This window comes from Pseudoalteromonas fenneropenaei (assembly GCF_042643375.1).
GTDB classification, from domain to species: Bacteria; Pseudomonadota; Gammaproteobacteria; order Enterobacterales; family Alteromonadaceae; genus Pseudoalteromonas; species Pseudoalteromonas fenneropenaei.
In genome coordinates this window covers 1-53,249 of sequence record NZ_JBHRSD010000031.1, presented here as the reverse complement: position 1 = coordinate 53,249, position 53,249 = coordinate 1, and the positions used below count along the sequence as shown (strand labels likewise).

Here is a 53,249-nt window from a genome sequence, read left to right as displayed (position 1 = left end):
CACGGCATTCGTGCATCCTGCACAGCAAACCCGCTCAATGTGCGGGTTTTTCGCTTTATGGGTTCAGGCAAATCAAGTTCAAGAAATTCAGCTCAGAGCTGTAATACTAATCGACTTAAAAATTTGATCTAATAAGCGTATTCGAACTTATCCGATTTTAATATGCATACTAGCGACGATTTCAAGTCATTTGCAAAGCAGGCTTCAAGCGCACAGCTGCGGATGCGTTATTTGGCTTTGTACCACTTCAAACGAGGTGAATCTCGTACCCAGACAGCTATTAACCTCGGAGTCGCCAGAGGTAGTGTCAATACATGGGTTTCTAACTACCTCGAATACTGGCTAGATAAACCTGGGTCAGCAAGAACGCGTCAGCTTTCCGAGTCCCAACAAAAACAACTCAAGCGCTTCATTCAGGACATTGGATAAGATTGGTCGATTAATTAATGCAACTGGTATTAAGAAATACAATTCGTACTTGCACGAGCGCTATTTTGTTAATGACGCACGGACTTTCAGATGAAATTAACCCACCAGTTCAGCGGGTATAATTTCAGTGAGTTTCTTAAGGCATAAACTTAATCGGAATGTTGTCTTTTGTCTCATGGTGGGCTGTGACTCGTGCCTGATAAGCTGACCATAACTGTGGTTGTTGCTCTGCGAGGGCGCGAAGATATTGCCAGCTAAAGAGACCAGTCTGATGGCCATCGTCAAAGATTAACCTGACTGCATAGTGACCAACAGGCTCTAATTGAGTGATAGCAACTTGCTCTTTGCCGAGGACCAACTTGCTGGGTTTCAAGCCGTGTTGATGTTGATGGCCTTGTACTTCCGCTGAGGGGCTATGGGTGCGCAGAAACTCGCAGCTTAATGACGCCTGCCAGTTATCGTCAAATAGGATATCTAAGACTTTACTGCGTTGGTGGTAATGGAGCTTAGTGACCAGATACATAGCATACTCACAAAAATAAAACGGGACCTAAGTCCCGTTTTGGCACAAATTAAAGAATAAAACGACTGAGATCTTCGTCTTCAACCAGTATATCTAAGTGGCTGTCAACGTAAGCGGCATCAATGACTAGCTTCTGACCAGTTTTATCTGCTGCATCAAAAGAAATCTCTTCCATTAGCTTTTCCATCACGGTATGCAGACGGCGAGCACCGATGTTTTCGGTTTTTTCATTCACTTTGAATGCCGCCTGAGCAATACGTTCAATGGCTTCTTCAGTAAATTCAATCTCAACTTGCTCGGTTAATAACAAAGCTTGCTGTTGCTCGGTCAGTGAAGCATGAGGCTCAGTTAAGATACGCTTAAAGTCATTTGCGGTCAGTGCTTCTAACTCTACACGGATAGGCAAACGACCTTGTAATTCTGGAATAAGGTCCGACGGCTTGGCCATTTGGAATGCACCCGAGGCAATAAATAAAATATGGTCGGTTTTGACCATGCCATGCTTAGTGCTGATGGTTGAGCCTTCAATCAGCGGTAGTAAATCACGTTGTACGCCTTCACGGCTAACGTCTGGGCCTGAGGTATCACCGCGCTTACATATTTTATCGATTTCGTCTAAGAATACGATGCCGTTTTGCTCAACCGCAAAGATAGCTTGCTCTTTGACTTCTTCTGGGTTGACCATGCGGGCAGATTCTTCTTCGATCAATAGCTTGAGCGCTTCTTTGATTTTCAGTTTACGCTTTTTCTTTTTATCGCCACCAAAATTTTGGAACATGCTTTGGAGCTGGTTGGTCATTTCTTCCATACCAGGTGGTGCCATGATCTCAACTTGTGGTGCACTTTCAGCCAGATCTATTTCGATTTCTTTGTCGTCTAATTGACCTTCACGGAGTTTTTTACGGAAGGTTTGGCGAGTCGTGGATTGCGTATCGCTCGCTTGCACTTGGCCATAAATATCTTTAGCAGGTGGTAATAAGGCATCAAGAATACGTTCTTCTGCGGCTTCTTCGGCGCGATAGCGATGCTTAGTGGCAAGTTGCTCTCTCGTCATTTTGACCGAGATCTCTACCAAATCACGGATAATACTATCGACTTCTTTGCCAACATAGCCTACTTCAGTGAATTTGGTGGCTTCCACTTTGATAAAAGGCGCATTCGCGAGTTTTGCTAAGCGGCGTGCGATTTCAGTTTTACCTACCCCAGTTGGGCCTATCATTAGGATATTTTTAGGCGTAACTTCAGCACGTAAACTTTCGTCCAATTGCATGCGGCGCCAGCGGTTACGCAAGGCGATGGCAACGGCTTTTTTGGCTTTATGTTGACCAATGATATGTTGGTCGAGTTCGTGAACTATTTCACGCGGCGTCATTGCTGTCATGGCCGTTCCTATTACAATTCTTCGATGGTTTGGTGGTGATTGGTAAAGACGCAAATATCAGCGGCAATTTTGAGGCTTTTCTCAACAATATCTTTGGCACTGAGGTCAGTATTTTCTAACATGGCAATCGCTGCAGCTTGCGCAAAGTTACCACCACTACCAATGGCAATGAGGTCATGTTCTGGTTGTAGGACATCGCCATTACCGGTAATGATAAGTGAGGCGGTTTCGTCTGCAACCGCTAGGAGCGCTTCTAAGCGACGTAAAGCACGGTCTGTGCGCCAATCTTTAGCCATTTCTACCGCAGCGCGCATTAAATGGCCTTGGTGCATTTCTAGTTTTGCTTCAAAGCGTTCAAAGAGAGTAAAAGCGTCAGCTGTGCCGCCAGCAAAACCAGCCAGCACTTTGCCATGGTAGAGACGACGCACCTTACGTGCATTGCCTTTCATTACCGTGTTGCCAAGCGAAACTTGACCATCGCCGCCGATAACAACTTTATTGTCGCGACGAACACTCACTATCGTAGTCATAGTATTCCTTAAGGATGCGGATCATTGCCGCCGTTAAGAACAGTTTATGACAATATGGGGTCAAGCCCCGAGAAATCAAGTCCAGCCCCAGATCCCACAGCTAACGATTTTGACGCGTTTGAGCTTATTTTTGTCGCTTTCAGCTTGGCGTTTACTTTCGTAAGGGCCTAAGCGTACTTTGTACCAAACGCCGTTTTTGCCTTCAACGCGGCGGATCTCGGAAATGAGGCCAGCAAAAGCTATTTTGGCCTTCAGGGTTTCAGCTTGTTCGTAAGTTCGGAAGGAACCACATTGCATTACGTATGGGCCACCTTTCTCGATTTCTTTGACTTCAACCTTAACCTCATGCTCTTTCATTTCAGTGATGAAATCGGGAGTGCGAGGCAATGCTTGCTTAGGTTCTGCCACTACAGGAGCGGTTTTTGGGGTGGGATTTTGCGCGAGTTTGACCTCTGCTGGGTCAGCATGCTGTTTTACATACCAAAGGCCATAGCCAAATGCACCAACTAGGCTTACCGCAACAGCCACTAACATGCCAGGAAATGGCTTTTTCGCAGGTTGCTTATGCTTCGTTTTGCTCGGTTGTCTGTTGATGTAGTCGTGTTGTGCCATGTCAGTTAAAACATATCCATAGGATCGACGTCAATACTCCAACGGATCCGGTTCGCTAAAGGGTGCGAATTAATATAATCAGCCAATTGGGCCAGATAATGATGCAAAAGATTGCGTGCATCAGCTTGTAAATGCAGCTGATAGCGGAACTTACCGGCAATTCGTTCCATCGGTGCAGGTAAAGGTCCGAGCAATTGTATACCACAGAGTGGCTGAACAGGAACCAGATCAGATAAAAACTGTAAGACTTGATTTTGGTTGTGTCCTTCTGCGCGGATCAGTGCCAGATGATTGTATGGGGGAAGGTGCGCCTCTTGGCGCTCAGTTAGGGCGTAGCGGGCAAAATGCTGATAGCCATTATTGACCAAATCTTGTAATAACGGGTGTTCAGGGTAATGGGTTTGCAATAGTACCATACCTGCTTCGCCGCTGCGGCCCGCTCGGCCTGCAACCTGCACAATCAGCTGAGCGAGATGCTCGGTAGCGCGAAAGTCACAGGAGTAAAGCCCTGCATCCACATCTAAGATGACAACAAGGGCAACATCTGGGAAGTGGTGTCCTTTTGCCAACATTTGCGTGCCAACGAGAAGTCGCGCCCCACCTTGGTGGATATCTTCCAAAGCCTGCTCAAAACTGCCTTTTTTGCGAGTGCTATCACGGTCGATACGAGTAAGTGGTGTAGTCGCAAATCGCTGTTGTAAAAACTCAGCGATTTGCTCGGTGCCAAAACCCGTTGGCATAATTTGTGTACTGCCGCAATCTGGGCACTGTTTTGGCACGGGTTGTTGTTCCGCGCAGTGATGACAAATAAGCTGAGCAATACCTTTATGGTAAGTAGCATTGGTGCTACAGCGGTGGCACGCACTTAACCAGCCACATTGATGACAAATTAACGTAGGGGCAAAACCGCGGCGATTAAGAAAGACCATGACTTGCTTACCGCGTGCTAAGGTACGTTCGATGTGAACTAAGGTAGCAGCTGCAAACCCTTGTGGTGCTTGCTGGGCTTTCATATCGATAAGCAAGAATTGATTATGAGTACTAGTTTCTGCACGGCGCGTGAGTGAAAGTAACTGATATTTGCCTGTTAGTGCTTTGTGTAAGGTTTCGAGCGCAGGTGTGGCGCTGCCTAAGAGTAACGGGAAATTACCTTGCGCAGCACGATACGCAGCTAAATCTCGAGCGTGGTAGCGCAGACTGTCTTGTTGCTTAAATGACGCATCATGCTCTTCATCTACTATGATCATGCCAAGCTCGGCAAAGGGTAAAAAGATACTGGAACGTGTACCAATCACTATCGCGCAGCTTTGTTGCTCAACTCGGCGCCAAACTTGGAGTCTTTCATTATCCGTTAAATTGGAATGCCACAGCTCGATGGCAAGGCCCGGAAAACGACGGCGAAAGCGGCTGACCGTTTGTGGGGTAAGGCCAATTTCCGGCACTAGCACTAGCGCTTGCTTGCCGAGCAGTAAGATATCTTCTAGCGCCTGTAAATAGACTTCGGTTTTACCACTGCCTGTGATGCCTTCGAGTAGAAAACTTTGAAAACCTCGAGATAATTTAATTGCAGCACAGGCTGCCGCTTGTTCTTGGTTTAAAGTCGGCTTAGCGGCAATCTCAATGGTTTGCTCACGCCAATCTGCCGCTTCTGCGCTAAACTCCGCAGCAATGGCTTTTTCTAGTAGAGCGTTAATTTGTGCTGTCGTAAAGCCTAACGCACGGACATGATTAATGCTGGTTGTGCCGCTACTTTTCAGATAATCGAGTAATTCTTGTTGTTTTTTGCCACGCAGTTTGGCGCTTGGCTCAAGCAAACGCAGCATCTTAACGGCAAGTTTGTCTATCGGCTGGCCTTCACGTAACGGTGCAGGCAAAGCAGTAAATAAGGTTTCACCAAGAGGATGACAGTAATACTGACTACAAAAGCGTAAAAACTGAAGATGGCGAGTGTTTAGGATAGCTGTGTCGTCGAGTACAGCTGAGATGGCCTTGAGTTTGTCTCCTGGCACATCCGAGCTATTTTTATATCCCACAATGACGCCGACTAAGTTACGATTGCCGAAAGAGACCAACACCCGTTTACCTATGCCTACTTGTGACACCAGTTCATCGGGTAACTGATAATCAAAGGTACGAGATAAAGGGACTTTTAGAGCAATTTCGGCAATATTCATAGCACTTCAGTTTTGACTGATAACCCGCATACTTTACTAAAGCTCAAGCTAAAAACCCAGTCCGTAAGGAAAAGGCGTAGAACACATGAGAAAAGATCATTTTTTGCTTGTCGTTTGTACAGTTCTTACATTAAAATACGCGACCAATTATTTTGTTTAACTACGTATGGTGCCAAGCTTCGGGTTTGGAGAGCGATACGGCCTTAACTTAGAGGTTCCTATGAAAGCAGGTATTCACCCACAGTACCAAGCAAGCACTGCAACTTGTTCATGTGGTAACAAATTCGAACTACGTTCAACGCTATGTAAAGACATCCACTTAGACGTTTGTAATGCATGTCACCCGTTCTACACTGGTCAACAGAAGATTGTTGATACAGGCGGCCGTGTTGATCGCTTTAACAAACGCTTCGGTGCTTTCTCAAGCAAGAAGTAATCGTCTTCAATGCGTTAGCATTGAACTCGACAAAAAGGCGCCTAAGGGCGCTTTTTTTGTGTCTGTGTATTTCTCACTGCCCCCTGCAGGCTTTCGCGACACTTTTTTAAGGCCTACTTTTCTCCCTTCATAATGCGAATAATGCAGACCAAATTGCAACGGATAGTAGGGAATTTTCTATTAGAGCTTAAGCTCTATTTTCTCGCGTTATATTCACTATAGTTGTTCTAGTTTTGGTGTGAACGAGCTTTAACGGCTAAGGTTAAAGCTAAAGTATGGTTATTCTTGTAACACGCAGTTTGGTCGGAAAAGCGAAAATTTGTCATGTTTATGCATCACACTGGATTATTCAACAGCAAGTTGATTATCTTAAACGTTGATAAGTTCGGTGAAAAATAGATAATTTCGGCAAATGTGTGGTTATTTTAAAATAAAATCTGAGTTGCGATGAGTTGCGTTAAATGCTGAGAACTATGCAGATAATTGTCGTTAAAATGCGTTCATTTCAGCGCTGTTTAGCATCCATTGAGCAGGCATACTAGTAAGTAACTGGAGTAAAAAATCAGTTATATTCTGGGAAAATGCGGCAAAATGAGATCAACAGGATAGACCTGATTATGCTTGAATATATTTGTAAAAAGGGTATGGTGAAAACTCAGGCTGGCTAAATGTCTAATCTGAATTGCAGTACGACTTTCACTCTCACATTAAACTCTTGCAGGATTAAATCGCGTCATGACAGATTTTCGTCAAAAAGCGTTGGACTACCACGCGTACCCCGTTCCAGGAAAAATCAGCGTTGAGCTGACTAAACCCGCTGAAACCGTTAAAGATCTTGCTCTGGCGTATAGCCCAGGTGTGGCAGAGCCAGTGCGTGAAATTGCCGCTGATCCCGCTACGGCATATAAATACACTGCTAAAGGCAATATGGTTGCTGTGATAAGTAACGGTACGGCGATCCTCGGCTTAGGCAATTTAGGGCCGCTTGCTTCTAAACCCGTTATGGAAGGTAAAGCCTTGCTGTTTAAACGTTTTGCAGGTTTGGATGCAATTGATATAGAAGTGAAGCATAAAACGACAGCGGATTTTATCAATACTGTCGCGAATATCGCAGATACCTTCGGCGGTATTAATTTAGAAGATATTAAAGCCCCTGAGTGCTTTGAGATTGAAAAAGCCCTGATTGAGTTATGTGATATCCCAGTCTTCCACGATGACCAACACGGCACCGCGATTGTGACCGCAGCGGGGATGTTGAACGCGCTTGAAATCCAAGGTAAAGACATCCATGACGCGATTATAGTTTGCTTGGGTGCGGGTGCCGCCGCCATCGCTTGTATGGAGCTGTTGATTAAATGTGGCGCTCAGCGCGAACATATCTACATGCTTGACCGCAAAGGTGTTATCCATACCCGTCGGGATGATCTAAACGAATATAAAGAGCTATTTGCCAACAATACCGACAAGCGCACACTACAAGATGTTATTGCCGAAGCGGATGTGTTTGTTGGTGTATCTGGTCCAGATTTAATGACCGCGGATGACTTAAAACTAATGGCTGCGAATCCTGTGGTGTTTGCTTGTTCAAATCCAGATCCAGAGATCAGTCCCGAAGTCGCACATGGTGCGCGCAATGATTTGATCATGGCGACAGGCCGCTCTGATTATCCAAACCAAGTGAATAACGTTTTGTGCTTCCCGTTTATTTTCCGTGGTGCACTGGATGTGCGTGCCAGTGCAATTAACGATGCAATGAAGATTGCAGCGGTAGAAGCGATTCGTAGTATTGCGAAAGAGCCAGTACCTGCTGAGGTATTAAAAGCGGCTGAGGTGGATCACTTAGAGTTTGGTAAAGAGTACATTATTCCCAAGCCAATGGACCCGCGTTTGTTACCTCGTATTGCCAAAGCAGTTGCGCAGGCGGCAATTGATTCAGGTGTAGCGCGCATCCCAATGCCGGATAATTACATGGCAGACTAAGCCATCATGCAATTCACACAAAAAAGCCCCGACCATCGGGGCTTTTTTATTTATTGCGCAAGGCGTTTATTCGTCATCTTCGATAACAGGCAGTTCAAGCCCCATTGCGGTCATAATGCGACGCACTTCAGCGGGTACTTTTTCTGGATTATCTTTACGTAAATCTTCATCACTTGGCAACGGCTGACCTGTAAAGGCGTGTAAGAACGCCTCGCATAATAATTCACTGTTGGTGGCATGACGCAAGTTATTGACCTGACGACGAGTGCGCTCGTCGGTGAGTACCTTTAAAACATTTAAAGGGATAGACACGGTGATCTTTTTTACTTGTTCTGATTTTTTACCGTGTTCTGCGTATGGGTGAACATATTCGCCGTTCCAAGTTGCCATAACTATTTATTGCCTCAGTGTTGGGTAATGCCAATACGACTACATTCGTGCTTTGTACTACACTGGATTGCGCCGTTTGTGGTGCGAAATACTTCGCCAGCCAGAACGCTTGCCTAAGTGTCTGAAAACATCTTTGCCAGTGGCGAAAAGCCAGCATTGCAAAGATGCAAAAACTCAGTCGTATTAGCATGCAGCTTTCTATAAGTGGCGAAATTTTATCGGTTTAAAAAAGATAGTCAAATACTAGTTATTTAGCCATTTAGGCGTATAAATGTTTTGACTTCCGGTATTTGATCGTCTAACCTTTTAGACGTCTAAACATCCATAAATCTAGGTGTAATTATGAGTCAGTGTAACAAAGCCACGATCACCGTGCGCAATGGTATCGAGGCCGACAAGCATCACGGTGCAGTCGTCCCGCCACTCTATTTGTCAACAACTTACTCGTTTGCCGACTTTAATGTCAAACGTCAGTATGATTATGGTCGCAGTGGTAACCCCAACCGCGACATCCTTGCCGATACGCTTGCGCAGCTAGAAGGCGGCGCTAAAGGGATCATCACTGCAACCGGTATGGCAGCGGTACACCTAGTAACACAATTGCTGAGTCACGATGATACTTTAGTGATCCCGCATGACTGCTACGGTGGCAGTTATCGCTTGTTTACTTCGTTAGCTAAGCGTGGATTATTGCGTTTACAAGTGGTCGACTTAACCAAGCCAGAAAATTATGCGGCTGTGATTGCAGCTAAACCTAAGCTGATTTGGATTGAAACACCAAGCAACCCTATTTTGCGTTTAACCGATATCAAAGCTATGGTGACATTGGCTAAAGAATGCGGCGCTCTGCTTGCCGCAGATAATACTTTCTTATCACCAGGCTTACAAAATCCGCTGCAGTTTGGTGTGGATATTGTGGTGCACTCCACGACCAAATATATCAATGGCCATTCCGATGTTGTCGGTGGTGCGGTGATAGCCAAGTCAAAAGAATTAGGTGAAGAGTTGGCTTGGTGGGCAAACAATATTGGTATTACTGGCGCCCCGTTTGATAGCTACTTGACGTTACGGGGTTTACGCACACTCAACGTACGTTTGAAGCAGCATCAGGAAAATGCCTTGGCGATTGCACAGTATCTCGAAGCGTCACCATTTGTGAAAAAAGTTTACTACCCAGGACTGCCATCACACCCTCAACATGAGCTGGCAAAACAGCAACAACGAGGCTTTGGCGGCATGGTGAGCTTTGATATTCAGGGCGGATTAAATGATGCTGCGGCATTCTTAACCTCTTTAACGCATTTTTCTTTGGCTGAATCTTTAGGTGGGGTGGAAAGTTTGATCTGTCATCCTGCGACCATGACCCATGCTGGGATGGAAGCCAGTGCCAGAGTAGCGGCAGGAGTGGGTGATACCCTTATTCGCATCTCTGTAGGTATTGAAGATGTGAAAGATTTATTGAATGATTTACAACAAGCTTTTGAACGGGTAAAACCGGGCCAAGTAACACCTGTCGTAAAATCAGCAACTACCGCGAAAGAGACTGCGCCAGCAGCCAGTGCATCAGCGGATAACAGCCAAAGTTTTGCGCCGGCTATTCCGGCATTATGGTAACAAGATGACTAAAGCAGTACATAAATTTGGCGGGTCAAGCTTAAGCTCGGCTTCGCGCTATCAGGCGGTAGCAAATATCATTCTCAGTCAGTGTTCTGCTGGTGACAGTATTGTGGTCTCTGCGGCTGGGAAAACCACCAATACGTTGGTAAAGCTATGGCAAAGTCACGTGCAAGGTGATGCACAAGCTGTTAACGATATTGTGCTGCAACTGCAAGCTCAGCAAAGTCAGTTAATTAGCGAACTCTTACAAGGAGAGGCTGCGCGCGAACTACTAGCGACTTTAGATGATGAATTACGCACCGTTACCTCTGCTAGTCAGCAAGCGCAATTACATGAAGCGACTTTGCTGGCACATGGTGAAGTGTGGTCGGCGCGACTATTGGCTGCCTATCTCAATACGCTTGGAGTACAAGCCCGCAATTGGGATGCGCGTACTTTGTTTACTTTGCACCAAGGACAGTTGTTAGAGCAAAAAAATCAGCAAGCCTGTTTAAGTGCTATTGATGGCGAACATATTCATGTCGTGACTGGGTTTATCGCGGCAGACAGTGAAGGTCAAACTGTTACTCTAGGTCGCAACGGCAGTGATTACAGTGCGACTTTACTTGCCAGTTACATCCGTGCTGATGCGGTGTCAATTTGGACAGATACGCAAGGGGTGTTTAGCACCGATCCGCGTAAAGTGGCCAGTGCCATTAAGTATCCTAAAGTGTGTCGTGGTCAAGCTAACTTGCTGGCTCGTTTAGGCAATCCGGTACTCCACGCAAAAACCTTGTCGCCATTGAAAAACACCGCAATTAAGCTAGTGGTGCGTAGCAGTTATGATCCAGAAGCCAGTCCAACCGAAGTAGTCAAAGAAGGTTACAGCAAAGCCAAGCGTTTTATTACGACCTTAGAAAATTGTGACTTAGTGCGAGTAGAGCAATTACAAGCGGGTGAAGTACGCGAGTTAAGCCAACTTATTCAGCACAGTATTCATCATTTCAGCCAAGGGGCAGAGGTCTTTTTATTGGTGCCTGCGGCCTTCACCCATCAAGTAGTGCATCAACTACAAGGGCGAGCCAACTTGGTGGGTTCGAATCTCAATGGTTGTGCTGTGGTTGCGCCAAGTAATGAAGTGACAAGCTTATATCAACAAGCGCGGCAGCTGTTGGAAACTCAGGAAGTGGTGGTACGCGCTAGCCATATTGCGCAAGAGTATGCACTGTTTTTAACCGACCAGCTGATTGACGCCGACTTGTTGGCAGTATTGCATGACAGGCTTATCACTAAAGGCCAAGAATTAGCGGTGATCATTGCCGGTCTGGGTAATGTGGGTGAAGTATTTGTTGCCCAATGCCAAGAGCAAATCGCCCATTTGCAGCAAAGTTTTGATATCAAAGTGGTAGGTTTGCTGCGCAGCAATCAAATGTTGTTTGCTGCCAGTGGCATAACTTTATCGAATTGGCAAAGCCAATGGCAAAACGAAGCGGTCAGTTACACTAAAGCTGACTTACTGGCGCGAATTGGTGAATTAGATTACGAGCATAAAGTTGTGATTGATATTACCGCCAGCGAAAGCTTCAGTCAGCTCTATCCCGATTTTGTCAGTGCTGACTGCCATTTGATCAGTGCTAATAAATACGCAGGTACCGCGCCTAATGACTGGTATCAACAACTACGCAGCAAACTGCAAGAGCGTAATCTCTATTGGCGTTATAACACCAGTGTTGGTGCCGGTTTGCCGATCAACTTTGCATTAGCCGATTTGCAAAACAGCGGCGATAAGATAGTTGAAGTCGAAGGGGTGTTTTCAGGCACCTTGTCTTGGTTGTGTAGTCGCTACGATGGAAGTGAGACGTTTTCTGAACTAGTGCTACAAGCACAGCAGTTGGGTTACACAGAACCCGACCCACGCGAAGACCTATCCGGTCGAGACATGCAGCGTAAGCTGTTGATCTTAGCTCGTGATTTAGGACTAACCTTAGATCTCGATGACATTGAATTAAGCCCACTTATGCCAGACAGTTTAGCTGCAGGGAGTTGGCAGGACTTTTTAGCCAACCGCACTGAGCTCGATACGTTTTACACCGCTCAGGTCGCTGCAGCAGCTGCGCAAGGCAAAGTAGTGCGTTACACCGGTATCTTGCAACAAAGCGGTGCAACACTCACCGCCAAAGTCGGTATCGCATTTGTTGAGCCAGGCTCTGCGCTTGCGAACCTCACGCCGGGCGATAATATTTTTGTGATCCGGAGTCAGTGGTATCAAAACAATCCTTTGGTGATCCAAGGGCCGGGCGCAGGTAAAGAAGTGACCGCAGCGGGTATTCACTCTGACCTGTATTGGTTAATTCAACAGTTGAAATAATTGGCTTGTTGAGATGGATATAACAAAGGCACCGCATGGTGCCTTTGTTTTTGTTTGTGTGGATTGCTTGAACTTTGCTGCTCGCGCTTAAAACAGCTCGCCTGTAGAGGGTAGTGGCGCTTCAAATGGCGTATTAGCGTCGTTGTCGAGCACAAATTTAGTGGGTTGGGTTTCTGGCAGGAAATATTCAAAGCGGCTGGTATGGTCATTGCGCTCAGACAGCAAACCAGTAGCTAAATCAATCCTCACAGATACTAAACCCGGCGGTGGTTCAATAGGGGCAAGTGGCTCAGCTTGCAGCGCAACGCGCATAAAGTCTACCCAAGCAGGCTGAGCTGTATGGGCGCCAGATTCTGCTCCAGAAGATTGGTTTTGCGGTAATGCTGAGTTATAGGCTGTGCGGCCAAGTGGTTTGCCTGCATCATCAAACCCTACCCAGACTGTGGTCAAAACATTGCGGTTAAAACCGCTAAACCAAGTATCAACGGCATCGTTGGTAGTACCGGTTTTACCTGCTAAATCTTTACGTTTCAATGCTTGTGCGCGCCATCCAGTACCGCTCCAACCCGTTTTATGACGCCAGCTACCGCCGCCCCAAATGGAGCTATACATCGCATCGGCAATTAAAAACGCATTTTGCTCTGAGATCACGCGCGGCGCACATTGCGTTGGCGTGTCTTCTTGCATTGCGTCATCACAGGCGAGTAAAGGCGTTGAGGTCGCCTTTACATTGCCAAACGCATCCTGAATTTCGCTAATAAAATAAGGCTCAATTAAATGCCCCCCGTTTGCGAAGGTGCTCATTCCGCGTGCCAATTCTAGCGGCGTGATGGCCGCGCTACCTAACGCTAGCGACTCACTGCGAACAATGTCTTGCTCTAAAAAGCCGAACTTGAGCAAATGGTCGGCGGTTCTATCAAGTCCTACACCACGTAATAACCGCACTGAGACCACGTTTTTCGATTGTGCCAGTGCGCGACGAATGCGAATTGGGCCGTCGTATACTTCAGGGCTGTTCTTCGGTCGCCATGCAACACCTTGGCTTTTATCCCAGTGGTTGATAGGCGCATCGTTGATTATGGTGGCAAGCGTATAGTCATGATCAAGCGCCGCAGAATAGATAAACGGTTTGATATTCGAACCAACTTGGCGTTTTGCTTGCGTAGCACGGTTAAACTGACTTTGCTCAAAACTATAGCCGCCAACTAACGCTTTAATTCTTCCATCTTGCGGGTCGAGCGATACGAGTGCACTGGATGCAGCAGGCAGTTGGGCTAAATACCATTGCTGCTGATGTCGGCGCAGCCATACTTGCATACCCGGTGCGAGCACTTCGCTGGCTTGCTTTGGCGCATCACCTTGGCGGTTATCATCGATGTAGGCGCGCGCCCAGCCGATCCCTTGCCATTCTAACACTACAGTCTCGCCGTTTTTAAGCAAGGCACTGGCTTGTTTCTCTTGCACTTTTGTGATCACGGCGGCTTTTAACTGCCCCAGCTCATTGCTGCTGTTCAGCGCTGCTAAAATATCTTCTCGTGATAGTGGGGTGTCAATATCCGGTGACCATAAGCGACGTTCAGGACCACGGTAGCCATGACGCTCATCGTAGTCATGCAAATTATTCATTAATGCTTGTTGCGCGGCAGCTTGGATGTCTGACTCAACGGTAGTGAAAACTTTGTAGCCATTGTTATAGGCAGCTTCTTCACCGTATTGCGCGACCATATAAGAGCGTACCATTTCCGCAATATATGGCGCGTAGAGTTCGATTTCAGCACCGTGTAAGCGTGCGCTCACTGGTTCTTGCGTTGCTTGATTAAACTCGGCTTTGCTGATGTACCCTTCGCTCAGCATCCGGCCTAACACCACATTGCGACGGACTTCGGCACGCTGAGGGTTACGAATAGGGTTAAGTGCTGATGGCGCTTTGGGTAAACCTGCTATCATCGCCATTTGCGCTAAAGAGAGTTCAGACAGCGACTTACCATAGTAAACTTGGGCAGCTGCACCGATACCAAAAGCGCGATTGCCAAGCTCTATTTTATTTAAATACAGCTCTAAAATTTCATCTTTACTCAGCATTTGCTCAATATGAATAGCAATGAAAATCTCTTTAATTTTACGGATATAGGATTTTTCACGGGTCAAGAAGAAGTTGCGTGCAACTTGCATGGTAATAGTACTGGCACCTTGTTTTTTCTCGCCTGTGGTAATGAGTACTAGGGCGCTACGCACCAAGCCAATTGGATCTATGCCATAATGCTCATAAAAGCGGTTGTCTTCGGTAGCAAGCACAGCTTGAATAAGCGGTTTAGGGACATCGGCAATTTTCACTGGAATACGGCGTTTTTCACCAAATTGGTTGATTAATTTGCCATCTCTTGTAAAGACTTGCATCGGAGTTTGGAGTTGCACATCTTTCAGTACCGCGACACTGGGAATATCGGATTTAAGATAATAATAAAGGCTTAGTAGCGTAATGACGGCAAAACTAAGACAAAAGACGCTAAAAAGTAAAAATCTCTTTAATAAATTCACGGAATTATCCCTAGTTAGACTCCCAATTATGGGCAGACACTGCTAGTATATCTCGGTTGTTGATGAAAAAATCCGGTGCATAATACCATTATACTTCGTTCACTTATAAAGCAAAGGATCAGAGCGATTTAGTATGTTTAGTCAGCTATTTAGAAAACAAGACGCCATCATGGTGGGAATTGATATCGGCTCACATTGTGTCAAAGCTGTGTTATTGGCTAAAACAAACTCTGGTTATCGCCTTGATGCCGTCGCTATTGAACCTATTCCAAAAGGGGCTATGGTCGAACGTGCTATACAAGATATTGAAGCCATTGGTCGCGTTGTTGCTAAAGTGCGAAAACGCATTCCAAAATCGGTTAATTACGCTGCTGTGGCAGTTTCAGGTCAAACCGTGATCACTAAAGTGATCTTCATGGATGTCAGTTTAACCGATGCTGAACTGGAATCGCAAATTGCGATTGAAGCCGATAGTCTCATCCCATATCCATTAGACGAAGTAAGCTTAGATTTCGAGAAACTTGCGGTCAATGAGGCAGACCCATCAAAAATGAACGTGTTGTTATCTGCCGCCCGTACTGAGAGTGTCGAAGCGCGTGCAGGCGCTTTGGAAGAAGCAGGGCTGAAAGCCAAAGTAGTGGATGTTGAAAGCTATGCCCTTGGCCGTGCATTAGATGTGATTTACGATCAATTGCCCTCAGATGCTTACGATAAAATCGTCGCGGTAATTGATATCGGTGCGGTTATCACCTTAGTGAGTGTCATCCAATCCGGTAAAACTTTATACACTCGTGACCAAGTATTTGGTGGCGAACAGTACACCAATAGCATCGTCGCCTACTACAACAAAACCTATGATGAAGCTGAACTGGGTAAAACAACGCGAGATTTACCTCCTAACTACACTTTTGAAGTGTTAGCACCGTTTCAAACCGCATTAATTCAGCAAATCCGCCGAGCAGTACAAATGTTTATGACCACCAGTGGCAAAGACCATGTTGACTACATAGTGTTAACGGGTGGTACAGCCTCTATTGATGGTTTAGAACGTTTGCTGGTGGACGAGCTTGGGATCCACACTATCGTGGCGGACCCATTTGCCGATATGGAAATTTCCCCTAAAGTGGACAGAACGCTGTTGGACCGCCACCGTCCGCAGTTTGCCATCGCCACAGGTTTGGCTTTAAGGAGTTTTTCGTCATGCCACATATAAACCTGCTGCCTTGGCGTGAACAACAGCGTAAAGCGTCACAACAAAGGTTTATGGTTGTGATCAGCGGACTCGCAGGTGTGTCCATGTTATGTATGTACCTGATGGGGACCTTCTACGCGTCGCTGCGTGAGGGTCAAAATATTAAAAATGCCTATCTCAATCAGGAAATTGCCCAGCTGGATGCGCAAATTAAAGAAATAAATGAGCTGAACACTCAGCGTGAAAGTCTTCAGCAGCGCATGAAATTGATTGAGGAGCTACAAAGTAATCGTAACTTAGGTACTCAGATCATCGACGAAATTGCACGTATTGTGCCGCCTGGGGTATACCTCACCAGCTTAGAGCGCAAAGAGAGAATGATTAAAGTGGTAGGGCGTAGTGAATCTAATAACCGCTTATCGACTATGTTGCGACAAGTGGAGTCGTCCTATTTACTGGAAAAACCCAGTTTGCAAGGCATAGTCGCGGGCGAACAACAAGCGCGTCTACTCAGTGACTTTACCATGCTGTTTTACATCAAAGCCTATGATGATATGGGTGAAGCCACCCATGTGGAAACTTTCCTGAGCGGGAGGCAGTAAGATGGAACTCGACCTCAAAGCACTCAAGGACATAAATTGGAACGAAATTGAGTTAGAAAACATGGGAGATTGGCCCTTACCGGTCAAGATCCTATGCGGTGTATTTGTTGTGGTACTGGTGCTGATTTTAGGTTTTAGTACCTTAGTGTCCAGTGAAATCAGCAGTTACGACCAAGCGCAAAAAAAAGAACAAGAGTTACGCACTGCTTATCGGATTAAGTACGCTCGCGCGACCAATCTTGAATTGTACCGTAAGCAAATGCAGCAAATGGAAGAAGAGTTCTCACAATTGCTGCGTAAATTACCCACTTCAAATGAAACACCTGGGCTATTGGACGACCTTACTTATGTTGGCACTACTAGTGGTTTGACGTTTTTGAAGATTGGCTGGTTGCCGGAAATTAAAAAAGAATTTTATACCGAGCTGCCGATAAACGTAGAAGTGGTTGGGCAATATCACGAATTTGGTGAGTTTGTCAGTAAAGTTGCGCAGTTGCCACGGATTGTTAGTTTGCACGATTTTAAAATCGAAAACGCGGCCAACAATCAGTTGCTGTTCACCGTAGTGGCAAAAACCTATCGTTATGAGCAGAAGGAGCCGAAACGTTGATGAGAGCCAGCCTTATTATGATCAGTGCTTTTTTGCTCAGCGCGTGTAACGACAACACTGCCGAGCAGAAAGAATTTATCGATCAGGTTAAAGCCAGTGCAGTGCCCAACGTCGAGCCGATGCCAAAAATGGCTGATTTCGAACATTTTCCGTATACTGCTGGAAAGTTGCGTAGCCCCTTTGTTTTGCCTGAGCCGGAAGTAATCCAGAGCAACATAGTACAGGTGAAAAATTGTTTACACCCAGATCCCGATAGATTGCGTGATCCATTGGAAAAGTATGCTTTAGATAACCTTGCTATGAAAGGTACCATAGCCAAAGAAGGGCTTCGCTGGGCTTTGATTAGAACGGCAGATCAGGCGCTATATCGGGTAAGAAAAGGTAATTATATTGGGCTTTATCATGGTGAAGTGATCAATGTTTATCCCGATTACCTCGAATTGTTAGAGTTAATCCCAGACGGCACCGGCTGTTGGAAAGAGCGTTTAACGAAACTAGAAATGCTGGAAGCGGTGGAGAGTGGGAATCGTGAATAATAATAAAGGGTCAAAAATGGAACATACGTTATTCACTGTCGGCAAGCGTGCGCTACATTTGCTTTGTGCTGGCAGTTTGCTTGGCGGGTCTTTGCACGCCTTGGCTGTCCCAATGCTATACGACATTCGTTATAACCCTATCCTCGCGGACGAAACTGAGTTACAACTGGTGTTTGACGAGCAATTAGCACAAGCGCCAAGTGTGAATGTGCTCAACCAGCCTGCACGTATTGAAGTGGTTTTCAAAGATGCTGAATTTGAAGAAAGCCTGAAGCAGTTAGAGATCAATAAAGCAGGCATTAAAGGCCTTAGCAGTGAAATGATCCCTGACGGATTTAAAGTAACCATAGCAATGGACGCGTTAAAACTGTACAAAACGGAAGTGAAAAATAATCTCTTTTACTTACGTGTTTCCGATCAGCCGATTGTGGCAGCAGAGCCTGTGGTGAGTGGCACTGAAAGCGCAGCAAATAATAACTATATGAATATGCTGCAATCTATCGACTTCCGTCGTGGCGAGCGCGGTGAAGCTCAGCTACTGGTGTTTTTGCAGTCATCGCAAGCGGCAGTGGATGTGCAAGAGCGCGGCGGTAAAATTTTTGCTGATTTCCACCATATTGGTATTCCAGATGACTTGTTATATCAATTAGATGTGTTGGATTTCGGTACTGTGGTGAGCAAAGTTGAGACATTTCGCGAAGCCAACAAAACTCGATTAGTGATAGAGCCTAATGCGGCATTTAAATTTAACTATCAACAATTGGAAAATGTCTTCACTCTGAGTGTGGAAAAGGATAGCGGATCGAGCCAATTTGGTGAAAAGAAGAACTATCAAGGTCAGCCTATTACTTTAAATTTCCAAGATATTCCAATCCGCTCAGTGTTACAGATCATCGCCGATACCAACAACTTTAACTTAGTGACCAGTGACTCTGTAAGCGGTAATATCACTTTGCGTCTTGATGGGGTGCCCTGGGATCAAGCGCTGGATGTCGTGTTACGTGTTAAGGGGTTAGACAAACGCACCGAAGGCACGATTTTGATGGTCGCACCTTCAGAGGAATTGGCTGCGCGCGAAGCTAAAGAGTTGCAGGCGAAAAAGCAAGTTGAAGAACTTGAGCCACTATACAGTGAATATATCCAGCTTAACTATGCTAAAGCGGAAGAGTTTGCTGACTTGTTGAAAACCGATGTCAACAGCATCGTGAGTAGCCGAGGTAGTGTTTCTGTAGATAAGCGTACCAATACGTTACTCATTAAAGACACTGCGCGCTCTATTGAAAGTGTGCGACGTATGGTGGAAACCCTAGACGTGCCTGTGAAGCAAGTAGTGATTGAGTCACGCATGGTGACGGTACGCGATAATGTCCAAGAAGACTTAGGTATTCGCTGGGGCTTTAGCGACCAACAAGGCTCTGATGCGATTGCGGGCACTTTAACTGGTGCTAATCAGCTTTCAAATGGGGTTATTCCAGCTATTACTGACCGCCTAAATGTCAACTTGCCAGTGGCTTCACCTGCGGGCAGTATCGGGATGCATGTGGCCAAACTGGCAGATGGAACGTTACTCGATTTAGAGCTGTCGGCACTTGAAACAGAAAACAAAGGCGAGATCATCGCCAGTCCAAGTATTACCACAGCGAATCAAAAGAAAGCCCGGATTGAGCAAGGTACGGAAATTCCTTATGTTGAATCTGCTTCTAGTGGCGCCACAACCGTCACCTTTAAAAAGGCGGTGTTAAGTTTGGAAGTGACCCCGCAGATAACACCTGACAACAAAATCATTTTGGATTTACTGATCACTCAAGATACGCGTGGTGATGTGGTACAAACGCCGACGGGGTCAGCAGTGGCGATCAATACCCAGAAAATTCAAACGCAAGTTTTGGTTGAAAACGGTCAAACGGTTGTATTGGGTGGGATTTACCAACAACAAATCGTTAATGCCGTGAAAAAAGTACCATTATTGGGTGATTTGCCTTATGTTGGAGCGTTATTTCGTAACACCAGTGAATTCAACGAGAAAAAAGAATTGCTGATATTCGTAACCCCCAAGATTTTACACGAAGGGTTATAATTACCATTAACTGCTAAAACCTAAAGTAGACGATTGTTGCTTTTTAAGCGATTGGGCTTGAAATCTGTTGCCCATTGCTGAGATAATCCCTTCCTTAATTTTTGGGGCCAGGTCGTTAGGCGGGGTTTTAGTTAAATTTTAGAGTTCGTTTGTACTAAAAAGATATGGCTGAGAAACGTAATATATTTCTAGTTGGCCCTATGGGGGCTGGTAAAAGCACAATTGGTCGTCACATTGCAGAGACATTGCACCTTGAATTCTTTGATTCAGACCAAGAGATTGAGCGTCGTACTGGCGCGGATATCGCGTGGGTATTCGACATTGAAGGTGAAGAGGGCTTTCGTCAACGTGAGGAGGCGGTGATCTCTGACCTAACAGAATTACAGGGGATAGTATTAGCTACTGGCGGTGGTTCTGTGCTGAGTAAAGATGTTCGCAACAAGTTATCTGCACGCGGCATTGTGGTATACCTTGAAACGCCAATCGAAAAGCAAGTGGCTCGTACGCAACGTGATAAACGTCGTCCTTTGTTGCAAACTGAGGAAGCACCGCGTGAAGTGTTAGAGCGTTTGGCGGAAACACGTAACCCGCTTTACTCTGAAATCGCAGACATTGTGGTGCGTACTGATGAGCAAGGTGCAAAAGCCGTTGCTAATCAAATCATTGAAAAACTTGGATTCTAATAGACTAATGCAGTAACAGGAGGGATGACGATGCTTGAGTTAACCGTGGATTTAGGCGAGCGTAGTTATCCCATCTTTATTGGACAGTCGATACTTCAAGACACTGGGCGATTGCTGCATTATATCGGCAAAAATCGCCCTGTTATCATCAGCAACGAAACCGTTGCGCCTTTATATCTCAAAGTCTTACTAAACCAATTAAGCGCATTAGAGCCGTTGCACTTTATTATTCCTGATGGTGAGCAATATAAGACCCTCGAGTGGTTTGAGCGGATTAATGCATTTTTGCTTGAGCACAATTGCGGTCGTGATACCTGCTTACTCGCGTTAGGTGGTGGTGTAATTGGTGACTTAACAGGGTTTGTGGCTGCTTGTTATCAACGTGGTGTGCCATTTATTCAATTGCCAACGACACTATTGTCACAGGTAGATTCTTCTGTGGGTGGAAAAACCGCGGTGAATCATCCGCTTGGCAAAAATATGATAGGTGCATTCTATCAGCCGCAAGCGGTGTTTATTGATACAGACACCCTAAAAACCTTACCAGCACGTGAATTTGCGGCAGGCATGGCTGAAGTGATCAAATACGGTTTGATTTACGATGCGGCTTTTCTGAGTGAGTTAAGTGCCAATCGCACCGCGCTGCAGCAATTACACCCGGAGTTACTGATTGACGTTATTTACCGCTGCTGCGCCATCAAGGCGGAAATAGTCGGGCAAGACGAGAAAGAAAGTGGTTTACGTGCGCTGCTTAATCTAGGTCATACCTTTGGTCACGCCATTGAGGCTGAGCAAGGTTATGGTAATTGGTTGCACGGTGAAGCGGTTGCAGCAGGTATGGTGTTAGCTGTGAGGCTGGCTGCAATGCGTGGCGCGCTAAGTGCAGAGCAGGTGCATGAAATTATCACGCTGATCGCAGCTTTTGGTTTGCCAACGGCGGCACCAAGTTCGATGAGTGCGGATGATTTTATTCGCCATATGCGCAAAGACAAAAAGAACCAACGCGGTAAAATACGCTTTATTCTGCCTACTGAGTTTGGCCGGTGTGCGTTGGTGGACGATGTCAGCGACGAGACCTTAGTTACGCTAATAGGGCACTGATGCTAGCGCAGATTTTACCAAGTCGGGCGGCCTTGGTTGAAAGAATTGCGCTTCAATTCGAGTATGGCCAAAACCTCATTAACTTAGTCGGTCAGGCAGGATTAGGTAAAAGCTACTTGCTAGAGAGCTTTATCACCGACAAATATCCTGATTTTAACAAAGCATTTGTCCATGTCAGTGCCAGTATGAGCGATAATGAGCTGATGCATGCGCTGCTTGAACATAGCTTTCGTGCTCCTTTGGTGGATCACACTCGCTCTCTCAGTGAAAACTTTTATGCGCTGCAACGAGGCCAAGGCCATGGTCCGTGTTTGTGGGTGTTGGATGGTGGTCGGCACCTATCGGAAGAAATGGTCGCAGAGCTTAACAAGCTCGCCAAACAGTCCCCAGAAACCTTATATATTCTGATTGCTTCACAAAGTGCTGGAACAGTGCAAGGCGCATTGGATATTCATCTTGAGCCGCTATCGGCACGTGAAAGCCAGATGTTAATGAGCTGGTACTTTAAAGATTTACCCATGGCTGAAGACCCTATATATCAGGCGTTTTTGGCCTCTGCCCAAGGTAACCCTGCGTTGTTGCTCGCTTGGCAGGCAGAGCAGCATAGCACAGAGCTGCGGCCAAAAACGACGGTGAAATGGCATTGGCATCTCCTGATAGGCGCGGCGTTAATGGGCGCAATTGCAATTGGGTTACTGTATCAAAAGGAACTTAAGTCCTTTATCCCCGGTAATACTAACCCAGTCGCCGTGCCATCGCCTCAATCTGCTGATGATAATCAAAGCCCAGTTTCTGAAGCGCCGCCTACTGTGACAGCCCCAGATTGGCTTAAGCAAGATCCCGCTAATACACCTGAACAGACTGCTAAAGTTGAGGTTACTGACTCAGCTGCGGTCGAGCAAACGGATACCACGCAGCCAGCCCAACATCCTTCAACAACGCTTAACAATATGCGTAACGACGTGCAAAGTATCGCAGCCGCGCTGGAAGGGCGCAGTGACGCGTTAAGTTCTGCGCCTGCCATTAGCAATGATTCTAGCCAGCAAGCAAAGGCAGAAACAACGCAGCAAGTTGCAGCGAGCGATGCTGCACCAGAAACATCTTCAGCGCTGATCACTGAAGCGCTGGAGCAAACACCACCTAGCATGCCAGTGACTGAGTCAGGACCTGACAGCTTGGACGATGCAAAATGGTTTATGGCGCTTGCGACATCACATTGGACCATACAACTGATGGCGGTAACGGATGAAAAAGACGCGCGAGCTTTGATTGCTGCATATCCAGCACTAGCGTTAAAAGTATACCGTCGGCAACGTAATAGCACGCAGTGGTGGGTGGTGACGTATGGTGATTTTGCCACACTCGCCACAGCAAAAGCGGCATTGCCGCAGTTACCGCAAGAGATTAAACAGAATCAACCGTTTTATAAAAAAGTGCAGCAGATCCAAGAAGAAATCACGGCGACAGCTCGGTAATCCGCGAGCTTTAGTGTAGAATCGCGCAATTCGAAGAAAAATTAGTAAGCCATGTCACAAAAAACTCGCGCCTTCTTAAAATGGGCTGGCGGCAAATATGCGCTCGTTGAAGATATTGCCAGTCGTTTACGTTTTGCCAATCAGGATGCCGATACTTTAGTCGAACCTTTTGTTGGTGCGGGCTCAGTTTTTCTGAATACACAATTCAAGCATTATATTCTGAACGATATCAATGCAGATTTAATCAATCTCTATCAAGAGCTAAAAAACGCTCCGGAAGAGTTTGTCAGCGATGCCAAACGCTTGTTTGTGGACTTAAATAACCACCCCGATGCGTACTATAGCTATCGCCAGCAGTTTAATGACAGCGTTGATGTGTATGAGCGTGCGGTTTTGTTTTTATACATGAATCGTCATGGTTACAACGGTTTGTGTCGATACAATCTTAAAGGTGCGTTCAATGTACCGTTTGGTAAGTATAAAAAGCCCTATTTCCCTGAATTAGAATTGTATGCCTTTGCAGCTAAAGCGCAGCGGGCAACCTTTACTTGTTTGAGTTACGAGCAGGTCTTCACCGCATTGCCAAAAAATGCGGTAGTGTATTGCGACCCACCTTATGTGCCGCTCAGCAAAACTGCGTCGTTTACCTCTTACGCTAAGGGGGGGTTTACTTTGGACGATCAAGCTAATTTGGCGATTTTGGCTGAACAGGCGGCTTTTGCACACAACACGCCTGTGCTGATTTCCAATCACGATACAGTATGGACGCGCAAGATTTACGAACAAGCCAGCTTAGATCAAATTCAAGTCAAGCGTACCATTAGTCCCAAAGGGCAAAGCCGTAATCACGTTAATGAATTGATGGCGCTATATCGCGCTAAAGCAGGCCGTTAGTCACTTACAACTGCAAAGCCTTATTGGTTCAATGTACTTGGCAATATGGATTGCAAAGCAAACACGCGTAAATAAACTTAAATGAACTGAGGATAGACAGGCGGGTTTTTATCTATTGCTCAAGTGAATTGGGTAGTACCAGCTGGACTAGGTACACCAAACCCAGTACAAACAGTACGACCAAGATTATACCGAAAATAATATAAGGCAAGGGATGAGGCGCTGTGAAATCCTGGTGGCGTTTAGCGTCACTTTGTACACCAAACATGGCTGCTAACACGCTTTGCATCACACTGAGCCAGCGCATTGACGCCAACCGCTAGAATTGCGAAGTAATTTGGGTATTTTTACTACCCTTATCGCCACCTATTAACAGCTCTAGCAAATCTAGGTAGTGAAACTGAGCGTTACTACTCTTACCAGATAGCCAGTTTAACCAACTTGTACGAGTTTCTATGTCACAGGCTTGATTATTTAGGTAAGTATTGGATTGTTGGCAATTACAACTAGCCTGTGCCAATAAGCTAGACTCTTCTCGGTCGAACGACACCACGCCAGCTGAAATCGTCAATCCAGCAGCAAGAAAAAGCATCCGTGTTTTTAAGCGTGTCATAATACCACTCCACCCAAGTTGGCTATTCGTAAATGATACACAAGGATTGCTCATTAAACAAACTTTTCCCGACCTCAAAATGGAAAATATTACCTTGACCTAGCACAACAAAAACCACAGCACGGAAAAATTTTTTGTCTGCTGAGAGATTGCTGTAGAGTATGGGGCACAAGTAGTCGTTCAAAGGGTTTTTTATGTCGTCTTTTTTAATCGCACCTTCCATATTATCGGCCGATTTTGCGCGTCTTGGTGAAGATGTTGAGCGCGTCCTCAAGGCGGGCGCTGATGTAGTGCATTTCGATGTGATGGACAATCATTATGTACCTAATCTGACTTTTGGCCCTATGATATGTCAAGCCCTACGGGACTATGGCATTACAGCGCCAATTGATGTGCATTTGATGGTTAAGCCGGTTGACAGTTTGATCCCAGCATTTGCCAAGGCGGGTGCTAGCATCATTACTTTTCATCCGGAAGCGAGCGAGCATATTGACCGCAGTCTCGCGCTGATCAAAGAGCATGGCTGCCAAGCGGGTTTAGTTTTTAATCCGGCCACACCGCTGCATTATCTTGATTATGTGATGGATAAAGTTGATCAAATTCTCCTTATGTCGGTCAATCCGGGTTTTGGTGGGCAAAGTTTTATTCCTGCAACGTTAGATAAATTGCGCCAAGTGCGTGCTCGCATTGATGCTTCAGGGCGTGATATTCGCTTAGAAGTCGACGGTGGGGTCAAGGTCGACAACATTGCTGAGATAGCAGCCGCTGGTGCCGACATGTTTGTGGCAGGCTCGGCGATTTTTAGTCAGCCAGATTACGCGGCAGTGATTGCAGAAATGCGTGCAGAATTAGCTAAGGTTTCGGCATGAGTATCAAAGCGGTCATCTTTGATTTAGACGGCACGCTAGTGGAAAGTGCCATGGATATGTATATGGCACTTAACCTCACATTGACCGAGGTTGCTTTTCCGGTAGTCAGCCATGCTCAGGTAGAAAGCTGGGTTGGCAATGGCATTGAAATGTTGGTCAAACGTGGTTTAAGTGGTGATGTAGAGGTCAATCCCGAACTTTCTGAGTCACTAATCAGTGATGCAGAAGCACGTTTTAAACAACATTATGCCGAGCTTGTTGGCGAGTATGCGGTGTTGTATCCACATGTCGAAATCGGTCTTGCGGCACTTGCGCACCTACCCAAAGCGCTGGTGACCAACAAAGGTCGGGTATTTACCGATAAGTTGCTTGAAAAACTGCATTTACGTAGTTATTTTGACGTTGTGGTGTGTGGCGATGAGGTGGAAAAAAAGCCCAGTCCAGCGCCATTATTGCGTGCGTGTGAACTATTGCAAGTGGAGCCTGCCGAGGCCTATATGGTCGGCGACTCAAAAAGTGACTTAATTGCTGCAGAGCGTGCAGGGGTGCCTGCCATAGCATTGAGTTATGGTTATCATCAAGGCTACAATCTGGCAGAATTTAATCCAAAGTACCTCTTCGCTGGATTCTTGGATATAATCCCTGTTTTAACCCAGCGATAATAGACAAAACATAAAGGAACATCATGACTAAACCTGTAGTGTTAAGCGGCATTCAGCCAACCGGTGGTATGACAATTGGTAACTATGTTGGTGCGATTAACCAGTGGCTTAAGTTGCAAGAAGATCATGACAGTTTCTTTATGTTAGTAAACTTGCATGCCATTACCATTCGCCAAGAGCCTGAAGTGCTTCGCAATCGCGTGTTAGATGGCATCGCTTTGTATGCAGCCTGTGGCATCGACCCACAAAAAGCCGCTTTATTTGTGCAATCGCAAGTGCCTGAGCATGCACAGTTAGCTTGGGTGCTAAACTGTTATGCACAAATGGGCGAGCTTAACCGCATGACCCAATTTAAAGACAAGTCAGCGAAAAATGCCAATAACATCAACGTTGGTTTATTTGCTTATCCTGTGCTGCAAGCTGCTGATATTTTATTATATCAGGCTGATCAAGTACCAGTGGGGGAAGATCAGAAGCAACACTTAGAATTGACCCGTGATATCGCCACTCGCTTTAACAATCTGTATGGTGAGGTGTTCAAAATTCCAGAGCCGTATATTCCAGAATTTGGCGCGCGTGTCATGAGTTTGCAAGATCCATTGAAGAAAATGTCGAAGTCAGACGACAACCCAAATGGCTACATCATGTTGTTGGATGAGCCCAAGCAAATTGAGAAAAAACTCAAAAAAGCGGTGACAGATTCTGATGAACAAGCACGGATCTATTTTGACCGTGAAGAAAAGCCAGGTGTGTCAAACCTGCTGACCTTGCTTTCTGTTGCTACTAAACGCTCGATTGAAGAGCTTGTGCCAGACTATGCTGACAAAATGTATGGTCACTTGAAAAAAGACACCGCAGATGCCGTGGTTGCGATGATAGAGCCTATCCAAGCGCGTTTTCGTGAGATCCGTGAAGACCAAGCTATGCTTAACCAAATCATGCGTTCAGGTGCAGAAAAAGCCAGTGCCCGCGCTGAAGTTACATTAAAAGCGGTTTATGATGCACTAGGATTTATTCCAAGACCATAGTCGTTAGAATTAAGGCCAGGCAATGCCTGGCTTTTTAGTGGTAAATTCTATGCTATTAATGATCGATAATTACGATTCTTTCACTTATAACCTCGTACAATATTTTCAGCGCTTAGATCAGGACGTACTCGTCAAACGTAATGACGCCATTACTATTCAAGATATTCGCGCACTTAAACCCGACCATATTGTGATATCACCCGGCCCTTGTACACCCAATGAAGCAGGCATCAGCCTTGAGCTGGTGGCAAAACTCAAAGGTGAATTTCCTATTCTTGGTATTTGTCTTGGTCATCAAACCATTGCCCAAGCGGTGGGGGCGCAAGTGGTGCGAGCCAAGCAAGTGATGCATGGTAAAACCTCACGCTTACATCACAACAATCAAGGCATGTTTCAAGGTTTACCCAGGGATTTTGCGGTGTGTCGCTATCACTCTTTAGTTGTTGCTCCAGAAAGTGTACCTGACTGTTTGCAAGTCACCGCATGGACACAAACCGCAGAGGGCCAACAAGACGAAATTATGGGCTTGTTACACAAAGACTTAGCTTTAGAGGGGGTACAATTTCATCCCGAGGCTATCTTAACGGAACAAGGTATTGAACTACTTGCTAACTTTCTACGCCGCTTCTAACCTATAAGTTAATTAGTTCGATTTATTGCATAGTGTCCGCGTAAATTAATGGTTTTGGATGATATCTGCTATGATGCAGTCCAAGCCCCAGCGATTTATAATTTTGGCTGGCATGACCGCAACCATCTAGGTTTGAGAGCACACAAGCGTACGGATATTACCAGCGCAGCAAGAATAAGAGAGACACGGGTCACATGACAGATGACATCCGCCAAGCAAGAATGGCGCAAGCTCTGGCGCAGCGCGCCCATGATTTACTGATAAGTCACAGTTTTGCGCAACAGCAGATAGGTTATATTCATACCTTTGATTTGAACTTTGGTGAGGATGTGCCACAACGTACTTTGCTTGAGGTAGAAATTGCCGCGTCGGCGAAACGTCAGCAACAAAACACCAGCCATCTTAAGTACATTGCTAAAGCCAGTAGTCATTTGCATCAAGTGATAGAAAACGTCATCAACAAAAAACGTGAAGACTTAGACAATCTTTACCAAGAAGTGGTCGGCATTCAGGATACCGTACCAACTATTTTAGATATTTTGGCGGTTAAATCCGCGTCCGTCAGTCGCTTGGAACCTTTGGTGAATGACCTACCTTGGCTTGGTCGTGATTTAGTGTCTTTGGTTAATTTACCCCAATATCGCAAGCAACGCGGTACCAGCACTGCGGTGAAAGTCGATACTCCAGCGCTGGCGCTACGTTATCTTGGCTTAGAAAACCTACAATTGGTGATCCCAACCTTTGCGATGCGACACTGGATGCCCCATGCAACTGAGCCTTTTCCATTGTTAAAGCGCAAGTTGCGGGATTTATCTATGTCGACGGCCATCGCTGCTCGTGAACTGGCAGAGCTGCAAGGTGTGCACCCACAGCAAGCTTTTACACTCGGAATGTTGCTTGATTTAGGCAAAATCGCGGCGACGCGGTTGTATTTACGTACTTTTGAAGCGGTGTGGCAAAATAAGGTACAAATAGCTCGCGACAACAATAAAAAGGATCTGCATACTGCACTGTTGGGCTTGCAGCCTGACGCTTTATATTTACGTAACTTATTAATGTACGACAGTATGCAGTTGTCAAAGCAGCTAATAGAAAAAATGGGCTTTCGCTATTTGCCGTTTTCTGCGGTGATGGAACAGTTTGCCCTACATTACTTGCCTAATAGTGAGCCATTGGCAGATCCATTACCGCTCACCCAAGTGCTTAAACAAGCACAAGGCTATGCGCAATATTTGGTACTAAAAGAGAATAACCTAATTGAGCCAGACGAAGTGAAGATTTGGTTTGATTACCTTGATATCGGTCCAGATGCGTTAGATAAGTTGGCAAAATGTAGCTATCAGACCTTACAACTGACGATTAATTAAAAAATTTTTTACGACTATTCATTCATCATTGCGAGTGCTGCATAAAATTAGGGATATCAGCTAAGCACTCGTAAGCCCTCAGTAAATTTTTATTCATCACCTTTCATAGTTATTCACTGTTGTTGAAAATCTATCTCAACCCCTTGAAAATCAAAGGCTCCATGAAAGTTTTCTATGAGACAAAGGGATTTTTTTCTGAAATAATGGCAGAACAAAAAGTGCGCCGTGGGTGCGAGTGAGCTGAAAAATATTCACCGCATCACGCTATCAGTGCTTTACTGATAAGCATGAGGACACGGTAATAGCCAGCCAAGAGGAGTGAACATAAGATGTCAGTCAGTCGCGAATTATTTGATCAAGTAATGGTACCTAACTATGCCCCTTCGGCAGTGATCCCAGTACGCGGCCAAGGGTCACGCGTGTGGGACCAGCAAGGCCGTGAGTATGTTGATTTTGCAGGCGGCATTGCGGTGAACTGTCTTGGTCATTGTCATCCGGCCTTGGTTGCGGCTTTAAAAGAGCAAGGTGAAAAGCTTTGGCACTTATCTAACGTTATGACCAATGAGCCTGCCTTACGTTTAGCGAAGAAATTGGTCGATGCGACATTTGCGGAAAAAGTGTATTTTGCTAACTCAGGCGCAGAAGCAAACGAGGCGGCACTTAAATTAGCCCGTCGTGTTGCACAAGACCGTTTTGGCGCACAAAAATCGCAAATCATTGCTTTCTACAAGGGCTTCCATGGCCGTACTTTCTTTACTGTGAGTGTCGGTGGTCAAGCTGCTTACTCAGACGGTTTTGGACCAAAACCAGCCGATATCGTGCATGTTGATTACAACGACTTAAGCGCTCTTGAAGCCATTATTTCTGACAATACCTGTGCAGTAATGATGGAGCCGTTACAAGGCGAAGGGGGTATCGTGTCACCTGAAGCTGAATTTGTGAAAGGTGTACGTGCGCTGTGCGATAAGCACAATGCGCTATTAATTTTTGATGAAGTGCAAACGGGTGTGGGCCGTACGGGTGAGCTTTATGCTTATCAAGGGCTAGGTGTGACACCGGACATTCTGACTTCGGCCAAAGCGCTGGGAGGCGGTTTCCCAATTGGTGCGATGTTAACCACTACCGCGCTGGCAGAACACTTAAAAGTGGGTACGCACGGTTCAACCTACGGTGGTAACCCATTGGCGTGTGCGGTTGCAGAAGCGGCATTTGATACTGTGAACACCAAAGAAGTGCTGGATGGCGTAAAGCAAAAAGCAGTACTGTTCCGTGAGTTACTTTCGGCAATTAATGACAAATATGCGGTATTTAGCGAGATCCGCGGCAAAGGGTTATTGATTGGTGCTGTGGTTACTGATGCCTACAAAGGCAAAGCAAAAGATTTCTTAACTGCTGCTATCAATGAAAACTTGATGGTATTGGTGGCTGGGGCAGATGTGATCCGCTTCGCACCGTCTCTGGTTATTCCAGAAGCAGATATTCGTGACGGCATGGCACGCTTCGAAAAAGCCGTTGCTGCTGTTGTTGCGGCAAATAAGTAACTGATTTAAAACGGGTGGGATTATCCCACCCTAATATCACTTTTAACTGTGGGGAGTAAGCGAGCTCATGTTAGTTCTTCGCCCAATCCGTGAATCTGATTTTCCAGCGTTACTCAATATAGCCCATGAATCTGGTCATGGTTTTACCTCATTGCCAGTGAATGAAGAGCTGTTAAAAAACAAAATTGCCCGCTCAGTGGCGTCATTTGCAAAAGAAACGGACAAGCCATTCGATGAAGGCTATTTGTTCGTCCTTGAAGATACCGACAGCGGTGAAGTGGTTGGTACATCGGCCATTGAAGCCGCGGTAGGGATGGACGATGCCTTTTATCATTACCATTTGTCACAGGTGATCCACTCATCGCGCACTTTGAACGTCTACAAAGCGGTGGATATTCTCACCTTATGTAACGACTACACCGGTGCAACCGAGCTGTGTACGCTATTTCTGCGTCCTGGGTTTAGACAAAAATACAATGGCAAGCTGCTGTCCAAATCGCGTTTTCTGTTTATCAAACAGCATCGTGCGCGTTTTGCCGATACTGTTATCGCAGAAATGCGCGGAGTGTCGGACGCGAGCGGCAATAGCCCGTTCTGGAAATGGCTCGAAGAGCATTTCTTCTCTATGGACTTTCCGACGGCTGACTATCTCACCGGCATAGGCCAAAAGGTGTTTATCGCTGAGCTGATGCCAAAATACCCAATTTACGTCAATTTATTGAGTAAAGAAGCACAAGCTGTGGTGGGGGAAGTGCATGAAAATACCCGTCCAGCGATTGAACTGCTTAAGAGTGAAGGCTTTGTCTTTAATGGCTATGTCGATATTTTTGACGCGGGTCCGACGGTTGAAGCACATGTCGACCATATTCGTAGCGTCCGTGAAGCGCAGGTACGCACGGTAAAAATCGCCAACACCGAAACCCCGGCACAAGGGTGTTCCGCTTACATGGTCGCCAATGGTAAACTGGCAGACTATCGCGCGATGGCTTTGGAACTGGTACTGCCAGCAGATAACAACGAGATTGTTATCTCTCCTGCTGTCGCCGAGGCGCTACTCGTACAAGAAGGTGATACGCTCACCATCGCAACCATCTAACAGGGGCGAATTATGACAACACATACTGCACAATTTATTAATGGGCAGTGGCTTGCAGGAAACGGCGCAGCAGTTGCGTCGTTAAATCCAGCAACCAACGAAACAATCTGGTCAGCACAAGCTGCGACCAAAGAGCAAGTAGACGCAGCGGTAAAAGCGGCGCGCAGCGCATTTTTTGCGTGGAGCGACCGTCCTTTTGCTGAGCGTTTGGCTATCGTACAACGTTTTGCGGAACTACTAAAAGAACACAGTGAAACATTGGCGATGGCGATTGGCCGTGAAACCGGCAAACCACTTTGGGAAACGCGTACCGAAGTGGCAGCTATGATAGGTAAAATCGCCATTTCTGAAAAAGCTTACCATGAGCGCACTGGCGTGGTTGAAAACCCAATGCCACAGGGGCGTGCGTTTATTCGTCACAAAGCCCATGGCGTCGTGGCGGTGTTTGGTCCATACAATTTTCCAGGCCACTTACCTAACGGCCATATCGTGCCTGCATTATTGGCTGGTAACACCGTTATTTTCAAACCATCAGAACTGACTCCTATGGTTGCAGAGCTGACGGTACAATTATGGCAACAAGCGGGCTTACCAGCGGGCGTACTGAACTTAGTGCAAGGTGAAGTCGATACTGGTAAAGCACTGGCGTCACACCGTGGGATTGATGGCTTATTCTTCACGGGTTCATCACGCACCGGTCATTTACTGCATGAACAATATGCAGGTCAGCCGGGCAAAATCCTGGCGCTTGAAATGGGTGGTAATAACCCGCTCATCGTCAAAGATGCTGCCGACACCAAAGCGGTAGTACACGATATTATCCAGTCTGCGTTTATCTCTAGTGGTCAACGTTGTACTTGCGCGCGCAAGTTGTTTTTACCGGTTGGCGCAGCAGGGGATGCAATCCTTGAAAAGCTGTTGAGTGCAACCAAAGCGATTCAAGTGGGTCATTTTGATGCAGAGCAGCAGCCTTTTATGGGGTCGATGATCTCTGAGCGTGCCGCTGCCGGTATGGTAGCTGCTCAGCAGCAGTTGCTTGATTTAGGCGCGGTAAGCTTATTACCTCTCACTCACCAAGTAGGCACTGGGTTTGTGACACCGGGTATTATTGATTGTACCAACGTCACCGATTACCCAGATGAAGAGCATTTTGGACCACTGTTAAAAGTGTTCCGTTACAGTGATTTTGATGCGGCGATTGAAAAAGCCAATGACACGGCATTTGGCTTGTCAGCGGGTTTATTGGGTGACAACGCTGAAGATTACGATTATTTCTTGCGCCGTATTCGCGCGGGTATCGTGAACTGGAACCGCCCTATCACAGGAGCATCTAGTGCTGCACCATTTGGTGGCATCGGTGCCTCTGGCAACCATAGAGCGAGTGCTTACTATGCAGCAGATTATTGTGCGTTCCCAGTCGCTTCGGTTGAGCTGGAAAAAGTAGTACTGCCAGCAACGTTAAGTCCGGGTTTAAGTATCGACTAATACTGGGGCGTGGCCTAAGTTAATGTTATGAAAAAGCAGTCAAAGTTTCACTCTGACTGCTTTTTTTTATGCTGCAACGCGCAAAAGTAGCAATCAAGATCAGTTTCTGCTTAAATCATAAGAAGCGGTATTAACTCTTTTGGGTGGAAAAACTATGGTGCTGGATAAACAAGGGTACGACGAATTGGTGATGTATCTGACGCTCAATTTGACCTTGTTTGAAAAACCTGGCGTGGTTAAACCTGGTGCGCCAACCGTTATGGAACTCATTGAAGATGTCATTGCTGAGCAAGTGATCCGCTTGTGTGAACAACACACTGAGCTGTCCACTGAGCAACGCAGCATGATAGTGCGTGAAGTGGATGGCATAGTGTATGACTTGCAGGAAGTGCTATCTAGCGTAACGGATCAACCAGTAACGGAAGAGCAACGCGAATTTATTCAAGATTTTGCAGGATTAGTGAAAAATCTCTTTGATTCTGCAGTATAAATATCATTAATTACACTACGCAGTAACTACACCGTGCCTGTTTCGCAGGCGCGGTGTTTAAGTTTTAAGAGGAAAATAACATGCACGCAAGCGTAAAATGGGTTGAAGGGGATACGTTTTTAGGTCGTTCGGCATCAGGTCATAATGTGGTGTTTGATGCAGGTAAAGACAGTGCTGCGCCAAGCCCGATGGAAATGGTGCTGATGTCGGTTGGCTGTTGTTCGTCAGTTGATGTGGTGAGTATTTTACAAAAAGCCAGACAAAAAGTGGCTGGCGTTGAAGTTAAACTCAGTGCCGAACGCGCTGAAAGTGCACCGCGTGTATTTACCAAAATCAATCTGCATTTTGTGGTGACAGGCGAGGCAGTCAGTGATAATCACGTGCACAGAGCGGTACAGTTGTCGGCGGAGAAATATTGCTCGGTGGCGTTAATGCTTGATAAAACAGTCGAAATTACACATAGCTTCGAAGTTGTGGAAACCGTGGGAAAATAAGGCTTTGTTGAGCGGGCGTTTTCGTATAAAATCCGCGAACTTTTGGTTCTGCAAAGCAGATTATGTTATAAGGTTGATTGAACGTGAGCAAGCCCTTCACCAAAATTAAACTCCACGGCTTTAACAACTTAACTAAAAGTTTAAGCTTCAGTATTTACGATATTTGCTACGCTCAGACTGAACAGCAACGTCAAGAGTACATTGAGTACATCGACGAGCAGTACAGTGCTGACCGCCTCACTGATATTTTAAAAGAAGTTGTGGATATTATCGGTGCCAATATCTTGAATATTGCGCGTCAGGATTATGATCCACAAGGTGCCAGTGTGACCATTCTGGTATCAGAAGAGCCTGTGGAAAATCGCGATTCATTCGTTGATGATGAAACGCCAGGACCGTTACCTGGTGCTGTTGTAGCGCATTTGGATAAGAGCCATATCTGCGTTCACACTTACCCAGAATCTCACCCAGATGATGGCATTTGTACGTTCCGTGCTGACATCGAAGTATCGACGTGTGGCGTGATCTCGCCATTGAAAGCGTTAAATTTCCTGATCCACAAATTGGAATCAGACGTGGTTACTATCGACTATCGGGTGCGTGGCTTTACTCGTGATGTGAATGGTGTCAAACACTATATCGATCATGAGATTAATTCGATTCAGAATTATATGACGGAAGATACCAAAGAAGCCTATCAGATGATGGACGTGAATGTGTATCAGGAAAATCTTTTCCACACTAAGATGATGTTGAAGAATACGGATTTAAATGCCTATTTATTCGGTGTCACAACAGACGACTTAAGTGCGGCAGAAGAAGACGAAATTCGTCAAAAGTTAAGCCGTGAAATCCAAGAGGTGTTTTACGGTCGCAATTTACCTGAGGCTTAATGCTTAAGACCCCTTAAGGTGTTTTGCAAACCAAATAAGGACGGCGCTTTCGCGCCGTTTTATTTTTGTGCTTGAACTAAAGCTGCGATTTACAGCTCATATTTAAAGGTCACACCCCAAACTCGCGGTTCGCCCCATTGCACGTAAGTATGAGTGGCATACTCATCGCGTGGGTCGTTGCCAAACTCAAAGCCACGTACTGGCACATCTTTATCCAGCGCGTTACGCATATAGGCAGTTACTGACCAATTGGCGGCTTGATAGCTGGCGCCGAGATTGACTAAGTTCTGACTTGGCGCCTGTGAATTGTGGCTATCAGAGAAGTAATAATTGTCTTTACCTTCTACCCCGATATTCAATAACCAGTTATTGTCGATGGCGTAGTAAGCGGTCAGCGCGTATTGATATTTCGGCGCTTGTGCTTGTGCACGACCTTCTTGATCTAGTCCGCTTTGGCTGACAAAACCTTTGATCTTGCTATCTAGGTAGCCAAGACTATAGTTCAACGCAAATTGGCTAGTAAAGTCATAACGACCTTCGATTTCTAACCCGTAACTACGGCCGCCATCAGCGTTATCAATATAGCCGGCGAATTTTTGGTCTTGTACTTTCCATGCTTTTAACTGCATGTCTTCACGGTACATATAAAATGCCGTCAGGCGTAAACGATGTTTGTCGTCTAACGACACGCCACGCACCCCAAACTCAGCATTCCAGAGGTATTCTGGGGCAAAGCTTTGTTTGTCGGCCGGTAAACTTAACCCTTCATCTTGGGCTTTTGCCAAGGCTTCGCTGTTAACGCCTCCGGCTTTAAACCCTCGAGTCAGGCTAGTGTAGAGCATGGTTTTTGGTAACACTTGGTGTTCAATGGCAATTTTCCCGCCGAACATAGTATCATCGGTGGAGAGGTCGTTGAGATAACTATCGCGATAGTCGCCAGCATAGTGCTCAGCACGCAGACCGGTAATAAGCTCAGTTTTGTCACTCAGTGCGGTGATATATTGGCCGTAAAGGGCAAAGTTATCGACTTGATAGAGCGAGTCAAAGTCACTGGCAAGCCAAGTGTATTGACGGGTCAAGTCCACATCGCGGCGCTGCAGATAAAAACCACTCACCCAATTATGTTGTTTGCCGCTTAATTGTAGATCTAGGCTGATGTCTTCACGTTCACGTTCATAGCTGTCAGTTGAGCTGTAGCCCCAATCATGCAAACCTGCGCTACATAAAGTGGCTTGGCTGGCATCATTACATACCCAGTCCTCATCATAGCTATACAACATATCGGCATCTAAGCCAGTTAAAGTCAGCTTAAGATCAAACAGCTCGGCGCCGGTAAAATGATTAGTTAAGCTAAATACGACGCTGTCTTGGTTGTCTTGACCCGGCTGGTCAGCAACACTATGACGGCTATTATCTAAGGTAAAACCATCGTAGCCATTATTGATATCAATCGCGTGTACTACTAACTGGCTGTTTAGTGATGGACTTAACTGACTAGTCAGTGCAAAACGCGCAACGGCTTCATCTAACCCTTGAGTGGGACGATTGAGGTAGAGATTATCGACATAACCGTCGCTTTTTTGTTGATAGAAACTGACGCGTGCGGCGGTGTCTTCACCGAGTCCTGTACCTGCGGCAATACCGGCTTGCCAGCTGTCATAGTTGCCCGCACCAAGCTGTAGCTTCAGGCTTGGCTCTGTAGTTGGAGTGACGCTACGGATCTGGACTACACCGGCTAGGGCATCGGCACCAAATCGGGTGCCTTGTGGTCCGCGATAAATCTCCACTTGCTCGGCATCAAATAACAAACTGGCACCGCCAAGCCCCGCATAGTTGATACCGTCAATGAGTAGCGCCACGCTCGGGTTTATTGGGTCGACAAACTGTGAACGTAAGCCAATACCACGCATTTGGATAAATTTTCCACGCGACGCCCCTGCAGTGAAATTAATATTTGCTGCTTGATTGAGCAGATTTTCTAGATGCAAAGCACCTCGTTGCTGCACTTCAGTAGGGGTGAAAACACTCGCACTGGCAGATAAAGTCATCAGGCTTTCTGCGCGAAAATCACCAGTAACTTCAATTGTTTCAAAGCCTTGTTCGGCATTGGCGCAAGCTAGTGGGGCATAAATAAGCGGTATTATAGTGCAGGCAAGTACGGAGAGTTGTCGTTTCATAAGGCTATCAGTTCCATCAAATGTGCCTGTATTCTAGCAAAAGCTATCAGCGAAAAAAGGCACAGCAGACCAGAATTTTGTCACTTTGTGTTATAACAGGCGCTGAAATTGAATAATAAGGGTAAGGTTAAATGACATTTAAGCTTGAACTCAAAGTTCGTGACTATGAGTGCGATTTGCAAGGGATTGTTAATAATGGGGTCTATTTCAACTATTTGGAACATGCTCGCCATGAGTTTTTGTTGGCTAACGGGATTGATTTTGCCAAATTAGCTGAGCAAAAAATCAATTTAGTGGTGATCCGTGCGGAAATGGATTTTAAAGACTCTTTAAAGCCAGGCGATGCCTTTTATGTTGAAGTCACGCCAGTGCGGCTCAGCAAATTAAAGTTCGGCTTTGCTCAACGGGTGATCCGTGCCAGTGATGAAAAATTGATGCTGGATGCAATGGTAATCGGGACATCTGTTAATGAGCGGGGGCGACCATTTCTACCTGCGGAGATTGACGGCTTATTTTGCGCGTAAATTTACTGCAATTAGGCGGCAAACGCGCATAAATACTGTGTCATCATGGTAAAGGTGTGTATACTTCGGGTAATCGTATTTGTGCCATTTTACCATGAAGAGTATCGCCGTTTTTATCGCCTTTGTCGCACTGTTAACCGGATTAAGCGGCTGTGTCAGTACTAAATCACTTTCTGCTGACGTTTTAAAATATACCCGCTGGCAGCTACACACCATTAACGGCAAACCTGTGCAATTGCCTAACCCCGTATCAATCCGTTTTATTGACGCTTTGCAAGTCAATGGCTTTGCTGGCTGTAACCGTTTTTTTGGTGAAGGTCGGGTGGATAACGGCAAATTGTTAGTAGCCAATCTGGGAATGACGCGTAAAGCCTGTAGTGACAGTGAAAATCGGGTTGAACAACAGTTGCTAACGCTGTTGCGTGGTGGTGTCAGTGCTGAGTTGGATAAACAAATACTGCGTCTTAACGCCAAACAAACCTTTGAGTTTGTCCGCGTGCAATAACTTTTCTCACTTGTCAGACGCTAAGTTCATGAGTAGACTTGGCGCTGAAACAAATTCGTTACTTGTCGGAGTGCCCTTTTAGGGCTGAGATCGCATATTGCGGGATCCGTGAACCTGATCAGGTTAAAACCTGCGTAGGGAACAAGCTGCCTTGCTACGGTAAGGCTGTGCAAGCAGCGTTTAGCTGTGCATATGAGCTAAACCTGCTCGATCCTTTCGTTGTGCCTAAGGGCCAACACCATCTCTTCCCAGTTTGGGAAATCTGACAAGACACCTTCACTATATTGAGGAAAGTCATGTCAAATTCGAGTAGCAAGTTAAGTCGCCGTGAATCACGTAGCGCCGCCTCTGAGTATATTTACAACCTTACCGGGCAACCGTTCCCAAATAGCAGCAAAGTCTATGTTGAAGGGGATATGCCAGGGGTTAAAGTCGGCATGCGAGAAATCGCCCTCAGCGATTCTTTTGTCGGCGGCACTGAAGAACAGCCCATCTTTGAAAAAAATGCCCCAGTGCGCGTTTATGATACTTCAGGCCCTTACACTGACCCAAATATGCACATTGATGTGCGCGTGGGCTTGCCTAAGTTCCGTGATGCATGGATAGCCGCACGCGGTGATACCGACGAATTAACCTCAGTGACCTCGCATTTCTCGCAGCAGCGTCTAGCGGATGAAGGCTTAGACCATATTCGCTTTGAGAACTTACCGAAAGTACGCCGCGCAAAAGCGGGTAAAAATGTCACACAAATGCACTATGCACGCCAAGGAATAGTGACGCCAGAAATGGAATATGTGGCGATCCGCGAAAATATGGGCCGCGCCAAACTGCGTGAAGAGCTGCTTGCCGCGCAACATAAAGGCGAATCGTTTGGTGCGGCAATTCCAGAGTTTATTACCCCAGAATTTGTCCGTGCAGAAATCGCTCGTGGTCGTGCGGTGTTACCTTGTAATATCAACCACCCAGAATCTGAACCGATGATCATTGGCCGTAATTTCTTGGTGAAAGTGAATGCCAATATCGGCAACTCGTCAGTGACCTCATCAATTGAAGAAGAAGTAGAAAAGCTAGTTTGGTCAACGCGTTGGGGTGCCGATACGGTGATGGACTTATCCACTGGCCGTTATATTCACGAAACCCGCGAATGGATTGTGCGCAACTCACCCGTGCCAATTGGTACGGTGCCAATTTACCAAGCTTTAGAAAAGGTCAATGGTGTCGCTGAAGACCTCACTTGGGAGATCTTCCGCGATACTTTGATTGAACAAGCCGAGCAAGGGGTGGATTATTTCACCATCCACGCTGGGGTCTTGCTACGCTACATTCCCATGACGGCTAAGCGCGTCACTGGGATTGTCTCGCGTGGTGGCTCTATCATGGCGAAGTGGTGTTTAGCACACCATAAAGAAAACTTCCTTTACACCCATTTTGAAGATATTTGCCAAATCTTAAAGCAATACGATGTGGCGTTCTCACTTGGCGATGGTTTACGTCCGGGTTCTATTGCCGATGCCAACGACGATGCGCAATTCTCTGAGCTACGCACCTTAGGCGAGCTGACCAAAATTGCGTGGCAACACGATGTTCAAGTGTTCATTGAAGGCCCAGGTCACGTGCCAATGCACATGATCAAAGAGAATATGGAAGAGCAGCTGAAACACTGTGATGAAGCGCCATTTTATACTTTAGGCCCGCTTACCACGGATATTGCCCCAGGTTATGATCACTTTACCTCAGGCATTGGCGCGGCACAAATCGCTTGGTATGGCTGTGCGATGTTGTGTTATGTCACACCGAAAGAGCATTTAGGTTTACCCAACAAAGAAGACGTCAAAGAAGGTTTGATCACTTACAAGATTGCCGCCCATGCCGCAGATTTGGCCAAAGGTCACCCGGGTGCGCAGGTGCGCGACAACGCCTTGTCAAAAGCGCGTTTTGAATTCCGTTGGCATGATCAGTTTAACCTCAGTTTAGATCCGGAGCGCGCGCTGTCTTATCACGATGAAACATTGCCGCAAGAGTCGGGCAAAGTAGCGCACTTTTGCTCTATGTGTGGGCCAAAATTCTGCTCCATGAAAATCACCCAAGATGTCCGTGATTATGCAAAATCGCTGGAAGCGCAGGGCATAGATCCCAACTCACTGGGCGAGAGCATTGAAATCAAAATGGTGGATGTTGAAGCGGAAATGCGCGCTAAATCGGACCAGTTTAAAGCGGCAGGCTCCGAGCTTTACCACAAACAAAACTAAGCTTTACCCATCGGTGTGGTCGCAAGGATAGGTAGCCACACCTGTTCTAAGTTCGTAACGAAAAGAGCAAGGCAATGGCAAAAATAGCAATTGTGGGATTTGGTCTGGTTGGGCGTATCGCTGCGCTCGCTTTGGTGAAACAGCACCAGCTTACGGTATTTGAACAAGATAATGAGCATACCTTAGGCAGTGCAGGTTCCTTGGCTGCGGCGATGCTGGCACCGTTGGCGGAATCAGTGAGCTGTGAGGCCGATTTAGCGGAGCAAGGGCTGCAGGCTGTGGCCTTATGGCAAACTATCTTGGCTGATTTAACACAGCCGGTGATGTTACAACAAGCTGGCAGCTTAGTGGTTGCGCACCCGCAAGACCGTGGCGACTTACAAAGCTTTCAACAGCGTCTAAAGCCGCTACAAGGGCATCAAGCACAGCGGCTTGATGGTCAAGCCATTGCGGCGTTAGAGCCGGAGCTGGCAGGGCGCTTCCATCAAGGACTGTTTTTAGGCTGTGAAGGTCAGCTTGATAATCTGGCGTTTTATGCCGCAAGTTTCGCGCATTTACAGCAACAAGCGGTTGATTTTCGCTTTAACACGCAAGCCTTGATCACCATGACGAGTGTCAACGGTGAGCCTTTTGATTGGATCTTAGATTGCCGTGGCATTGGTGCCAAAACCGACTTGCCTAAGTTACGCGGGGTGCGTGGTGAGGTGGCACGTGTTTATGCTCCGGAAGTTAACCTCACGCGACCGATTCGGTTGATGCATCCACGTTATCCCATTTATATCGCACCAAAACCACAACATGAGTTTGTGATTGGCGCGACTGAAATCGAATCGCAAGATATGGGCCCAGTCACAGTGCGTTCCACCTTAGAATTACTCTCTGCAGCTTATACTGTGCACAGCGGTTTTGCTGAGGCGAAAGTGCTGGCTCTGCGTGCTGGGCTGCGTCCCGCGTTTGTGGATAATCGCCCACACGTACAGCGCGAGGGGCGGGTGATCCACATTAACGGCTTATATCGTCACGGTTTTTTACTGGCACCTAGCGTGGTGCAGCAAGCTTTATCTGAGGTATTGCAATGAAACTCAGCTACAACGGCACACCAATAGTACTTTCGGAAGTGACCACTTTAGCAGCCTTACTAAACGCACAGGCGGCAAAACCTCCTTATGCAGTGGCTTTAAATGGTGAGTTTATCCCACGTAGTCAACTGGCCGACAAAACACTACAAGATGGCGATAGCATAGAAGTGCTGTCGCCTATCCAAGGGGGATAAACATGCAGCAACCGCTCACCATTTATGGGCAAACTTTTGCGAGCCGCTTGTTAATCGGCTCTGCGCTTTATCCCTCGCCGCAGATCATGCAGGAGGCAATCCAAGCCTCTGGGGCTGAGATTGTCACAGTTTCGTTACGGCGACAAAACTCGCTTGCGGCAGGGCAAGATTTTTGGGATTTGATCAAAGCGTTAGAGTTAACCGTTTTACCCAATACCGCTGGCTGCCACAGTGTCAAAGAAGCGGTTACTTTGGCGCAAATGTGTCGCGAAGTGTTTGCCACGGATTGGATCAAACTGGAACTGATTGGCGATGAATATAATCTGCAACCAGATCCCATCGCCTTACTTGAAGCCACCGCGATTTTGCTCAAAGACGGATTTAAGGTGTTACCTTATTGCACTGATGACTTGGTGATTTGCCAACGTTTGGCAGATTTAGGCTGCGAAGTGTTAATGCCGTGGGGCGCACCGATTGGCACGGGCAAAGGGTTGTTAAATCCGTATGCGCTGCGGACGATTCGCGAACGACTGCCTAATATGACCTTGATTGTCGATGCGGGATTAGGTTTGCCATCACATGCCTGCCAAGCGCTGGAAATCGGGTATGATGCTGTATTACTGAACTCCGCAGTGGCGGGGGCGGGTTGCCCGGTGACTATGGCCAAAGCTTTTCAAGCTGCGGTAAGCGCAGGGCGTTTCAGTTATGAAGCGGTGGCGATGCCTGAAAAGGACCTCGCTGCGCCATCTACCCCAACGCTTGGCATGCCATTTTGGCACCAATAATTGATGTATTAAAGAGAGGGGTCGAAATGTCAGAAATCGTGTGGACCATTGCAGGCTCAGACAGTGGTGGTGGCGCTGGTATTCAGGCGGACTTAAAAGCCATGCACAGTTTTGGTGTGCATGGCTGTAGTGTGGTTACGGCGCTAACGGCACAAAATAGTGTAGCAGTTGAAGCCATAAACAGTGTGAGCAACGAAGTATTAGAATCGCAAATTTTGGCGCTTGCTAAAGACATGCCGGCAAAAGTGATCAAAATCGGCATGCTGGCGACGGTGGCGCAAGTAGAGTTAGTCGCAGAGCATTTACGCTATGCCAAACGCACGTGGGCAGTGCCGCCTGTGGTGGTTTATGACCCAGTCGCAATTGCCTCAAGTGGCGAGCGTTTAACCGAGGAAGATACTATCGCGGCGCTGAAGCAGCATTTATTACCCGTAGTAGATGTGATCACGCCCAATACTCAAGAAACGCAATTGCTCACAGGGGTGTATTTAATTGGCCCAAGTGCGGTGCGTGAGGCAGCTGCTAAGTTGCATGCGTTTGGTATCTCACAGGTGGTGATCAAAGGCGGCCATTGGGATTATCCCAAAGGTTATTGTATTGATTATGCAAGTTGCGGTGATGAAGCGTTTTGGCTCGGTTCGGCCAGTATTCAAACTCCTCATAGCCATGGTACAGGGTGCAGTTTTGCCTCGGCGCTGGCGGCGTGTTTGGCTAAAGACTACCCCCTTAAAGATGCCTTTATTTTGGCCAAAGCTTATATCAATCAAGGGCTAAAAGCCGCCGTGCGCATTGGTGAAGGGTTTGGTCCGGTTGCGCATTTAGGTTTCCCGTATGATTTAGACGATTACCCGCAAGTGATAGAAGGTGGAAGCTGGCTGGGTGATGAGTTAGATCTGCCATGCCCACACCCTGAGCGTTTGGCGGCGGGTTTTGCCAGCATTGATGACGAGCTTGGCCTATATGCCGTGGTCGACAGTGTGGCGTGGGTAGAAAAATGCTTGGCGGCTGGGGTCAAAACCGTACAGCTACGTATTAAAGACGCGGATGCTGCAAATCTGGCTACAGATATCCAAACTGCGATTGCTCATGGCAAATTATATGGTGGGCGAGTCTTTATTAATGATCACTGGCAACTTGCGATAAAACACGGCGCTTACGGTATTCATCTTGGCCAAGAAGATTTGGCAGAAGCCGATTTGGCTGCTATTCAACAGGCGGGTATCTGTTTAGGCGTATCGACCCATGGTTTTTATGAAATGCTGCGGGCACACCAATACAAGCCGAGCTATTTGGCGTTTGGCGCAATTTACCCAACCACGACTAAAGATATGACTGGCCAAATCCAAGGGCTCAACAAATTACAACATTTTGTGCCATTAATGGCGGAGCATTACCCTACGGTGGCGATTGGCGGAATTAATCTTGAACGCGCAACCGCGGTGGCCGCCACAGGCGTTGGCAGTGTGGCAGTGGTGCGCGCAATTACTGAAGCGGAAGACTATCGAGTGGCGATTGCACAACTCCAGCAGGCGATAGGCAGCTTATGAACTTAAGCGATAAAGAGCGTATCCGTTATAGTCGGCATTTGCTGTTACCGGAAATTGGCGAACACGGCCAGCTCTGCTTAAAGCAAGCGCATGTGGTGGTGGTGGGCTGTGGTGGGCTTGGCAGTCCCGCGCTTTTTTACTTGGCGGCCAGTGGTATAGGTCAGCTTAGCTTTATCGATGATGATGAACTTGAACTATCGAACTTGCAACGGCAAATTTTGTATAAAATCAATTATCTAGGTCAGTCAAAGGCCACCGCGGCGGGTAAAGTGTTGGCGAGCTTAAATAACCAGATTACGCTGAACCCGATAGTCGCGAAAGTGACAGAGGACACTGTCGAGACCTACCTACAAGGTGCTGATTGTGTACTCGACTGCTCAGACAACTTCGCCACTCGTTACGTACTTAATCGCTATTGCCGCTCAGCGGGAATACCGCTAGTGGCTGGCGCTGCGCAAGGGTTGCAAGGGCAAATTATGGCATTCGATTTTCGCACCCCAAGCCCTTGTTATGAATGTGTATTCCCCGCTGCGGAAGAGCAACTAGCGACAGCAAGCAATTGCGACACCATAGGCGTACTGAGCCCACTCCTTGGCGTGATTGGCGCCCAGCAAGCCATGCTGACCATGCAGTTATTACTTGGAACGGCTAACACCCCTTATTTTGCTTTTTTCGATGCGGCCAAGTTAAAGCAGCAAAGCCTCAAACTGACCCGAGATCCAAATTGCGCCTGCAGTAAATAAAAGCGCACAGGTTATAAAGTCATATTAAAACGGAAAACAATTTCCAGTTTTCCGTTTTAAACTAATTTATTTTGAATGAACCCAAGATAAATGATTGACCCTTTTGCTCTATATCCTGACTGTATGAGAAACTTGTGAATAATTTAGCAAAATGTGAGCCGAACTTATAGCTACCTATAAGTTAAATCTAAACTTAGTCAAAACTGAAGCATCAGATATGGGCACTACAACTAGTGAATCAATTTTTATACTTCAATTTTCAGAAAAAGTTAACAAATTCATTTTGACAGTTTGCAACTTATGCAACGCTTCGCTGAGTAATTCAGCCCAAACCTTACAGTCTCCCAAGTGAACTTTAATTAGATTGTCCGGCGGCTGTTCATATGGTTGGAGCGATAGCTCACATTCATCTAACAAATTTAATAGATGTATCTCGCTTTTATCTATTTGCTTTTTAATTTCTTCAAGAAAGCTCAATGCTAAATTCATATGTTTTGCGAGCGGTCCACATAAATGCGTTATATAGCTTTCTAATATTTCTACTCCCACCGTATTTGCATCTGCTGCTAGAGTGTCAAAACACTGTAAGTGGTTTATGATGATAAAAATGCTACGCGTTTCACTTTCTAAATTGTTTAAAACTTCGGTGAAAGGTGTGTCATAACTATTGAGTCCCAGAGAAATAAGATTTTCAGAAGCTATTGGGCGGGGTATATAAAGAAGTGATTTTTCTTCTTGGAGCACAGGTTCTTCGCCAACAAAGCTTGCCGGTAACAGGACCCATGCTGAATTGGATATGGCAACATTTCCGTTTGTGGGCACTAATACAAAATTATCCCATAAATCTTCCAAGACGAAAAACTTTAAGTCTCTAAATGCTAAAGGCCTTATTGCATCCGTTAACGCCTCAACTGCATTTACAAAAGCATATCCCATATAATCTGAATCTTTTATGTCTACTTTGATCCAGAGAGCATTTTGCTCTTGGTATACATAACAATCATTTAGAACAGATAAATGTGCATCGCCATCAGATGCATCACGTAACGATGATTCTATAGAGCTAATCAGTTCTCGTTTTAAATGAGCAATTCGTGCTAACGCTCTAATGTCTGGAGCATCTTTCCAGTGTGTTTCGGGGCTATGTGCGAATTGATACCAAAGAGCCCAACACTTACTGAATTTCTCTTCTTCTTTACTTTCTAACTTATTAAGCTCTTGAGCCGAGTAAAGCTCCTCAAAAAGTAACCTAAAATCACGTTGAAATTTCTTTAAACACTTGAGAGCATTATTTAAGTTAACACACGAAAGGTGAATAATATGGTCATTAATTTGGATGCCTAAACCGTCAGCTTGCTGATATAATTCATCGTGTTGTTCTTCACTTAATCTACCTATGAGGGAATTAAAAATTAATATGGAGTTTGAGTGACTAAAAAAGTTGGTTAAATGAAATGTGTAATCGCCGAGTGACTTTCTAAAGCTTTTCGAACTGTCCTGCATTGAAGTAAAATTGGCCGTATTTTTACCAGAAATCTCTCCTCGACTCAACGAGCCTTCGCTAGTGATCCCCCAAGGATCAACCGCTAGCTTAGGTAATTTTGTTAATTGCCACCTAATCTTAGCAAGGTTATCCCAATATTCTGGCTCGATCTTCCCTGTCCCTATTAAAGGTTGAGCTTTCATTTTTTTGAAATATGATATTAGCGTTCTATTTAATATGGTTAGCCCTTCTACTATTTGCTCTCTGAGTGATAGAATGTTATTTGCGTACTCAGGCCAATCGTTAGGTCTAAAAATGTAGTCAGCATAATTCGCCCATGTTGAGTTGACGTTCACGAATTGAGGCACGGGTAACGCTGATTTAATTATGTTTTTATGACTTTCATCTGATGGTAACTCCATCAATATATTTTGGTGACCATAACCTTGAGTTCCATATTTTTCTTGATCTGGAAATAGCTTTCGTAATGTTGTAGCTCTTGCTACTGACAACTCATTTAAAGGAAGAGAACAGGACTGTTCAGGGGAAAGATTGATATCGGAAATGATATAATGAGCAGTTGGGTTATTATCTTTTTCCTCTAGCCAAATAGTCTTAGTTGATTTTTGAAAGAGCGATGTGATTTCTTGCTTATTTTTATTTATAAATGAAGCATATAGGCTGGGAGAAAAATAGAATAGCCCTATAGTTAGATCTGATAAAGGTAAGATATCTTCAAACGTATTTTTAATATCTATTTTTAGTAGCCAAGTTAGCTCTAGTTCGTTAATTACATGTAGTCTCCCCATCCACAGTAACACTTCACCCATTCCTGACCAATCAATGCTACTAACCGGCTTAGAAAGGCTGTTAGGGATGTAATTTAGCCATTCCTTTAAATATCGGTAGAGTGATTCTGAATCACTTATTTGTTCTCTTAAAGTTGTCGCATTTTGCAGTACTGTAGGATTATCTTTCCCAAGAATTTTTAATATGTCTCCTACCGGGTCACAATCAATTGCTCCTCCCAAATCTTTTTGTAGAAACAATGAAAAAGCATCAATTCCTGCGAGCAATCTGGCAGAGTCAATAACATCTTTATTTTCTATCACATGGCTACGAATACCAAACCATAATATTGCTCTGCCGATGCCAGCAATAGTTCCCCAAGCTTTAATATTGATAGACCTAACACCATCGAATAATTTCTGAAACTCATTGGGATTATCAACAAAAGAATAAAGAAGAAACGTTTCAAGATCCGCCTCGGGAATGCTTGGCATTACAAAAAGAGCTGAATCAATCCAAGGCGAAAATGCAGGATCATCTAACACCTCTGTAAGTAGTTTAGACCTGATAGGGTGGAGTGCCTCTATATACGTTTTATCACTTGTGAGACGAATCAAATATTCATCTTCAAACAAATTAAAAGTTCCTTGAGGATCATTTAGTCCAGCAGTTTTTACAAGTGATTTAATATTAACTCTGGCCTCGTATGATGTTGCTAGAGCAGCAGCGAACAAAAGTTTTATTGCACATGCTTCTAGTCTGCCTTCTCGAACTTCAGCTCTCAAGCGACTCACCTGAGCATTTAGTCTTTCTTTTAGAGACTCCGTTTGAGTTAGAAAGAATACATATTCCAACAAAGAACCTTTTCCACCAAATCCTAACCAAGCTTGTTCGAAAGAAGGATAAGGTTTAGCAACTCCCTTATCTACCAAGTTAAGATAAATATACTTAGCTTCTTCTTGAGATAAATTTAATTGAACAAGTGCCGGAAAGCCTAATTGGTCGTTTGAAATATTTTGTCGCGCTAAATCCTCCTCTCTGATAGATACTAGGATTTTAATATTTGGCCTTTCGAGTAAAGCCTTAACTAATGCAGTCCAGTCAGGATCCCGCGGTGTTACATCGATGTACAAATAAAGGTTTGCGTCAAATATGGCTAATTGGTCTGCAATGGCTAAAGCTATTGTTTGTGCGTGAATTCGGTCTTCTATAAAGTTAACTTGTAGTCGCCAAGACTCAGGTACATATTCATGTAGATAACGATAAGCTAATGTTGTTTTCCCTTGGCCTGAAGCGCCATGTACAATAACAGTTTGAGATTTTTTGAACTTACTGTCGATTTCTGTTAATTGACTATTTCTAATAATATCAAGGTTGGCTTGGATGTGACTAAATCTCGTTGAAACTCCGCGATAGAATTCAGCTTCTAGTCTAGAATTTTCTGGCTGTTTTGTGAACTCTAATGGGGTTATGGATTTAAACCACTCCAGATGATGCGCCTCTCTCTGCGCAAAATATTGACCAATTGAGGTGACCTTTTCAATCAATGCATCATGAGTGATTTTCGTTCTTTTCTCAGAAGCGACATATAACCAAGAAGTAAGTAAGGACAATGCATGTTCAATAGAACCCGAAGTTAGTGTTTGACGTAGGTATTTAGAAACCTCCTCACATAATCCGTCTTCTAAAACAGAGTGCCAAACTAAACAATCAAATAATTGATCAACCTCAGAGTCAGACACTTTGAAATTAACTAACTTATTTCGAATTTTCTTCTGATTAGCTTCTTTCTTACTATCTGATTTAGACCACGCACTTAATAGTTCGTCGCCAATTATACCAAAGCTAACAACTTCTATTCGAGTGGTATTATCAACCTTCATTAAATCCAAGCTGCGTTTAATGAAAGTATCTTTTTTTTCCGCGTTGATAAAGTGCGATAGAGTAAGAGGTACGCTTAAAGCTTTTACTTGTATAGCACGCACTAATCTATCGCCTTGGTATACTGCTAGATCTTCGTTACCCTCAGGCTGGAAAATTAACTCCCTGTCATTAGATTTTAAAATTTCGTGCAGAATATATAAAGTTTGGAGCCTATAGCCCCTTAACGCGGCTTTTGCACCTGAGTTTTCCATTAAATCCCTTAACCCTTCTTCACGCAGAGTTTTAATCTATAGTTACCTCTCCTAATTTTCAATCTAAAAGACATAAATTCATTAAGTAATGCTAGCCCAAGCAGCAGTACGTCGAGTGAGTTTGTGTAGATATGGGATTAGTTCATCAAGAGAGACTGGGTAGGGTTCCAGATTATATTCTTTATTGTTATCCATAAACTGACTTCCATTGTTAGAATTTCACTACATGCTTTAAAAGCTGTGTGAAAAGAACATATTAAATTGGAAGTATGAATGCAACAATAAAGTAACACTTGTTATTTTATGGTGTTGGTTAAGGCTGGATTTGAAACAGGTAAAAAATTGGAATCATAGCTAGACTGACAGGTCAAACGTTAGAACTTTGACTTAATAGAGGAAGTAAAAAGTCGGCACGGGTGCCGACTTTTTACTTGTTAACTGTCACTAAAAATGATGTTTACTCACCGATAGTGGCGAATGGTGTGCCCATGCGGGTGACAGTTTCAGGGCGTTGATCGGCAAGGAAATCAGCCTGATTTGCACCCCAAGCTAAGATAACGGTTGAACCGAGTTTAAAGCGGCCCATTTCTTCGCCTTTTTGCAGCTTAATGGCATTCATGCCGTCAACGGGGTAATCCCAACTAAAGACATCTTTACCTGCCGGTGGTGTAACCGTGCCAGCCCACACAGTTTCAATACTGGCAACTATGGTTGCGCCAACGAGCACCATAGCCAAAGGCCCAATCTCAGTGTCAAAAATAGCCACTACACGCTCATTGCGCGCAAATAAATTTGGCACGTTTTGCGCGGTTAATGGATTCACTGAAAACAGGTCACCCGGCACATAAATCATTTTACGTAGCACACCATCGACCGGCATATGAATGCGATGATAGTCCTTAGGTGCCAAATAAATTGTGGCAAATTTACCACCAAGGAATGGTGCAACGTCGTCTTCTTTGCCACCTAGGAGCGTTTGTAAGCTGTAGTCATGGCCTTTAGCTTGAATGATTTGACCATCAACGACATCTCCAAGCTGACTGATTGCACCATCAACAGGGTGGGCGATAATGTCGGCTTCAGTGGCTAACGGGCGGATCCCAGGTTTCAGTGGGCGAGTGAAAAACTCATTAAAGGTTTTGTAATGAGCAGGATCTTCATACAGCGCTTCACTCATATCAATTTTGTATTGTTTGATAAATAGCTTGATCAAGGCAGTCGTTAACGCGCCAGCCTGAGCCGCAGCAAGTTTGCCGACTAAACGCGATACGGCGTGTTTGGGTAACGCATATTGGAATGCAATTTTCAGTTTGTCTAAGCTCACGATAAGACCCTTTCACAAAATTTTGCTGATAGTAGCACAAATTCGTGAAAATCCAGCGTATTTAGCAAAGTGCGAGTGCTTTGCACTCGCTCTCTAACTTACAAGCGAGCCTTATACGCGAGGGGCGCGGGCACCTGCTCGACCATCGGCCATCGACTCGATGATTTTATGGTAGTTATCAAAGCGCAATGCACTAATTTTACCTGTAGCGACGGCTTCGCGCAGCATACAACCTGGGTCGTTTTGATGTTTACAATCACGGAATTTACAGCCACCAATGTAGTCACGAAACTCGCGAAAACACCAAGTCACGCGGTCGACTTCAAGATGCCATAAACCAAATTCGCGGATCCCTGGGCTATCAATCAGGTTGCCGCCGCTCGGTAAATGATGAAGGCGTGATACCGTGGTGGTATGCTGGCCTAAGCCACTGTTTTCAGAGACTTGTTGAGTAAGGATATTGGCGTCGGGCAACACGGTATTCACTAAGGTGGATTTACCCACCCCGGACTGACCAACAAAGATGTTGTTTTTTTCGGCTAAACAGGCTTTGAGCTCAGCGATACCAGCACCGGTTTTAGTGCTCACTAACATCACCTGGTAACCTAGCTCACGATAAATATCGAGTACGCTATTTACTTCTGCTAGGTTGGCTTCATCCAATAAGTCGATTTTGTTGAGGATCAGGATGGGCGGGATTTCCATGTCCTCACACGCCACCAAGTAACGGTCAATAATTTGTGGTGTGAACTCAGGCACCACCGCTGATACCATCAGAATTTGGTCGACATTAGCAGCAACCACTTTGACACCATCATAAAAGTCTGGGCGAGTTAATTGCGAACGGCGCTCTTCAACCGCTTCAATAACCCCAGCTAAATCGCCTTCGCTGACCTTTGCGCGACGAAATACCACATTATCGCCAGAGACTAAACTGGTGAGCGTGCGGCGAATATTGCAGCGTAAAACCTCCCCTTGGGTGGTTTCGACATCAGCATGTTGACCAAAGCGACTAATGACCAAAGCGGATTCGGGCTGGCCAAGGTTATCGTTTTGCCATTGCAATTCTGCTTGGTTAGCGTCGTCACGCTTGAGTTTACTCAGACGCTTTTGGTGATTAGCGGTGATGCGGCGGGATTGACCTTGACTTAATTTTTTCTGCTTTGCCATGAATAACTGTACGGTACTTTATTAAATGACCTATGCTTAACTTGGTTGGATATCTTGCTTTGTGCAAGTATTCAGGCAAAAAAAGCTTTTGGTCGGTGGATGAAGCGAATATGATATATCTAATTGCGTTAGATCTAAAGGAAGTACCGTCAAGGTAGTGTATGTCTTTTAATGAATCAAATCTGATCTGGTTAGATCTCGAAATGACTGGTCTTGAGCCAGAAACCGACAGGATCCTCGAAATTGGTACAGTTGTGACCGATGGGGCACTGAATGTATTGGCAGAAGGGCCGGTTATCGCCATTCATCAAAGTGATGAATTACTCGACAATATGGACGAGTGGTGTATCAATCAACATGGCCGTTCTGGTTTAACAGCACGTTGTAAGGCTTCGACATACAGCGAAGCGGATGCGATTAAAGAAACTTTGGATTTCTTAAAGCATTGGGTACCACCAGGTAAATCACCTATGTGCGGTAACTCAATCGGTCAAGACCGCCGCTTTTTGGTGAAGTATATGCCAGAGCTGGAAGCTTACTTTCACTATCGAAATATCGATGTCAGCACGATAAAAGAATTGGCTCGTCGTTGGAAGCCTGAGTTATTAAGCGAAATCAAAAAGAAAAGTTCTCATTTGGCGCTCGATGACATCAAAGATTCCATTATGGAATTGAAGGTTTATCAAGAAAAATTCTTTAAACTGTAAAAAGTACTTGCAAAGCCCCTTCGATTTTGTAAAATCTCGCCCCGCTTAAGATGATAAGTCCTAGCGGGCGAGCTTTAACTTAAGCGGTTATTAAAGCAGCATTAGCTCAGCTGCATAGAAATAGACGCAACCTAGTTTGGGTCTAAATCTAGAACAAAGAGTTAATTACGAAGCGGCACTAGCTCAGCTGCATAGAAATGGACGCAACCTAGTTTGGGTCTAAATCTAAAAACAAAGAGTTAAATATGAAGCGGCACTAGCTCAGCTGCATAGAAATAGACGCAACCTAGTTTGGGTCTAAATCTAGAAACAAAGAGTTAAGTACGAAGCGGCACTAGCTCAGCTGCATAGAAATAGACGCAACCTAGTTTGAGTCTAAATTTAGAAACAAAGAGTTAAATACGAAGCGGCACTAGCTCAGCTGCATAGAAATAGACGCAACCTAGTTTGAGTCTAAATTTAGAAACAAAGAGTTAAATACGAAGCGGCACTAGCTCAGCTGGTAGAGCGCAACCTTGCCAAGGTTGAGGTCACGAGTTCGA

General features: G+C 45.6%; 47 protein-coding genes and 1 riboswitch. Of the genes, 34 read left to right on the top strand and 13 right to left on the bottom strand.

The annotated features are described in order from the left end of the window. Positions 1 to 162: 162 nt before the first annotated feature. The gene (locus ACFOEE_RS16680; RefSeq protein ID WP_377126878.1) at positions 163 to 429 is read left to right on the top strand and encodes a helix-turn-helix domain-containing protein; all 267 of its coding nucleotides are present in this window, start codon (positions 163 to 165) and stop codon (positions 427 to 429) included. Positions 430 to 565: 136 nt separating this feature from the next. Here ACFOEE_RS16680 and ACFOEE_RS16675 read toward each other — a convergent pair whose 3' ends face one another. From ACFOEE_RS16675 to priA, 5 genes are all read right to left on the bottom strand, one after another. After that, on the bottom strand, positions 566 to 952 hold the full coding sequence (locus tag ACFOEE_RS16675; protein ID WP_377126875.1) for a gamma-butyrobetaine hydroxylase-like domain-containing protein: 387 nt from the start codon (positions 950 to 952) through the stop codon (positions 566 to 568). Between the two features lie 49 nt (positions 953 to 1,001). Continuing rightward, entirely contained in the window at positions 1,002 to 2,333 is a 1,332-nt protein-coding gene (gene hslU / locus ACFOEE_RS16670; protein WP_377126872.1) for an HslU--HslV peptidase ATPase subunit, read from the bottom strand. Between the two features lie 11 nt (positions 2,334 to 2,344). Continuing rightward, positions 2,345 to 2,863: an ATP-dependent protease subunit HslV gene (gene hslV, locus ACFOEE_RS16665; protein WP_377126869.1), complete on the bottom strand. Its 519-nt coding sequence runs from the start codon at positions 2,861 to 2,863 to the stop codon at positions 2,345 to 2,347. Positions 2,864 to 2,938: 75 nt separating this feature from the next. Next, entirely contained in the window at positions 2,939 to 3,475 is a 537-nt protein-coding gene (locus ACFOEE_RS16660) for an SPOR domain-containing protein (protein ID WP_377126867.1), read from the bottom strand. Positions 3,476 to 3,480: 5 nt separating this feature from the next. Further along, complete coding sequence (gene priA, locus ACFOEE_RS16655; RefSeq protein ID WP_377126864.1) at positions 3,481 to 5,649, bottom strand: primosomal protein N'; 2,169 nt, start codon at positions 5,647 to 5,649, stop codon at positions 3,481 to 3,483. A 220-nt stretch (positions 5,650 to 5,869) separates the two neighbouring features. On the opposite strand from priA, the gene rpmE reads away from it, so the two are divergent. Then, positions 5,870 to 6,085 (top strand): 50S ribosomal protein L31, encoded by a 216-nt coding sequence (gene rpmE, locus ACFOEE_RS16650; RefSeq protein ID WP_377126861.1) that lies wholly within the window; start codon positions 5,870 to 5,872, stop codon positions 6,083 to 6,085. Positions 6,086 to 6,820: 735 nt separating this feature from the next. Then, complete coding sequence (locus ACFOEE_RS16645) at positions 6,821 to 8,065, top strand: malic enzyme-like NAD(P)-binding protein (protein ID WP_377126858.1); 1,245 nt, start codon at positions 6,821 to 6,823, stop codon at positions 8,063 to 8,065. A gap of 66 nt (positions 8,066 to 8,131) precedes the next feature. On the opposite strand, the gene metJ is transcribed toward ACFOEE_RS16645, so the two are convergent. Next, a complete protein-coding gene (metJ, locus tag ACFOEE_RS16640) occupies positions 8,132 to 8,455 on the bottom strand; it encodes a met regulon transcriptional regulator MetJ (protein ID WP_377126855.1) in 324 nt (107 codons plus the stop codon). Between the two features lie 342 nt (positions 8,456 to 8,797). Here metJ and metB point away from each other — a divergent pair, with 342 nt between their 5' ends. Together metB and metL are read left to right on the top strand one after the other, a co-directional pair. Continuing rightward, positions 8,798 to 10,069, top strand: coding sequence for a cystathionine gamma-synthase (gene metB / locus ACFOEE_RS16635; RefSeq protein ID WP_377126852.1), 1,272 nt, complete (start codon positions 8,798 to 8,800; stop codon positions 10,067 to 10,069). A 4-nt stretch (positions 10,070 to 10,073) separates the two neighbouring features. Beyond that, the gene (gene metL / locus ACFOEE_RS16630; protein WP_377126849.1) at positions 10,074 to 12,419 is read left to right on the top strand and encodes a bifunctional aspartate kinase/homoserine dehydrogenase II; all 2,346 of its coding nucleotides are present in this window, start codon (positions 10,074 to 10,076) and stop codon (positions 12,417 to 12,419) included. 87 nt (positions 12,420 to 12,506) lie between these two features. Here metL and ACFOEE_RS16625 read toward each other — a convergent pair whose 3' ends face one another. Next, on the bottom strand, positions 12,507 to 14,957 hold the full coding sequence (locus ACFOEE_RS16625) for a penicillin-binding protein 1A (RefSeq protein ID WP_377126846.1): 2,451 nt from the start codon (positions 14,955 to 14,957) through the stop codon (positions 12,507 to 12,509). 133 nt (positions 14,958 to 15,090) lie between these two features. Here ACFOEE_RS16625 and ACFOEE_RS16620 point away from each other — a divergent pair, with 133 nt between their 5' ends. The 9 genes from ACFOEE_RS16620 to ACFOEE_RS16580 all read left to right on the top strand — a co-directional run bounded on the left by ACFOEE_RS16620 (position 15,091) and on the right by ACFOEE_RS16580 (position 24,127). Then, positions 15,091 to 16,170, top strand: a complete 1,080-nt coding sequence (locus ACFOEE_RS16620) for a pilus assembly protein PilM (protein WP_377126844.1) — start codon at positions 15,091 to 15,093, stop codon at positions 16,168 to 16,170. Beyond that, a complete protein-coding gene (locus tag ACFOEE_RS16615; protein ID WP_377126842.1) occupies positions 16,158 to 16,751 on the top strand; it encodes a PilN domain-containing protein in 594 nt (197 codons plus the stop codon). Before ACFOEE_RS16620 ends, ACFOEE_RS16615 begins: the two co-directional genes overlap by 13 nt. 1 nt (position 16,752) lies before the next feature. Continuing rightward, complete coding sequence (pilO, locus tag ACFOEE_RS16610) at positions 16,753 to 17,361, top strand: type IV pilus inner membrane component PilO (RefSeq protein ID WP_377126839.1); 609 nt, start codon at positions 16,753 to 16,755, stop codon at positions 17,359 to 17,361. Next, complete coding sequence (locus tag ACFOEE_RS16605) at positions 17,358 to 17,897, top strand: pilus assembly protein PilP (RefSeq protein WP_377126836.1); 540 nt, start codon at positions 17,358 to 17,360, stop codon at positions 17,895 to 17,897. The genes pilO and ACFOEE_RS16605 overlap by 4 nt, the downstream gene beginning before the upstream one ends. A 16-nt stretch (positions 17,898 to 17,913) precedes the next feature. Beyond that, entirely contained in the window at positions 17,914 to 19,974 is a 2,061-nt protein-coding gene (pilQ, locus tag ACFOEE_RS16600) for a type IV pilus secretin PilQ (protein WP_377126833.1), read from the top strand. A 164-nt stretch (positions 19,975 to 20,138) separates the two neighbouring features. Next, positions 20,139 to 20,657 (top strand): shikimate kinase AroK, encoded by a 519-nt coding sequence (aroK, locus tag ACFOEE_RS16595; RefSeq protein WP_377126830.1) that lies wholly within the window; start codon positions 20,139 to 20,141, stop codon positions 20,655 to 20,657. 30 nt (positions 20,658 to 20,687) lie between these two features. Next, the gene (gene aroB / locus ACFOEE_RS16590) at positions 20,688 to 21,758 is read left to right on the top strand and encodes a 3-dehydroquinate synthase (protein ID WP_377126827.1); all 1,071 of its coding nucleotides are present in this window, start codon (positions 20,688 to 20,690) and stop codon (positions 21,756 to 21,758) included. Further along, complete coding sequence (locus tag ACFOEE_RS16585; RefSeq protein WP_377126824.1) at positions 21,758 to 23,233, top strand: SPOR domain-containing protein; 1,476 nt, start codon at positions 21,758 to 21,760, stop codon at positions 23,231 to 23,233. Before aroB ends, ACFOEE_RS16585 begins: the two co-directional genes overlap by 1 nt. 51 nt (positions 23,234 to 23,284) lie before the next feature. Continuing rightward, a complete protein-coding gene (locus ACFOEE_RS16580; protein ID WP_377126821.1) occupies positions 23,285 to 24,127 on the top strand; it encodes a Dam family site-specific DNA-(adenine-N6)-methyltransferase in 843 nt (280 codons plus the stop codon). Between the two features lie 112 nt (positions 24,128 to 24,239). Here ACFOEE_RS16580 and ACFOEE_RS16575 read toward each other — a convergent pair whose 3' ends face one another. Then, positions 24,240 to 24,434, bottom strand: coding sequence for a DUF2970 domain-containing protein (locus ACFOEE_RS16575; protein WP_377126818.1), 195 nt, complete (start codon positions 24,432 to 24,434; stop codon positions 24,240 to 24,242). Positions 24,435 to 24,446: 12 nt separating this feature from the next. Beyond that, positions 24,447 to 24,740 carry a hypothetical protein gene (locus ACFOEE_RS16570; protein WP_377126816.1) on the bottom strand — a complete coding sequence of 98 codons (294 nt, stop codon included), beginning with the start codon at positions 24,738 to 24,740 and terminating at the stop codon, positions 24,447 to 24,449. A 194-nt stretch (positions 24,741 to 24,934) separates the two neighbouring features. Between ACFOEE_RS16570 and rpe the strand changes: the two genes are divergently transcribed. The 11 genes from rpe to speD all read left to right on the top strand — a co-directional run bounded on the left by rpe (position 24,935) and on the right by speD (position 35,296). After that, a complete protein-coding gene (gene rpe, locus ACFOEE_RS16565; protein WP_377126813.1) occupies positions 24,935 to 25,609 on the top strand; it encodes a ribulose-phosphate 3-epimerase in 675 nt (224 codons plus the stop codon). Further along, the gene (locus ACFOEE_RS16560) at positions 25,606 to 26,271 is read left to right on the top strand and encodes an HAD-IA family hydrolase (protein ID WP_377126810.1); all 666 of its coding nucleotides are present in this window, start codon (positions 25,606 to 25,608) and stop codon (positions 26,269 to 26,271) included. Before rpe ends, ACFOEE_RS16560 begins: the two co-directional genes overlap by 4 nt. A gap of 23 nt (positions 26,272 to 26,294) precedes the next feature. Then, positions 26,295 to 27,299 (top strand): tryptophan--tRNA ligase, encoded by a 1,005-nt coding sequence (gene trpS, locus ACFOEE_RS16555; RefSeq protein WP_377126807.1) that lies wholly within the window; start codon positions 26,295 to 26,297, stop codon positions 27,297 to 27,299. Positions 27,300 to 27,348: 49 nt separating this feature from the next. Then, positions 27,349 to 27,930 carry an anthranilate synthase component II gene (locus ACFOEE_RS16550; protein WP_377126804.1) on the top strand — a complete coding sequence of 194 codons (582 nt, stop codon included), beginning with the start codon at positions 27,349 to 27,351 and terminating at the stop codon, positions 27,928 to 27,930. A 194-nt stretch (positions 27,931 to 28,124) separates the two neighbouring features. Beyond that, on the top strand, positions 28,125 to 29,297 hold the full coding sequence (locus tag ACFOEE_RS16545; RefSeq protein WP_377126801.1) for an HDOD domain-containing protein: 1,173 nt from the start codon (positions 28,125 to 28,127) through the stop codon (positions 29,295 to 29,297). 329 nt (positions 29,298 to 29,626) lie between these two features. Then, positions 29,627 to 30,838, top strand: coding sequence for an aspartate aminotransferase family protein (locus ACFOEE_RS16540; protein WP_377126799.1), 1,212 nt, complete (start codon positions 29,627 to 29,629; stop codon positions 30,836 to 30,838). Between the two features lie 67 nt (positions 30,839 to 30,905). Further along, a complete protein-coding gene (astA, locus tag ACFOEE_RS16535; protein ID WP_377126796.1) occupies positions 30,906 to 31,934 on the top strand; it encodes an arginine N-succinyltransferase in 1,029 nt (342 codons plus the stop codon). Between the two features lie 12 nt (positions 31,935 to 31,946). After that, entirely contained in the window at positions 31,947 to 33,419 is a 1,473-nt protein-coding gene (gene astD, locus ACFOEE_RS16530) for a succinylglutamate-semialdehyde dehydrogenase (RefSeq protein ID WP_377126793.1), read from the top strand. Between the two features lie 154 nt (positions 33,420 to 33,573). Next, positions 33,574 to 33,909, top strand: coding sequence for a DUF3802 family protein (locus ACFOEE_RS16525; RefSeq protein ID WP_377126791.1), 336 nt, complete (start codon positions 33,574 to 33,576; stop codon positions 33,907 to 33,909). Positions 33,910 to 33,989: 80 nt separating this feature from the next. After that, positions 33,990 to 34,403 (top strand): OsmC family protein, encoded by a 414-nt coding sequence (locus tag ACFOEE_RS16520; protein ID WP_377126789.1) that lies wholly within the window; start codon positions 33,990 to 33,992, stop codon positions 34,401 to 34,403. A gap of 83 nt (positions 34,404 to 34,486) precedes the next feature. After that, the gene (gene speD, locus ACFOEE_RS16515; protein ID WP_377126786.1) at positions 34,487 to 35,296 is read left to right on the top strand and encodes an adenosylmethionine decarboxylase; all 810 of its coding nucleotides are present in this window, start codon (positions 34,487 to 34,489) and stop codon (positions 35,294 to 35,296) included. An 89-nt stretch (positions 35,297 to 35,385) separates the two neighbouring features. Here speD and ACFOEE_RS16510 read toward each other — a convergent pair whose 3' ends face one another. Further along, a complete protein-coding gene (locus ACFOEE_RS16510) occupies positions 35,386 to 37,473 on the bottom strand; it encodes a TonB-dependent receptor (RefSeq protein WP_377126783.1) in 2,088 nt (695 codons plus the stop codon). Between the two features lie 131 nt (positions 37,474 to 37,604). Between ACFOEE_RS16510 and ACFOEE_RS16505 the strand changes: the two genes are divergently transcribed. The 8 genes from ACFOEE_RS16505 (at position 37,605) to ACFOEE_RS16470 (ending at position 45,099) form a co-directional block, all read left to right on the top strand. Further along, the gene (locus ACFOEE_RS16505) at positions 37,605 to 37,997 is read left to right on the top strand and encodes an acyl-CoA thioesterase (RefSeq protein WP_377126780.1); all 393 of its coding nucleotides are present in this window, start codon (positions 37,605 to 37,607) and stop codon (positions 37,995 to 37,997) included. A gap of 94 nt (positions 37,998 to 38,091) precedes the next feature. After that, positions 38,092 to 38,502 (top strand): META domain-containing protein, encoded by a 411-nt coding sequence (locus tag ACFOEE_RS16500; RefSeq protein WP_377126777.1) that lies wholly within the window; start codon positions 38,092 to 38,094, stop codon positions 38,500 to 38,502. A 56-nt stretch (positions 38,503 to 38,558) separates the two neighbouring features. Continuing rightward, a riboswitch (TPP riboswitch) is annotated at positions 38,559 to 38,660 on the top strand. Positions 38,661 to 38,798: 138 nt separating this feature from the next. After that, on the top strand, positions 38,799 to 40,751 hold the full coding sequence (thiC, locus tag ACFOEE_RS16495) for a phosphomethylpyrimidine synthase ThiC (RefSeq protein ID WP_377126774.1): 1,953 nt from the start codon (positions 38,799 to 38,801) through the stop codon (positions 40,749 to 40,751). A 74-nt stretch (positions 40,752 to 40,825) separates the two neighbouring features. Continuing rightward, a complete protein-coding gene (locus tag ACFOEE_RS16490) occupies positions 40,826 to 41,830 on the top strand; it encodes an FAD-dependent oxidoreductase (RefSeq protein WP_377126772.1) in 1,005 nt (334 codons plus the stop codon). Next, on the top strand, positions 41,827 to 42,024 hold the full coding sequence (gene thiS, locus ACFOEE_RS16485; protein WP_377126769.1) for a sulfur carrier protein ThiS: 198 nt from the start codon (positions 41,827 to 41,829) through the stop codon (positions 42,022 to 42,024). Before ACFOEE_RS16490 ends, thiS begins: the two co-directional genes overlap by 4 nt. A 2-nt stretch (positions 42,025 to 42,026) precedes the next feature. Then, positions 42,027 to 42,809 (top strand): thiazole synthase, encoded by a 783-nt coding sequence (locus ACFOEE_RS16480; RefSeq protein WP_377126766.1) that lies wholly within the window; start codon positions 42,027 to 42,029, stop codon positions 42,807 to 42,809. 26 nt (positions 42,810 to 42,835) lie between these two features. Next, the gene (thiE, locus tag ACFOEE_RS16475) at positions 42,836 to 44,356 is read left to right on the top strand and encodes a thiamine phosphate synthase (protein WP_377126764.1); all 1,521 of its coding nucleotides are present in this window, start codon (positions 42,836 to 42,838) and stop codon (positions 44,354 to 44,356) included. After that, positions 44,353 to 45,099 (top strand): HesA/MoeB/ThiF family protein, encoded by a 747-nt coding sequence (locus ACFOEE_RS16470; protein WP_377126761.1) that lies wholly within the window; start codon positions 44,353 to 44,355, stop codon positions 45,097 to 45,099. The genes thiE and ACFOEE_RS16470 overlap by 4 nt, the downstream gene beginning before the upstream one ends. 252 nt (positions 45,100 to 45,351) lie before the next feature. Here the strand turns inward: ACFOEE_RS16470 and ACFOEE_RS16465 are convergent, their stop codons facing one another. From ACFOEE_RS16465 to rsgA, 3 genes are all read right to left on the bottom strand, one after another. Further along, a complete protein-coding gene (locus tag ACFOEE_RS16465) occupies positions 45,352 to 49,506 on the bottom strand; it encodes a hypothetical protein (protein ID WP_377126758.1) in 4,155 nt (1,384 codons plus the stop codon). A 457-nt stretch (positions 49,507 to 49,963) separates the two neighbouring features. Further along, positions 49,964 to 50,830, bottom strand: coding sequence for an archaetidylserine decarboxylase (asd, locus tag ACFOEE_RS16460; RefSeq protein ID WP_377126755.1), 867 nt, complete (start codon positions 50,828 to 50,830; stop codon positions 49,964 to 49,966). Positions 50,831 to 50,941: 111 nt separating this feature from the next. Next, complete coding sequence (gene rsgA, locus ACFOEE_RS16455) at positions 50,942 to 52,000, bottom strand: small ribosomal subunit biogenesis GTPase RsgA (RefSeq protein WP_377126752.1); 1,059 nt, start codon at positions 51,998 to 52,000, stop codon at positions 50,942 to 50,944. Between the two features lie 161 nt (positions 52,001 to 52,161). Between rsgA and orn the strand changes: the two genes are divergently transcribed. Next, positions 52,162 to 52,707, top strand: a complete 546-nt coding sequence (orn, locus tag ACFOEE_RS16450; RefSeq protein ID WP_377126749.1) for an oligoribonuclease — start codon at positions 52,162 to 52,164, stop codon at positions 52,705 to 52,707. Positions 52,708 to 53,249: the final 542 nt, after the last annotated feature.

Coding starts and splice junctions, on each gene's coding strand:
- ACFOEE_RS16680 (WP_377126878.1), top strand. CDS start 163: ATGCATACTAGCGACGATTTCAAGTCATTTGCAAAGCAGGCTTCAAGC.
- ACFOEE_RS16675 (WP_377126875.1), bottom strand. CDS start 952: ATGTATCTGGTCACTAAGCTCCATTACCACCAACGCAGTAAAGTCTTA.
- hslU (WP_377126872.1), bottom strand. CDS start 2,333: ATGACAGCAATGACGCCGCGTGAAATAGTTCACGAACTCGACCAACAT.
- hslV (WP_377126869.1), bottom strand. CDS start 2,863: ATGACTACGATAGTGAGTGTTCGTCGCGACAATAAAGTTGTTATCGGC.
- ACFOEE_RS16660 (WP_377126867.1), bottom strand. CDS start 3,475: ATGGCACAACACGACTACATCAACAGACAACCGAGCAAAACGAAGCAT.
- priA (WP_377126864.1), bottom strand. CDS start 5,649: ATGAATATTGCCGAAATTGCTCTAAAAGTCCCTTTATCTCGTACCTTT.
- rpmE (WP_377126861.1), top strand. CDS start 5,870: ATGAAAGCAGGTATTCACCCACAGTACCAAGCAAGCACTGCAACTTGT.
- ACFOEE_RS16645 (WP_377126858.1), top strand. CDS start 6,821: ATGACAGATTTTCGTCAAAAAGCGTTGGACTACCACGCGTACCCCGTT.
- metJ (WP_377126855.1), bottom strand. CDS start 8,455: ATGGCAACTTGGAACGGCGAATATGTTCACCCATACGCAGAACACGGT.
- metB (WP_377126852.1), top strand. CDS start 8,798: ATGAGTCAGTGTAACAAAGCCACGATCACCGTGCGCAATGGTATCGAG.
- metL (WP_377126849.1), top strand. CDS start 10,074: ATGACTAAAGCAGTACATAAATTTGGCGGGTCAAGCTTAAGCTCGGCT.
- ACFOEE_RS16620 (WP_377126844.1), top strand. CDS start 15,091: ATGTTTAGTCAGCTATTTAGAAAACAAGACGCCATCATGGTGGGAATT.
- ACFOEE_RS16615 (WP_377126842.1), top strand. CDS start 16,158: ATGCCACATATAAACCTGCTGCCTTGGCGTGAACAACAGCGTAAAGCG.
- pilO (WP_377126839.1), top strand. CDS start 16,753: ATGGAACTCGACCTCAAAGCACTCAAGGACATAAATTGGAACGAAATT.
- pilQ (WP_377126833.1), top strand. CDS start 17,914: ATGGAACATACGTTATTCACTGTCGGCAAGCGTGCGCTACATTTGCTT.
- aroK (WP_377126830.1), top strand. CDS start 20,139: ATGGCTGAGAAACGTAATATATTTCTAGTTGGCCCTATGGGGGCTGGT.
- aroB (WP_377126827.1), top strand. CDS start 20,688: ATGCTTGAGTTAACCGTGGATTTAGGCGAGCGTAGTTATCCCATCTTT.
- ACFOEE_RS16585 (WP_377126824.1), top strand. CDS start 21,758: ATGCTAGCGCAGATTTTACCAAGTCGGGCGGCCTTGGTTGAAAGAATT.
- ACFOEE_RS16580 (WP_377126821.1), top strand. CDS start 23,285: ATGTCACAAAAAACTCGCGCCTTCTTAAAATGGGCTGGCGGCAAATAT.
- ACFOEE_RS16575 (WP_377126818.1), bottom strand. CDS start 24,434: ATGCGCTGGCTCAGTGTGATGCAAAGCGTGTTAGCAGCCATGTTTGGT.
- ACFOEE_RS16570 (WP_377126816.1), bottom strand. CDS start 24,740: ATGACACGCTTAAAAACACGGATGCTTTTTCTTGCTGCTGGATTGACG.
- rpe (WP_377126813.1), top strand. CDS start 24,935: ATGTCGTCTTTTTTAATCGCACCTTCCATATTATCGGCCGATTTTGCG.
- ACFOEE_RS16560 (WP_377126810.1), top strand. CDS start 25,606: ATGAGTATCAAAGCGGTCATCTTTGATTTAGACGGCACGCTAGTGGAA.
- trpS (WP_377126807.1), top strand. CDS start 26,295: ATGACTAAACCTGTAGTGTTAAGCGGCATTCAGCCAACCGGTGGTATG.
- ACFOEE_RS16550 (WP_377126804.1), top strand. CDS start 27,349: ATGCTATTAATGATCGATAATTACGATTCTTTCACTTATAACCTCGTA.
- ACFOEE_RS16545 (WP_377126801.1), top strand. CDS start 28,125: ATGACAGATGACATCCGCCAAGCAAGAATGGCGCAAGCTCTGGCGCAG.
- ACFOEE_RS16540 (WP_377126799.1), top strand. CDS start 29,627: ATGTCAGTCAGTCGCGAATTATTTGATCAAGTAATGGTACCTAACTAT.
- astA (WP_377126796.1), top strand. CDS start 30,906: ATGTTAGTTCTTCGCCCAATCCGTGAATCTGATTTTCCAGCGTTACTC.
- astD (WP_377126793.1), top strand. CDS start 31,947: ATGACAACACATACTGCACAATTTATTAATGGGCAGTGGCTTGCAGGA.
- ACFOEE_RS16525 (WP_377126791.1), top strand. CDS start 33,574: ATGGTGCTGGATAAACAAGGGTACGACGAATTGGTGATGTATCTGACG.
- ACFOEE_RS16520 (WP_377126789.1), top strand. CDS start 33,990: ATGCACGCAAGCGTAAAATGGGTTGAAGGGGATACGTTTTTAGGTCGT.
- ACFOEE_RS16510 (WP_377126783.1), bottom strand. CDS start 37,473: ATGAAACGACAACTCTCCGTACTTGCCTGCACTATAATACCGCTTATT.
- ACFOEE_RS16505 (WP_377126780.1), top strand. CDS start 37,605: ATGACATTTAAGCTTGAACTCAAAGTTCGTGACTATGAGTGCGATTTG.
- ACFOEE_RS16500 (WP_377126777.1), top strand. CDS start 38,092: ATGAAGAGTATCGCCGTTTTTATCGCCTTTGTCGCACTGTTAACCGGA.
- thiC (WP_377126774.1), top strand. CDS start 38,799: ATGTCAAATTCGAGTAGCAAGTTAAGTCGCCGTGAATCACGTAGCGCC.
- ACFOEE_RS16490 (WP_377126772.1), top strand. CDS start 40,826: ATGGCAAAAATAGCAATTGTGGGATTTGGTCTGGTTGGGCGTATCGCT.
- thiS (WP_377126769.1), top strand. CDS start 41,827: ATGAAACTCAGCTACAACGGCACACCAATAGTACTTTCGGAAGTGACC.
- ACFOEE_RS16480 (WP_377126766.1), top strand. CDS start 42,027: ATGCAGCAACCGCTCACCATTTATGGGCAAACTTTTGCGAGCCGCTTG.
- thiE (WP_377126764.1), top strand. CDS start 42,836: ATGTCAGAAATCGTGTGGACCATTGCAGGCTCAGACAGTGGTGGTGGC.
- ACFOEE_RS16470 (WP_377126761.1), top strand. CDS start 44,353: ATGAACTTAAGCGATAAAGAGCGTATCCGTTATAGTCGGCATTTGCTG.
- ACFOEE_RS16465 (WP_377126758.1), bottom strand. CDS start 49,506: ATGGAAAACTCAGGTGCAAAAGCCGCGTTAAGGGGCTATAGGCTCCAA.
- rsgA (WP_377126752.1), bottom strand. CDS start 52,000: ATGGCAAAGCAGAAAAAATTAAGTCAAGGTCAATCCCGCCGCATCACC.
- orn (WP_377126749.1), top strand. CDS start 52,162: ATGTCTTTTAATGAATCAAATCTGATCTGGTTAGATCTCGAAATGACT.